At 41.4% G+C, this 57671-nt stretch carries 55 protein-coding genes, 3 tRNA genes and 2 pseudogenes (1 of these 60 running past the window's edge); 38 read left to right on the top strand and 22 right to left on the bottom strand.

The features are described from left to right. On the top strand, window positions 1-557 hold the 3' portion of the coding sequence (locus RJ01_RS02800) for a M48 family metalloprotease (RefSeq protein WP_034169986.1). It extends 886 nt beyond the left edge of the window; the window shows 557 of its 1443 coding nt (coding positions 887-1443); the start codon falls outside the window, past its left edge; its stop codon occupies window positions 555-557. Between the two features lie 101 nt (window positions 558-658). Continuing rightward, the gene (locus RJ01_RS02795; RefSeq protein WP_034169985.1) at window positions 659-1018 is read left to right on the top strand and encodes a hypothetical protein; all 360 of its coding nucleotides are present in this window, start codon (window positions 659-661) and stop codon (window positions 1016-1018) included. A gap of 80 nt (window positions 1019-1098) precedes the next feature. Here the strand turns inward: RJ01_RS02795 and RJ01_RS02790 are convergent, their stop codons facing one another. Then, complete coding sequence (locus RJ01_RS02790) at window positions 1099-1545, bottom strand: GatB/YqeY domain-containing protein (RefSeq protein ID WP_034169984.1); 447 nt, start codon at window positions 1543-1545, stop codon at window positions 1099-1101. A gap of 33 nt (window positions 1546-1578) precedes the next feature. Then, window positions 1579-1794, bottom strand: a complete 216-nt coding sequence (gene rpsU, locus RJ01_RS02785; protein WP_001136722.1) for a 30S ribosomal protein S21 — start codon at window positions 1792-1794, stop codon at window positions 1579-1581. A 146-nt stretch (window positions 1795-1940) separates the two neighbouring features. On the opposite strand from rpsU, the gene tsaD reads away from it, so the two are divergent. The 3 genes from tsaD (at window position 1941) to RJ01_RS02765 (ending at window position 5651) form a co-directional block, all read left to right on the top strand. Then, window positions 1941-2957, top strand: a complete 1017-nt coding sequence (tsaD, locus tag RJ01_RS02780) for a tRNA (adenosine(37)-N6)-threonylcarbamoyltransferase complex transferase subunit TsaD (RefSeq protein ID WP_005235100.1) — start codon at window positions 1941-1943, stop codon at window positions 2955-2957. 205 nt (window positions 2958-3162) lie between these two features. Next, complete coding sequence (locus RJ01_RS02775) at window positions 3163-4119, top strand: sensor domain-containing diguanylate cyclase (protein ID WP_034169983.1); 957 nt, start codon at window positions 3163-3165, stop codon at window positions 4117-4119. 488 nt (window positions 4120-4607) lie between these two features. After that, window positions 4608-5651 (top strand): hypothetical protein, encoded by a 1044-nt coding sequence (locus RJ01_RS02765; RefSeq protein WP_034169981.1) that lies wholly within the window; start codon window positions 4608-4610, stop codon window positions 5649-5651. A 56-nt stretch (window positions 5652-5707) separates the two neighbouring features. Here RJ01_RS02765 and RJ01_RS02760 read toward each other — a convergent pair whose 3' ends face one another. Beyond that, entirely contained in the window at window positions 5708-6580 is an 873-nt protein-coding gene (locus RJ01_RS02760; protein ID WP_005235104.1) for an ATP-binding protein, read from the bottom strand. A 193-nt stretch (window positions 6581-6773) separates the two neighbouring features. Here RJ01_RS02760 and RJ01_RS02755 point away from each other — a divergent pair, with 193 nt between their 5' ends. The 5 genes from RJ01_RS02755 (at window position 6774) to RJ01_RS02735 (ending at window position 9517) form a co-directional block, all read left to right on the top strand. Continuing rightward, the gene (locus tag RJ01_RS02755; RefSeq protein ID WP_034169980.1) at window positions 6774-8282 is read left to right on the top strand and encodes a DUF3336 domain-containing protein; all 1509 of its coding nucleotides are present in this window, start codon (window positions 6774-6776) and stop codon (window positions 8280-8282) included. Then, entirely contained in the window at window positions 8272-9093 is an 822-nt protein-coding gene (locus tag RJ01_RS02750; protein ID WP_005235111.1) for a protein kinase, read from the top strand. The genes RJ01_RS02755 and RJ01_RS02750 overlap by 11 nt, the downstream gene beginning before the upstream one ends. 107 nt (window positions 9094-9200) lie before the next feature. After that, window positions 9201-9285: transfer RNA gene (locus RJ01_RS02745), tRNA-Leu, on the top strand. Window positions 9286-9318: 33 nt separating this feature from the next. Then, window positions 9319-9392, top strand: a tRNA-Trp gene (locus RJ01_RS02740). 40 nt (window positions 9393-9432) lie between these two features. Next, window positions 9433-9517, top strand: a tRNA-Leu gene (locus RJ01_RS02735). A 145-nt stretch (window positions 9518-9662) separates the two neighbouring features. On the opposite strand, the gene RJ01_RS02730 is transcribed toward RJ01_RS02735, so the two are convergent. Beyond that, complete coding sequence (locus tag RJ01_RS02730; RefSeq protein WP_004786362.1) at window positions 9663-9866, bottom strand: hypothetical protein; 204 nt, start codon at window positions 9864-9866, stop codon at window positions 9663-9665. Window positions 9867-10285: 419 nt separating this feature from the next. Between RJ01_RS02730 and RJ01_RS02725 the strand changes: the two genes are divergently transcribed. After that, window positions 10286-10558, top strand: coding sequence for a hypothetical protein (locus RJ01_RS02725; protein WP_034170064.1), 273 nt, complete (start codon window positions 10286-10288; stop codon window positions 10556-10558). A gap of 18 nt (window positions 10559-10576) precedes the next feature. On the opposite strand, the gene gloB is transcribed toward RJ01_RS02725, so the two are convergent. Beyond that, window positions 10577-11311: a hydroxyacylglutathione hydrolase gene (gene gloB, locus RJ01_RS02720; RefSeq protein WP_034169979.1), complete on the bottom strand. Its 735-nt coding sequence runs from the start codon at window positions 11309-11311 to the stop codon at window positions 10577-10579. 120 nt (window positions 11312-11431) lie between these two features. Then, a complete protein-coding gene (locus RJ01_RS02715) occupies window positions 11432-12016 on the bottom strand; it encodes a flavin reductase family protein (RefSeq protein WP_005235115.1) in 585 nt (194 codons plus the stop codon). A 116-nt stretch (window positions 12017-12132) separates the two neighbouring features. Here RJ01_RS02715 and RJ01_RS02710 point away from each other — a divergent pair, with 116 nt between their 5' ends. Both RJ01_RS02710 and RJ01_RS02705 read left to right on the top strand, forming a co-directional pair. After that, entirely contained in the window at window positions 12133-12954 is an 822-nt protein-coding gene (locus tag RJ01_RS02710; protein ID WP_005235119.1) for a PhzF family phenazine biosynthesis protein, read from the top strand. A 141-nt stretch (window positions 12955-13095) separates the two neighbouring features. Then, window positions 13096-15861 carry a pitrilysin family protein gene (locus tag RJ01_RS02705; RefSeq protein ID WP_034169978.1) on the top strand — a complete coding sequence of 922 codons (2766 nt, stop codon included), beginning with the start codon at window positions 13096-13098 and terminating at the stop codon, window positions 15859-15861. A gap of 271 nt (window positions 15862-16132) precedes the next feature. Here the strand turns inward: RJ01_RS02705 and RJ01_RS02700 are convergent, their stop codons facing one another. Then, a complete protein-coding gene (locus tag RJ01_RS02700; protein WP_034170063.1) occupies window positions 16133-17197 on the bottom strand; it encodes an amidohydrolase in 1065 nt (354 codons plus the stop codon). A 107-nt stretch (window positions 17198-17304) separates the two neighbouring features. After that, on the bottom strand, window positions 17305-17700 hold the full coding sequence (locus RJ01_RS02695; RefSeq protein ID WP_005235124.1) for a DUF3144 domain-containing protein: 396 nt from the start codon (window positions 17698-17700) through the stop codon (window positions 17305-17307). 110 nt (window positions 17701-17810) lie between these two features. Here RJ01_RS02695 and RJ01_RS02690 point away from each other — a divergent pair, with 110 nt between their 5' ends. Beyond that, window positions 17811-18443 carry a hypothetical protein gene (locus RJ01_RS02690; RefSeq protein ID WP_004786345.1) on the top strand — a complete coding sequence of 211 codons (633 nt, stop codon included), beginning with the start codon at window positions 17811-17813 and terminating at the stop codon, window positions 18441-18443. Window positions 18444-18462: 19 nt separating this feature from the next. Here the strand turns inward: RJ01_RS02690 and RJ01_RS02685 are convergent, their stop codons facing one another. Together RJ01_RS02685 and RJ01_RS02680 are read right to left on the bottom strand one after the other, a co-directional pair. After that, a complete protein-coding gene (locus RJ01_RS02685; RefSeq protein ID WP_034169977.1) occupies window positions 18463-19917 on the bottom strand; it encodes a CYTH and CHAD domain-containing protein in 1455 nt (484 codons plus the stop codon). Between the two features lie 122 nt (window positions 19918-20039). Then, entirely contained in the window at window positions 20040-21497 is a 1458-nt protein-coding gene (locus tag RJ01_RS02680) for an inorganic triphosphatase (RefSeq protein WP_034169976.1), read from the bottom strand. Window positions 21498-21830: 333 nt separating this feature from the next. Between RJ01_RS02680 and RJ01_RS02675 the strand changes: the two genes are divergently transcribed. From RJ01_RS02675 to RJ01_RS02660, 4 genes are all read left to right on the top strand, one after another. Further along, on the top strand, window positions 21831-22214 hold the full coding sequence (locus tag RJ01_RS02675; protein ID WP_034169975.1) for a DUF962 domain-containing protein: 384 nt from the start codon (window positions 21831-21833) through the stop codon (window positions 22212-22214). A gap of 836 nt (window positions 22215-23050) precedes the next feature. After that, entirely contained in the window at window positions 23051-23671 is a 621-nt protein-coding gene (thiE, locus tag RJ01_RS02670; RefSeq protein ID WP_004786336.1) for a thiamine phosphate synthase, read from the top strand. A gap of 39 nt (window positions 23672-23710) precedes the next feature. Beyond that, window positions 23711-25012: a glutamate-1-semialdehyde 2,1-aminomutase gene (hemL, locus tag RJ01_RS02665; protein ID WP_005235133.1), complete on the top strand. Its 1302-nt coding sequence runs from the start codon at window positions 23711-23713 to the stop codon at window positions 25010-25012. Window positions 25013-25136: 124 nt separating this feature from the next. Further along, a complete protein-coding gene (locus RJ01_RS02660; RefSeq protein ID WP_005235134.1) occupies window positions 25137-25553 on the top strand; it encodes a heme-binding protein in 417 nt (138 codons plus the stop codon). A 174-nt stretch (window positions 25554-25727) separates the two neighbouring features. On the opposite strand, the gene RJ01_RS02655 is transcribed toward RJ01_RS02660, so the two are convergent. Beyond that, window positions 25728-26153, bottom strand: coding sequence for a hypothetical protein (locus RJ01_RS02655; RefSeq protein ID WP_005235136.1), 426 nt, complete (start codon window positions 26151-26153; stop codon window positions 25728-25730). Between the two features lie 69 nt (window positions 26154-26222). Between RJ01_RS02655 and RJ01_RS02650 the strand changes: the two genes are divergently transcribed. The 6 genes from RJ01_RS02650 to RJ01_RS02625 all read left to right on the top strand — a co-directional run bounded on the left by RJ01_RS02650 (window position 26223) and on the right by RJ01_RS02625 (window position 32650). After that, window positions 26223-26744 carry a hypothetical protein gene (locus tag RJ01_RS02650; protein WP_005235138.1) on the top strand — a complete coding sequence of 174 codons (522 nt, stop codon included), beginning with the start codon at window positions 26223-26225 and terminating at the stop codon, window positions 26742-26744. Window positions 26745-26841: 97 nt separating this feature from the next. Beyond that, on the top strand, window positions 26842-27552 hold the full coding sequence (locus tag RJ01_RS02645) for a phosphopantetheine-binding protein (RefSeq protein WP_034169974.1): 711 nt from the start codon (window positions 26842-26844) through the stop codon (window positions 27550-27552). Between the two features lie 178 nt (window positions 27553-27730). After that, window positions 27731-28327: an RluA family pseudouridine synthase gene (locus RJ01_RS02640; protein ID WP_171065463.1), complete on the top strand. Its 597-nt coding sequence runs from the start codon at window positions 27731-27733 to the stop codon at window positions 28325-28327. Window positions 28328-28470: 143 nt separating this feature from the next. After that, window positions 28471-31308, top strand: a complete 2838-nt coding sequence (gene rapA / locus RJ01_RS02635; protein ID WP_034170061.1) for an RNA polymerase-associated protein RapA — start codon at window positions 28471-28473, stop codon at window positions 31306-31308. Window positions 31309-31454: 146 nt separating this feature from the next. After that, window positions 31455-31721, top strand: coding sequence for a PAAR domain-containing protein (locus RJ01_RS02630; protein WP_004786323.1), 267 nt, complete (start codon window positions 31455-31457; stop codon window positions 31719-31721). A 128-nt stretch (window positions 31722-31849) separates the two neighbouring features. Next, window positions 31850-32650 carry an alpha/beta fold hydrolase gene (locus RJ01_RS02625; protein WP_034169972.1) on the top strand — a complete coding sequence of 267 codons (801 nt, stop codon included), beginning with the start codon at window positions 31850-31852 and terminating at the stop codon, window positions 32648-32650. A 46-nt stretch (window positions 32651-32696) separates the two neighbouring features. On the opposite strand, the gene fabR is transcribed toward RJ01_RS02625, so the two are convergent. Beyond that, entirely contained in the window at window positions 32697-33374 is a 678-nt protein-coding gene (gene fabR, locus RJ01_RS02620) for an HTH-type transcriptional repressor FabR (RefSeq protein ID WP_034169971.1), read from the bottom strand. A 153-nt stretch (window positions 33375-33527) separates the two neighbouring features. Here fabR and RJ01_RS02615 point away from each other — a divergent pair, with 153 nt between their 5' ends. Next, window positions 33528-34592 carry a ferredoxin reductase gene (locus tag RJ01_RS02615; protein ID WP_034169970.1) on the top strand — a complete coding sequence of 355 codons (1065 nt, stop codon included), beginning with the start codon at window positions 33528-33530 and terminating at the stop codon, window positions 34590-34592. Between the two features lie 14 nt (window positions 34593-34606). After that, window positions 34607-35701: an acyl-CoA desaturase gene (locus tag RJ01_RS02610; protein WP_034169969.1), complete on the top strand. Its 1095-nt coding sequence runs from the start codon at window positions 34607-34609 to the stop codon at window positions 35699-35701. Between the two features lie 53 nt (window positions 35702-35754). Here the strand turns inward: RJ01_RS02610 and RJ01_RS02605 are convergent, their stop codons facing one another. Together RJ01_RS02605 and RJ01_RS02600 are read right to left on the bottom strand one after the other, a co-directional pair. Beyond that, a complete protein-coding gene (locus RJ01_RS02605; protein WP_034169968.1) occupies window positions 35755-36420 on the bottom strand; it encodes an HAD family hydrolase in 666 nt (221 codons plus the stop codon). Then, complete coding sequence (locus tag RJ01_RS02600) at window positions 36387-37592, bottom strand: DUF1615 domain-containing protein (protein ID WP_034169967.1); 1206 nt, start codon at window positions 37590-37592, stop codon at window positions 36387-36389. The genes RJ01_RS02605 and RJ01_RS02600 overlap by 34 nt, the downstream gene beginning before the upstream one ends. An 80-nt stretch (window positions 37593-37672) precedes the next feature. On the opposite strand from RJ01_RS02600, the gene dusB reads away from it, so the two are divergent. Then, on the top strand, window positions 37673-38698 hold the full coding sequence (gene dusB, locus RJ01_RS02595) for a tRNA dihydrouridine synthase DusB (protein WP_034169966.1): 1026 nt from the start codon (window positions 37673-37675) through the stop codon (window positions 38696-38698). 244 nt (window positions 38699-38942) lie between these two features. After that, window positions 38943-39620: a hypothetical protein gene (locus RJ01_RS02590; protein WP_034169965.1), complete on the top strand. Its 678-nt coding sequence runs from the start codon at window positions 38943-38945 to the stop codon at window positions 39618-39620. A 63-nt stretch (window positions 39621-39683) separates the two neighbouring features. On the opposite strand, the gene RJ01_RS02585 is transcribed toward RJ01_RS02590, so the two are convergent. Next, on the bottom strand, window positions 39684-40727 hold the full coding sequence (locus tag RJ01_RS02585) for a nitronate monooxygenase family protein (protein ID WP_034169964.1): 1044 nt from the start codon (window positions 40725-40727) through the stop codon (window positions 39684-39686). Between the two features lie 208 nt (window positions 40728-40935). On the opposite strand from RJ01_RS02585, the gene RJ01_RS02580 reads away from it, so the two are divergent. From RJ01_RS02580 to RJ01_RS02570, 3 genes are all read left to right on the top strand, one after another. Continuing rightward, on the top strand, window positions 40936-42195 hold the full coding sequence (locus RJ01_RS02580; protein WP_034169963.1) for a putative DNA modification/repair radical SAM protein: 1260 nt from the start codon (window positions 40936-40938) through the stop codon (window positions 42193-42195). Then, window positions 42195-42974, top strand: a complete 780-nt coding sequence (locus tag RJ01_RS02575) for a TIGR03915 family putative DNA repair protein (protein WP_034169962.1) — start codon at window positions 42195-42197, stop codon at window positions 42972-42974. Before RJ01_RS02580 ends, RJ01_RS02575 begins: the two co-directional genes overlap by 1 nt. A gap of 62 nt (window positions 42975-43036) precedes the next feature. Next, the gene (locus RJ01_RS02570; protein ID WP_034169961.1) at window positions 43037-43546 is read left to right on the top strand and encodes a hypothetical protein; all 510 of its coding nucleotides are present in this window, start codon (window positions 43037-43039) and stop codon (window positions 43544-43546) included. A 45-nt stretch (window positions 43547-43591) separates the two neighbouring features. Here the strand turns inward: RJ01_RS02570 and RJ01_RS02565 are convergent, their stop codons facing one another. The 3 genes from RJ01_RS02565 to metK form a co-directional block, all read right to left on the bottom strand. After that, the gene (locus tag RJ01_RS02565; protein WP_034169960.1) at window positions 43592-44803 is read right to left on the bottom strand and encodes a YeeE/YedE family protein; all 1212 of its coding nucleotides are present in this window, start codon (window positions 44801-44803) and stop codon (window positions 43592-43594) included. Window positions 44804-45054: 251 nt separating this feature from the next. Beyond that, entirely contained in the window at window positions 45055-45399 is a 345-nt protein-coding gene (locus RJ01_RS02560; protein WP_004786283.1) for a hypothetical protein, read from the bottom strand. A gap of 336 nt (window positions 45400-45735) precedes the next feature. Continuing rightward, window positions 45736-46902 carry a methionine adenosyltransferase gene (gene metK / locus RJ01_RS02555; protein ID WP_004786281.1) on the bottom strand — a complete coding sequence of 389 codons (1167 nt, stop codon included), beginning with the start codon at window positions 46900-46902 and terminating at the stop codon, window positions 45736-45738. Between the two features lie 471 nt (window positions 46903-47373). Here metK and RJ01_RS02550 point away from each other — a divergent pair, with 471 nt between their 5' ends. The 5 genes and pseudogenes from RJ01_RS02550 to RJ01_RS02530 all read left to right on the top strand — a co-directional run bounded on the left by RJ01_RS02550 (window position 47374) and on the right by RJ01_RS02530 (window position 51883). Next, window positions 47374-47757 (top strand): prepilin-type N-terminal cleavage/methylation domain-containing protein, encoded by a 384-nt coding sequence (locus RJ01_RS02550; RefSeq protein ID WP_034169959.1) that lies wholly within the window; start codon window positions 47374-47376, stop codon window positions 47755-47757. Between the two features lie 438 nt (window positions 47758-48195). After that, window positions 48196-50184, top strand: coding sequence for a transketolase (gene tkt, locus RJ01_RS02545; protein WP_034169958.1), 1989 nt, complete (start codon window positions 48196-48198; stop codon window positions 50182-50184). A gap of 135 nt (window positions 50185-50319) precedes the next feature. Continuing rightward, entirely contained in the window at window positions 50320-50535 is a 216-nt protein-coding gene (locus RJ01_RS02540) for a hypothetical protein (protein WP_004786275.1), read from the top strand. A gap of 175 nt (window positions 50536-50710) precedes the next feature. After that, window positions 50711-51166 (top strand): annotated as a pseudogene (locus RJ01_RS02535) (GNAT family N-acetyltransferase). A gap of 129 nt (window positions 51167-51295) precedes the next feature. Next, window positions 51296-51883: a YceI family protein gene (locus RJ01_RS02530; RefSeq protein WP_005235180.1), complete on the top strand. Its 588-nt coding sequence runs from the start codon at window positions 51296-51298 to the stop codon at window positions 51881-51883. A gap of 47 nt (window positions 51884-51930) precedes the next feature. Here RJ01_RS02530 and RJ01_RS02525 read toward each other — a convergent pair whose 3' ends face one another. Beyond that, window positions 51931-52647 carry a glutamine amidotransferase gene (locus RJ01_RS02525; RefSeq protein ID WP_034169957.1) on the bottom strand — a complete coding sequence of 239 codons (717 nt, stop codon included), beginning with the start codon at window positions 52645-52647 and terminating at the stop codon, window positions 51931-51933. Window positions 52648-52872: 225 nt separating this feature from the next. On the opposite strand from RJ01_RS02525, the gene yfcF reads away from it, so the two are divergent. Both yfcF and RJ01_RS02515 read left to right on the top strand, forming a co-directional pair. Continuing rightward, complete coding sequence (yfcF, locus tag RJ01_RS02520) at window positions 52873-53520, top strand: glutathione transferase (RefSeq protein WP_034169956.1); 648 nt, start codon at window positions 52873-52875, stop codon at window positions 53518-53520. A gap of 197 nt (window positions 53521-53717) precedes the next feature. Next, window positions 53718-54668 carry a cation diffusion facilitator family transporter gene (locus RJ01_RS02515; RefSeq protein WP_034169955.1) on the top strand — a complete coding sequence of 317 codons (951 nt, stop codon included), beginning with the start codon at window positions 53718-53720 and terminating at the stop codon, window positions 54666-54668. A 56-nt stretch (window positions 54669-54724) separates the two neighbouring features. Here RJ01_RS02515 and RJ01_RS02510 read toward each other — a convergent pair whose 3' ends face one another. From RJ01_RS02510 to RJ01_RS15705, 3 genes and pseudogenes are all read right to left on the bottom strand, one after another. Next, window positions 54725-55702, bottom strand: coding sequence for a fatty acid desaturase family protein (locus RJ01_RS02510; RefSeq protein WP_034169954.1), 978 nt, complete (start codon window positions 55700-55702; stop codon window positions 54725-54727). Window positions 55703-55796: 94 nt separating this feature from the next. Next, window positions 55797-56585 (bottom strand): PaaX family transcriptional regulator C-terminal domain-containing protein, encoded by a 789-nt coding sequence (locus RJ01_RS02505; protein ID WP_034169953.1) that lies wholly within the window; start codon window positions 56583-56585, stop codon window positions 55797-55799. A 479-nt stretch (window positions 56586-57064) separates the two neighbouring features. After that, a pseudogene (locus RJ01_RS15705) lies at window positions 57065-57671 on the bottom strand (IS3 family transposase); the annotation flags it as partial.

Here is a 57671-nt window from a genome sequence, read left to right as displayed (position 1 = left end):
TGGTGCAACGTAATGATTTTCCTGGTCAGCTCGCTTTAACGGCTTATCAGCTTCAACAGGGAGATTTTCAGGCGGCACAAACCGCACTGGATCAAGCCAAAAAGCACAATAAAATGCATCCTTTGCAGGTGTTATTTCAGACTGATATTTATCTGGGGCAAAATCAGCTGGATAATGCGCTAAAAAGCATTAGTTCAGCCGCACGAATCATGCCGGAAAACCGTGCTTTAAATTATAAATATGCCGAAACCCTGATTCGTGCCAAACAACCTGATCAAGCCAGATCCATTGTACAGCGCTTTTTAAATAGCAATACCCGTGATGTTAGTGGCTGGAGATTAATGCAACTGGCAGCGAATGCAGCACCTGATTCATCAATAAAAGCCGCCAACGTCTTGCGTTATCGTGCCGAAGTAGAGTACTGGTCAGGCTATGAAGAAACTGCGATTAAATCCTTAATACATGCTCAACGCATCAGCAAAAATAATCAATCTCTGTCAGCAACCATTGGTCAACGTTTAAAACAGATGCAGCAAACGCGACAGTTTAAAATTTAAGTCTATTTTTCTAATGATTTTTAGCTTCAGTAGATATAGCCGAAGTTTACTAAATCACGCTACAATCCGGACAAAGCTAAGTTGTCTATTTTAATTATTTTATGAAAAAAATATTATTGGGTTTATGGATATTGGGGTGTGGCGGAAATATATTGGCGGCTAGTGCGGCAGAATACGTGCAGTGCGTTGAGCAGATTAACGCTGATTATCAAAAAGAATCACGCCAGTTTTTAAAAGGTTTAAATCCACAGCAGCAGGGTTTTAGCGCATCACAGAATCAGCAGTTTTGTGCGATTGTGCAGCGTTATGTGGATCGCTTATATAAAGCGGCAGACCAGAACCGAGCTTATCTGGATCGTCAGTATCAAAATGTAGGCAAGCAGGATGTCATACTGCAGGTAAAATCTTCAAAAGAGATGCAGTTGCTGAAACGTTATAATGTAGACTGTAATTTACAGTAAGAATAAATAAGAAAATGCTGAGAACTGTCCGGAATGGAGGCAGTTCAACGCAGATTTAGATTTGAAATAGAATGGTGAAATTAAGCAAGTTTTGCTTTAATTTTTGCTGAAACTTGTGCAGGATCGGCGCGCCCGGCTATGAGCGGACGCAGAGAATTCATCACCTTACCCATATCTTTCATGCTAGTAGCTTGTTGCGCTTCAATTGTTTGCGCAATCAGGGAATCAAGTTCTTCCTCAGTCATAGCTTCTGGTAGAAATTGAGAGAGAACCTCAACTTCGGCTTGTTCCTTACTAGCTAAATCATCTCGACCAGCGCCTTCAAAGGCTTTGATCGATTCTTTACGTTGTTTAATTTGCTTTTCAATGACCGCAAGAACTTGAGCGTCGTCAAGTTCTTTACGCTCATCGACTTCGATTTGCTTAATTGCTGCTTGCAGACTACGAATGACCGTCAACTTTGACATATCTTTGGCACGCATGGTGGCTTTCAATATGTCAGTAATCTGGTTTTTTAAAGTAGTCATTATTTATTCCAAGCAGTCAATCACAAATTAATCTTAGTAAAGGCGAGTAGTACGTACTGATTCACGTGCCAATTTCTTTTGGTAGCGTTTAACAGCAGCAGCTTTTTTACGTTTACGTTCTTGAGTTGGTTTTTCGTAGAATTCACGTTTACGAACGTCAGCAAGAACACCCGCTTTTTCGCATGAACGTTTGAAACGACGGATAGCTACGTCTACTGGTTCGCCTTCTTTCAATTTAACTTGTGGCATGAAGAATCCTCATTAAGTTATGGATAAGATCAGGGCCGAATTGCCCTCGATCACAAGTGAAGGTCAGTATTTTACTCATTTACATCTCATATCACAAGTCTATAATAGTTGCTGCAATATATTTGATACAGGTTATAGGCAGTTTAATGATCGTTTTAGGCTTGGAAACGTCGTGTGATGAAACAGGACTTGCGCTGTATGACAGCGAGTTAGGTTTGCGCGGACAGGTGCTGTACAGCCAGATTAAACTGCATGCTGAATATGGCGGCGTCGTACCAGAACTGGCTTCGCGTGACCATGTGCGTAAACTCATTCCTTTACTGAATGAACTGCTTGAACAAAGTGGCATCAAAAAATCAGAAATTGATGCGGTGGCTTATACCCGTGGTCCGGGCCTGATGGGCGCATTAATGACGGGCGCACTGTTTGGTCGGACTTTGGCCTTTGCCTTAAATAAACCGGCGATTGGTGTGCATCATATGGAAGGTCATATGCTGGCACCATTACTTTCTAAAACGCCACCGAAATTTCCATTTGTGGCATTACTGGTGTCTGGTGGGCATTCACAGCTCATGGCTGCTTATGGTATTGGGCAGTATGAATTACTCGGTGAATCGATTGATGATGCGGCGGGTGAAGCATTTGACAAAGTTGCGAAGATGATGGGTTTGCCATATCCAGGTGGCCCGAATATTTCCAGACTGGCTGAGCAGGGCAATCCGAATGCATTTGCTTTCCCACGTCCAATGCTGTATCAAGGCCTAGAGTTTTCATTTAGTGGTTTAAAAACTGCAGTTTCTGTTCAAATGAAGAAACTCGGTGAAGAAAGACATGATGCTGATATCGCTGCGAGCTTCCAAGAAGCTATTGTCGATACTTTAGTGAAAAAATCAGTGAAGGCATTGAAACAGACTGGCTTAAAACGTCTGGTCATTGCAGGTGGTGTAAGTGCCAACAAGCGTTTACGTGAACGTCTGGAAGCTGATTTGGCGAAAATCAAAGCCACCGTGTACTATGCAGAACCTGCATTGTGTACCGATAATGGTGCGATGATTGCCTTCGCGGGTTATCAACGTTTGAAAGCCGGACAGCAAGATGGTTTGGCTGTGACCACAACCCCACGTTGGCCAATGACAGAATTGACGAATCCGACAGAGGCATAGATTTCTGGCTTGAAGAAAAGAGACTTAGGCCTCTTTTTTTATTGTGAATTTTTAAATGAAAACTTATAGCAACGGTATGTTGTAAATATATAGTTTTATGGCTGGATTTAGAGCTCGTATATTCTATTGAAACCGGAAAAATAGTTTAATAGCTTAAGTTTATATCATGCATATTTTTACAGGTTCGCAGCAGAGGCAATCTCGGATGGAAATTATAAATTTCAAAAGTTTTCAGGATGCTGGAGAGGCGGTGTTAAAGTTTTTGCATCAGCATTTTGGCTTTAATTTATGGATGATCACCCGGGTAGAAGGCCAAGACTGGATTGTGCTGCAAAGTGAAGATCATGGTTATGATATACGACCCGGTCAAGTGTTTCAGTGGGCTGATTCTTTTTGTTCTCATATGGTCGCAGGTAAGGCCCCGAGAATTGCCCCCCGCTCTGAAGAAATTCCTTTATACGCCACAGCGCCGATTAATCAGCAGGTCTGTATAAAATCTTATATTGGTCAGCCACTCCTTAAAGAAGATGGCAGTTTGTTTGGAACACTCTGTGCGATTGATCCAGAAACCAAATCGGAAGCTATTTTGCAAGATATGCAACTGATCGAGTTATTGGGACAATTGCTCAGTTCGATCTTGCAGGCAGAATTGCGTCAGAGTGAGCAGATAAGACAGCATGAATTATTGCAGGAAGAAGCCAGTAAAGATGAATTGACCGGGCTCTATAATCGCCGGGCCTGGGAAAAACTGCTGCGAGCTGAAGAAGAGCGTTGCAAGCAATATGGTCATCCCGCCGCTGTATTATTTATTGACCTGAATGACCTAAAAAAGGTGAATGATAGTTTGGGTCATGATGAAGGTGATAAGCTGATTCAAAACGCGGCTCAAGTATTACGAGATAATGTACGGATCAACGATATTGTTGCCCGTTTAGGTGGCGATGAGTTTGTGATTCTTAGCGTGGAAAATGATGAAACGAGTACTGAAAGTTTAGTGGATCGTTTAATTAATGCCTTTGCAGCAGCAAACATTGGCGCAGCGATTGGTATGGCGATGCGTCATCCTGGTCATGGTTTATTTGCAGCGCTCGCACAAGCGGATCAGAACATGTTTGAGTATAAGCGTCGGAAAAAATCCAGTGAATCGAGCAATCTAAAATAATTCACGCTTTAAATCTTCTATAAGTGATTAAGCATCTCATATCATGAAAATGATTATTTTCTATGCTCTAAAGTCATCCTATCTTTCAATATTCTCTTTCATCGCCATGTATGAAAGTTGAACATGATTCTCCATAAAAAGAAAATTCAATCCATCTTTAACTTAACCATTACAAATTTTATAAGCTTTGTTGCAAAGTTAATCGATCTAATTAAATGCGCTTTAAGTGTGTTGAAAAGTGACTCTGGTAAGGAACAAGATTCAAATAAGCACTTCATTTCTTATGATAATTGTTGTTTTAAATATAAATTAAAATTACAGAGTTAATCCTTAGTTTATTAAAAGATAAAGCACGATCAGAGTGTAAGAAATACTGTCCAGAAAAAATATCATCGACAGGTAGTGGGTTTGTATTGTGCAGTTTTAATACGCCCATATTTCATTCTCATTGAATAAAAATGCAAAGAAATTCTAGGGAATAAAATTTTATGAAAAAGCAGATGTCATTCTTTGGGCTGGTATTGGTTTCAGGCTTGCTTACCGCATGTGGTGGCAGTGGAGGTAGCTCAGACAATTCTACAGTGACCACACCGCCAAATGTTCCAGAGGAGAGTATTTCTCCTGAACTTTCAGAAGAATTTATTCCTTTTGAGGATCGCGATATCATTGAGAAAATCCGCGACAAAATTAACAATAGCGCCAGTAATGATACGGACTATAACGTTGCGTTAGGTCATATGATTGGTGAGGTTTTTGCGGATTATCCTTATGGACGCACGAGCCGTATTATCAAGATTTATAATTTGGGTGTGAACAGCATCAAATATCCGAATCTGATCTGTTCTGAAGTGAATACCAATGGTGCAGTGAAAACTTTTAAATTAAAAACCGATAAAAATAACTGTATTGTTCTGGATAAAACCTATCGCAAAGATTCAACCATTACCCAGACGGTCAACGGTGATACTACGACCTTGACCTTTAGCAATGTACGTTATGGTTCCAATGTTGATTTTAATCTAAAAGATGATTATCTGATTTCAGGTACGATTGTTCATACCAAAAGCAAAAACAATTTGGGTGCATTGGAAAGCTATAAAATTGACTGTCTGGAATTTCAGCGTGTAGCGGAAGACAAGAATGTGGGTAAATCTGACGCCGAGTATGATGAGCTGAGCAAGGAATACTTACTGGTACGTAATTATAACTATAGCCTTGTAGATGACTATGGTAGTGGCAGTAATGGTATTCGTACCTTAACCAGCAGCGGCAGCATTATTGGTCAGCCAAATCTGGCGGATTACCGTTATAGTTTTGATTTTAATACGACTACATCATTCAAGATGGACGAAACGGTGTTAAATAATTATAAGCATCTGCCGAAAGAGGGCGTGCTTAAAATTACTGACAGTTATGATCAGGTGATTGAGGTCAAACAGAATCAGCCTGAATCCTTAAAAGCGACTGTCTATTTCAATGGCAGTGAGCTGGATGATCTGTTGTGGTCTACGATTATTGGCAATAAAAAATAAGAACTAACCTTATAAAAAAAGCTCCATTAAGGAGCTTTTTTTATTTGGGGAAAAATTTACAGAGAATTTAACTGCTGCGAACCAATCCAGTGTTTAGAGAACTGATAGGCTGCACGGCCTGAGCGTTGGCCACGCGCCTGACACCAGCGCAATGCTTCAGCACGGGCTTCAACTGTCATTTGCATATCTGCCTTTTTCAAATAATGCTCAACGATTTCCAGATACAGGTTTTGATCCATTGGGTAGAACGACAGCCATAAACCAAAACGATCCGACAAGGAAATTTTCTCTTCAATGGCTTCCTGTGGATGTAACTCTGTATATTGCGGTACATCTACTTTGGTCACCGGGGTATTTTCATGCATGAATTCCGGTAATAGATGACGACGGTTACTAGTCGCATAGATCACAAAATTACTGGAACCGGACTGTAATGAGCCATCTAAAACACTTTTTAGACTGCGATAGTTTTCATCTTCCGCATTGAAGGCCAAGTCATCACAATAGACAATAAACTTTTCCGGACGACCGGCGATCAGTTGCTGAATTTGTGGAAGATCTGACAAATCATCACGTTCAATTTCAATCAAACGTAGACCCTGATCTGCATATTCAGTCAACAAGGCACGCACGATCGAAGATTTGCCTGTACCGCGAGAGCCAGTGAGTAAGACATCATTGGCAGGTAATCCTTTTAGAAACTGCAAAGTATTCTGAATGACTTTTTCTTTTTGTCGCTCAATGCCTTTTAAATCTGCCAGTTCAATCTGTTTAAGCTGGTGAATGGGTTTGAGTTCTCCAGCCTGCCATTTATAGGCATAAGCAGAAAAATCAGGACTTTGTTTTAATTCAGGCAGGCTTTGCTGGAGCTGGAGAAGAACAGTAGAAAGAGCATTTAAGATATTGTCAGGTAAATCAATTTTCGCCATGATTTGAGCAGTACATTTACAATTATGGCTAGAATACTATCACTGTAAAATTCACAGTCAAAGTCTGGAAAGTGTGATAATTTGCCTAAAGTGGTGAATTTTCGTTATTGTAGTACAAAGAAAATGGATGCCTGTTTTTTGTTCATGGCTGCAGAATGTCTGAAAATTACAATATAGATAGGGAAGAGGGCAGATGCTGTTTAAAGATTTTACTCAGGATATCAATCCACATCAGGCCTATCGTATTAAAAAGCTGAAGCAGCAATTGCAGCAGGCTGAAACTTACGAAGAATGGAAATATATTGCCTTAAAGATCGACGAAGAATCTGGGGCACAAGAATGGAAATTGGATAATAGTTCACCTTATTTTGATGCCGAAGTGATTGCGCATCGACTGGGGAAATTAAGACGTTACCGTCAGCAGAAACGCACTCGCGACCTGATGTATATCCTGCGTGAAGGGCTGAGTTACGATATTGCCAATATCTCCCATCCTTTATTGTTTACCGTCACTTATGTCGGCACTAAAAAAATTATTGAAGATTATGTAGAAGAAGTCAGTCTGGGCTTGGCTTATATTGCTTCTGCACAATGTACCTGTCTGACTCTTGAAGAGAAAATTGAATATTTTGAGCACTGCCAACGTGCTTATGGTCAGCCAGCTTTAATGTTCTCGGGCGGTGCAACACTCGGCTTATTTCATACCGGTGTATGTAAGGCGCTAATGGAACAGGATCTGTTACCTCGAGTGATGTCGGGTTCTAGTGCTGGTGCAATTATGACCGCTATGTTGGGCGTCTCCAAACCCGCACAATATGTGGATATTTTAAAAGGTCATAACTTTTTCCATGAAGCATTCCATTTCCGTACCATGAGTGAATTACTGAAGGGTAATGGTGGTCTGGCGGATGTTAAATACCTGAAAAAATTCCTGATCGAAAACTTGGGAGATATGACCTTTGAAGAAGCATTAAAAACTTCGGGTCTACATATTAATATTGCGGTCGCACCTTATGATGCAGCGCAGGATGCCCGGATCATGAATGCCTATACCTCTCCAGATGTACTGGTCTGGAGTGCGGTGCTGGCATCTTGTGCTGTGCCAATTTTGTTCCCGCCGGTACGTCTCACCAGTAAACGCCACGATGGGCAATATACGCCTTATATGGGCGCAACATGCTGGGTAGATGGCAGTGTTCGTAGCGATTTCCCGCAGGAGAAAATGGCGCGGCTGTACAATATCAATTACACCATTGCCAGTCAGGCCAATCCACACATTGTGCCTTTTATGCAGGATGATATTTCACGCTTCCGTAAAGGGACATTAAGCTGGCCGAAACGCATTGTACGCCGTCAGAGTGTGGTATTTACCAAAGGGATTATGGATTTTGCCCGTGAGCATGCGGGAAGTTTGCCGCCAGTCCGCCGTTTGCTGGATCATGGTTATGGCGTGGTGGATCAGCGTTACTATGGCGATGTGAATATTGTGGGTAAATATAGCCTGCGTCATTATAGCTATATGCTGCAAAATCCTCGTCCGCATTTATTCAAGGTGTTGCAGCGTGAAGGTGAGCGGGCGACCTGGCCAAAAATCTCTCTGATCGAAACTCAGGAGCGGGTAGGTAAAACTATTCAGCATTGTCTGGAACTGCTAAATTACCAGCATGCTCCAGATGCCAAGCAGGAATATATTGTTACTTAACCCCGCCAAACTGCATCAGCTTGATTTTCAGCTTAAGACCAAAGCCCGAAGTCTGGGTTTTGGTCGCCGTCTTTATTATCTAGAATTTAATCCTGAGACCGGGTCAGCATTGTGGTTAAAAACCCAGAATCTGGATTCAACGGCTATTTCTCACTATGCCCAGACTGGCTTAAGTCATGAATTGGATTTTTATGAAGCTTATGGTGAGCAAGAAGGGCGGACTTTCATGCTTCCGCATCAAACTATTCGAAAGCCGTTTCAGATTGGAGATGAATCTTTCAAACTGGCTTTGATCCTGCCTGATGCACCAGCACATTTTGAGGTATGCCCTAAGCTGTTTTCAATTCAAGAAGTCCGTCAGCATATACTACGGGCATTAGAAACGTTGATAAGCTTACAAGAACTCGGGTATCTGCATGCTGATCTCAAACGAGAGCATTTTGTCATTTATCAGAATCGGGTTTGTTTGATTGATTTTGAGCAGGTGCAGCCCCTCAACACTACCAGCCAAGCAATGAACGCAACGCCTCGTTATATGGCGCCCGAATTGTTCCAAGGGCAAGCCAAGTCGCTACAGAGCGAAGTTTATGCGCTGGGTATCATTTTTTATGAGTGGCTTACAGGGCAACGTTTAGAAGCGACAGATTATCAAGATTGGGCATTATTGCATTGTCAGCATTTTAAACCTGAGCTCCCTGCACAATATCAAGCTTTGCAAAGCCTGCTACAAAATATGCTTCGAAAGCACTCACAGGATAGATTGTCTGATTTCAAAGCCGTAAAACAGGCCTTACTTACTGAAATTGCATGAGAAAAATACAATAAATTGGATATTGTTTTTTATTTAATCAAACGAGTGGTTTTTTCTCAAAAAGAGCTTGTCAGGTGAAATTGATCCCTATAGTATACACAGCCATCGGGGACGTGGCGAAATTGGTAGACGCACTGGATTTAGGTTCCAGCGCCGCAAGGTGTGAGAGTTCGAGTCTCTCCGTCCCCACCAATTTACTTAAGAGATTGAGTAAAATGGCCGAGTAGAGGATTGGTGTAATGGTAGCATGACGGTCTCCAAAACCGTTCGTCAAGGTTCGAATCCTTGATCCTCTGCCAAAGTTTGAAAAAAAGTCCAACACAAAGTTGGTACCCTGATGGGGACGTGGCGAAATTGGTAGACGCACTGGATTTAGGTTCCAGCGCCGCGAGGTGTGAGAGTTCGAGTCTCTCCGTCCCCACCATCAAAAGAGACAAGGTTGATGCCTTGTTTTTTTTTGCCTGAAATTTTATAAACGAAAAAAAGCCCATCGAAATGGGCTGATTATAGGAATAATAGAATTTTACTCAAATAAAAGGGTAAATCATGAGTGCATTGATTAATTAAATTTAAGCTTTCAGATGATCTTCAAACTCCTCACCCAGCTGCATGGCCAATGCATTACCTGAAAGATCGCAGGTCACCAGACCATATTCTTTTTTAAAACTGAAACTAAAACCACGATTATCTGCCAGGGTGCGAACCGAATACCCCAATTTTTCTAACCAAAGTCTAAATGCGAGAACGTTTTTTGCTTTAACCACTTTTTTCACGAGATAACTCCTTCATCAGTTAAATCATAGATAAGGGTGAGAATTTTCGTTTTAAAGGGCAAATACCCTTATTTAAATTAATTTAATTGAATTTGTGGATTTAATGAACAAGATAATATAGACGAAATATAAGGTTTTTCATCTAAGTCTATGTTTTTTATTATTTTCAAGATGTTGTAACTAAATATTTTAATTTTAAGCCTAAATAATTTTTTGAATAGTTATTAATATTCAAATATTTAAATCAATAATTGTTTATATATTATTCATTTTAAATTAGGAATTAGCGTGGTTTGAAGTTTTAGAGTTTGAATAAGGCTGAAAAAATATACAATCTAGTAAAGTTTCCGAGTATTCAGATCATGGTGTTAGGCTCAGCCCTTTATACTGTCATGGATATAATTTAAATAAGATTGATGATGACTGAATTAAATATTGAACAGTACGTCAAACAGCAAATTGAACTTATGCAGCAACAAAGGCAGGAGCCGGTTGCTGTGATGCTGGGTCATGAAGACTGGCTGGATTTTTCGGTACAGTCCAAGGTGGCGTATACGCCATTCGGTAGTGCGCGTCGTTATCAACCTGCTTTGGGTGGATTATTGCTGGTCAGGATTGATGAAATGAATGCGGTACGAGTGGTCACCCAGCAAGAACTGGATGACTATGCTCAGAAGCATCAGCTGCTCTAAGCTCTAAGCAGCTATAGTTTAAAACGAGTCTTTCATCACGCGTAAACGTTGAAACTCTTCGACACTGTCTGCGCGTAAAAAAGGATTGGTTTCCAGTTCTGCTGCAATAGTACTGGGTAAGGTGCATTGCCCAAGCATGCGCATACGCTCAACCTGTTCGAAACGTTCCAGAATTGCTGGATTATCCGGTTCTACATGTTTGGCAAACTGTGCATTCGACAAGGTGTATTCATGCGTGCAATAAACCTGGGTACGTGGCGGTAGGGCAGCCAGGCGAGCCAGAGAGTGGTACATCTGCTGATAAGTACCTTCAAATATCCGTCCACAGCCCATGGCAAACAGGGTATCGCCACAGAACAGCACATCAATAGCATCCAGGAAATACACGATATGGCCTAGGGTATGCCCCGGTACGGCGATAATCTGTACCTCAACACCATGAAAACTGAACTGGTCGTTATGTTCAAGTGGATGGTTAATAAACGGAATTTTTTCCAGCTCAGCTTTTGGGCCATATACCGGTAATGATTGCTTTTGAATTAAATCTGGAACACCAGCGATATGATCTTTATGCCAGTGGGTGAGCCAGATCTGACTCAGCTCAAGCCCGTGTTCGGCGCAGTAATCCTTAACTAGCTCAGCTTCAGTGGGGTCAATGACCGCGACCTGATGCGTCGGTGTATGTTCAAGTAACCAGATATAATTTTGTAATGAGTTTTTGACATCAATACAGTGGATTTTAAACGGCATCATAAGACATCAGACCAAACAGATATTATGGATAAAGTAGCATAAATTCAGGCAATCTGACTGTGGTCAAAGCTGCCTGTTTACAAGAATTTTTTATATGATTTGTTTAAAAAGATCAGTCATTTATTCTGCATCTTTGACTGTGACGGCTTCGCCAATGGTATAGAAGTGGCCACCGGCGACATGATGAATACTTTTCCATTCTTCGCTGACTTCATGATAGTACCAGTGCCCATTACGGAACACCCGATCATCGGCATAAGCCGCAATGACCTTACCAATAAACAGGTCATGGGTCTGCTGGTTATGTGGCTCGGAAATCAGCTCACATAAAATCCAGGCGGCACAACCTTCTACAACTGGGATCTCTTGATCTGCGAATTTGAATAACTGCACACCGGACTGCTCCAGTTTGTCTGGGTCATTGTACAGACTCAATGTTCCCAGGCTATAGACCATTTCCAGCTGTTTGAGGGTGGGAATCTGCAGTGCAAAGTTGCCAGAATTTTCAATTATTTTTCGGGTCTTGGTGCTTTTATCCAGCACTACGGTGACTTTTGCTGGACTGAATTCGAGTGCACATGCCCAGGCAGCGGTCATGACATCAGTGTCTTGCCCATCATTGGCAGACACCAGTACTGTTGGGCCGTGCGTAATCAGGCGATAGGCTTTTTCTAAAGGTACAGTTTGAATATGTGAATTGTTCATAAAGAACCTTAATGAGTGAAAAGGGAGAAAAATAAATCATCTGATCCACAGCATATAAAATTCCCCTTCTGGAAAAAAGCTTTTAAACTAAACACCTACATACAGGAGTAAAGAAAATGAAAATGTACCAGGTGGATGCTTTTACGACGGCTCTATTTAAGGGAAATCCTGCTGCAGTCATCGTGCAGGATGCTTGGCTGGATGATCACCTGATGCAGAATATTGCCCTGGAAAATAATCTGTCTGAGACCGCTTTTGTCAAAGTGCTGGATGCAGAAAATTATGAAATTCGCTGGTTTACACCGACCAAGGAAGTGGATTTTTGCGGACATGCCACATTGGCCAGTAGCTTTGTACTGTTCAAGGATTTTAGCTCTGCAAAAACCATTTATTTTCATGTCAAAGATTTAGGTATTTTTACAGTACGCCAGGATGAAGATGGCAAAATCCGGATGAATTTCCCAATCCGTCAGCCTGAACTCATTACAGAATATCCGGAAGCCTTAAGACAGGCGCTGACGAAGCCTTTTAAAAATGTTTATCTGAATACACAAGGTTATATTATTGAATATGAATCAGTGCAGGATGTGCTGGATGAGCAACCCAATATTGAATTGCTGAAGCAGCTGAATGGAAAAAGAACCGCGATTACAGCGGTGGGTCCATTACTGGATGTCGCGATTACCGCTGGCGATACTCAATATGATTGTATATCACGTTATTTTGCACCAAGTAACGGGATTAATGAAGATCCGGTCACCGGTTCAATTCATACCGGGATTGCACCGATCTGGGCGGAGAAATTAAATAAAACTGAACTGGTGGCTTATCAGGCCTCTCAGCGTGGTGGTGTATTATATTGCGCATTAAAAGAACAAGACCGCATTGAAATTTCTGGTTATGCCAAACTGTTTATGCTGGCCGAACTTTATATTTAATTAATATATTCAATAAAATACCGTGAAATTGCGCGGTATTTTATTTGGCCTCTTATAAAATAGACTATTCATAATAAAGACTTTTCTCTAAGATCAGAGTGACTGTAAATAAAAATTCACACTTAAAAATTTGGATGAACAATGCAAATATGCTTTAAACGTTTAAGCTTGGCGATTTTATTATCTGGCTGGACAGCGGCCAGTTTTGCACAGCCGGTATTGGTCAAAACAGAACAGAATATCGAAGAATATCGACTGGAAAATGGCTTAAGAATTATTCTTGCGCCCAATGATAAAGAAAATAAAGTGTTTATGAATACGGTTTATCTGACCGGTTCACTGAATGATCCGCAAGGCAAAGGTGGTCTGGCACATCTGCTTGAACATTTGGCATTTAAAGGCACTGAAAATGTAAAGGGAGATGAGTTTCAGCGCCGTCTGGATCAATATACCTTAATGACCAATGCCAGTACTGACTATTACTCAACCAAATATACCAATGTGATTCGTCCTGAGCAGACTGCGGTCAATGAAGTAATTTTCCTTGAAGCTGAACGTATGGATAAGCTTGTCCTGCAAGAAAAGTATGTGCCAACTGAAATTGATATCGTGAAGCGTGAGCGTGAAATCCGTCTGGATCAGCCATTTTCCGTGCTGATGGATCAGGTATTTAAATCAGCTTATGGCAATCAATATCTGGGACGATTACCGATTGGCGATTTGAACGAACTGCAATCGATCAAGATGCAGGAGCTGAACCAGTTTTATCGTCATTGGTATGCACCTAATAATGCCCTCATGATTATTTCAGGCAAATTTAATAAGGCAGAAGTGCTGAAGCAGATTGATACCCATTTCAGCCCGATCCAGTCCCGCAAAGTGCCTGAAGCGGTAAAAGTGCCTGCGCTAAAACCTGAACAGATCAAACAGCGTGAATTTACCGTGCAAAAGGGTAGTGATCTGGCCAAATTTAATATTTATCTGAACCAGTCAGAAGAAAGTATTAAAACCACGCTGGCCATGTCTCCAATCTTATATACCTTGCAACCTAGCGGACACCTGTATCAAAGTCTGGTCGAGACGGGTAAGACCACTACAGTGCAGTCTATGACCTGGCTGGATAAAGATTTTAATCTGGTGTTTATGGGTGCCATCTATGCGCCAAATCATCAAGTCAAGCATGTTGAGCAGGGCCTGATTCAGGGTGTAGAGCAGAGCCAGCCATTTAACGAAACCGAATTAAACAGGGCTAAAAGTCTAACCCGAAACCAGGCGGACAATATTAAAAATAGCGCAACCGCTTTAGGTTCGCGTTTAAGTGAATATGTAGTGGCTTATTCAGGTGACTGGAGCCAGTATTTTAAAGATCTGCAAGCCATAGAAAAGCTGGATGTCAATCAGATCAATCAGGTGTATAAGGCATTCTTTAAGCCAGAATATCGTATTTCTGGCAATATCTTGCCGACACCAGAAGATCAGAAAAAAGCACAGGAGCTGACCCAGACTGAAGTGCCAGCTCAAACTCTGGACCAGCAGGCTGAAGCAGCAGAACCGCTGAAAGATGTCAGTGTCTATCAGGCAGAAGTAAAGCAGTATGTGGCGCAGTCCAAGCAATATTTGCAGGCCAAGGACAAACAGATTCAGCGTGGCAAACTGAAGAATGGCATTAAATACGCTTTATTCCCGACCCAGACTCAGGATGACAAAGTTTATGCCACTATTGCACTTAATTTTGGTACGGCACAAAGTTTGTTCAATAAAGGCGAGATTCTGGATCTGACAGCTTACTTACTGCTGCGTTCTTCTGAAACCCAAAGCTTGCAACAGATTGCCGATAAAATTATTGAGTCCGGTGGTTCAGCCACGGCCAGTTCCTCTGAAAATGGTATGAGCATTCAGATCAGTGCCAAAAAAGAGAAGTTTGAAGAATTTTTCCAGTATGTGCTGGATGTACTCAATAAACCGGCCTTTGAGCAGAGTCAGTTTGACCTGATTAAAGGACAAAGCCTATCTGCGTTAGACCGTCCTTATACTGAGCCCAATATGGTGGCAGGCCTGACCATGTCTCGCGCGACCGAGATTTATCAGCCGGGTGACCTTCGCTATCATTTTGAACCTGAACTGGCGAAAAAACAGATTCAAGCTGCTACTCGTGAACAGGTCGTAGCTTTATATCAGCAGTTCTTTAATACGCATTATGCCCAGATCGCAGTGACCGGGGAATTTAATCCGAAGTCCGTAAGTAAAGTCCTCAAAAATAACTTTGCGAGCTGGAAAGCTAAGCAGCCTTATGAGCGCTTAAGTGGTCAATATACAGTTTATCCGGCACAGAAAATCCATGCGTTGTCTGAACAGCGTGAGTTCGGTCATTATCAGGCTGTCATGACATTTCCTGTCGGTGCAGAACATGTAGATTTGCCTGCCATGCTGGTATTCCGACACATTCTAGGTGATTCACAGTTGTCTTCACGTTTAGCACAGGAACTGCGTGAGAAAAATGCGCTGGTTTATGGTTTCAGTGCCAATGCTCAGTATGATGAATGGATTGACTCAGGTGCATTAGGCATTCAGGCGAATTATACGCCTGGCCGATCAGCACAGGTGTCCCAAGCTGTGCATAAGGTATTGAATGAACTTTTGGCCAAAGGAGTAACCGAGCAGGAAGTTGAAGCAGCGAAAGCCACGATTTTGAAACAGCGCGTCACTGCACTGGAAGATGATCGCCGTATTCACAGCATGCTGATTCCACAACTGGAAAAAGATCGCAATCTGATCTATCGGGAAAAACGCGATCAGGCCATTGCCAAGCTGACCAAGGCAGATGTCGATGCCGTTATCAAAAAATATGTTAAACCGGATCAACTGGTTGAAGTCATGGCGGATCAGTATGGGAAAGCGGTGAAATAAACTCCATAATTTTTATAAGCCAATGACGGTATCTTTTCATTTTGAATCAGTGTTTAGATGTCTATATGGCTACTTTTGTTTCGGCAAAAGTAGCCAAAACCATTTGTCATTTGCAAAACTCGTCCACCACCTTCACGAAATAAATTTATTATAGAAGCCATCTTCTTACGATGTAGTCCTGCCTCAAACAATTGCGGATGACGTTTCCGCGTATCTATGACCATGAAAAATTTTAATCTACTTGTTGATTCAGTTTTACCCAATAAGACTTCTATAAGCGATAAAAGCGTTTCGCATTCTCATAAAAAACCGGCTTTACAGCATGTTCGTCATAGTTCTGCACAATATCGCTAAAGGCATCAATGATGGTGACCAGATCTGTGCTGACACGATCCATCGGGAAATTAGAAGCAAACATGATGCGATCTTTACAGAAACATTGTAAGGCATGTTGGATTAGCGGAGTCGCGAGCTGAATCAGTTCATCTTTTTTTGCCAGTTTTCGATCTAAATGAAAACGGTGACCGAGTACAGGCATAAACAGACCGGAGATTTTGCTATATACACTCGGGCATTTTGCCAGTTCAGCCAGGTCTTCTTTCCAGGTCTGAAAAATATAGTCTCGCTGCTGTGCTGTTTGTCCTGTTGCTTTACCGACTTTCCCAAAGATGCCGGCAGGTGTGCCCAAGTGATCCAGCACAATCGGCGTTTCAGGAAATGTTTTGGCCAGATGGGCCACATCAGAAATTTGGGTAGAATAAACCCAGGCATCAAAACTTAAATTGGCTTTGGCTAATTCCTCAAATCCTTTCAGAAATTTCTTATTGCAGTATAAATGCGGTTCATCGGTCCAGGCATGAATGCCTTTATCGGCATGGAACGATGCCATTTTACGAATACCACGTAATTTAGGCGAAACTTCCTGATGTAATTGCAGCAGCTGTTTAAAGTTTTTTTGACGAAGATCAGCTGTAGCCACAATGCCGCCTAGCTGAATATTCTGTTCAGCAAAAGGCAGCCCGGCAATAAACCTGGTTTCATTAACCACGCCAGTACCTTTATGCTCATGCCAGCTTGCTTCTATATGAACAATCTGTTCCACCTGATAATGACCGATGTCACGTTTATAATTTTCAGGTAGGTAAGGCGCGGTCAGATGTTCGGTCAGACCAATGGTATCGATCACCGCTTTGGGCTTGATCAGTCGCACCATTTTGTTCAGCAGTTTGGGATGTTTGCCAAATAATTTTACGGCTGAGGCTGCGGCATGCGGTGTGGTATAAGGGTCCCATTGATGAATATGCGGATCTATAATCGGAAAGGGCAGTTGTTGCATGATATTTTTGGTCATCGTTTAATTTTTATTCATTTTTTATAGGATGAATCCAGTATTAAAGTCAAATTAAAAATCAAAGATTTAAAAAAAGCCCCGTAGGGCTTTCATTAATGATCGTGGTCGTGTTGATGCTTGTTGGCATGAAACTCTTCATTACGACGGAAACGTAAATAGTTCTCAAACTGCTCACAGTATTCATCGTAGTTATCTTCCAGCATCATCTGAAATTGCTGCAAGATATAAGACATGACCTGATCTTTAGCGTCGCGCATCTCGTTGCCATCTTTGAAATTGTTGGCAGCGACCCAAGTATTAAAGCGGGCAGTACCAAACAGCATTGCGGCGCTGACTTGACCACGTTTTTCTGCCGGGTTTTCCTGAGAGCCTTTTTCTATACGGCTAAATTCGTTGGCCTGTTTAATAAATTCATCAGCACGTTCAAAGAATGCAGCATTTAACGCTTCTTCTTCGGTTACATCGGTTGCTTCAATCTTTTGAACCATGAATTTTTCCTGATAATAAAATCTTAATCACTAATTATAGGCAAAGCCTTGCAGAAACTAAACCTTTGCCTTAATCTAAAAATAGCCTAAGCAATAAAAATGTGAATCTCATGCAAGATGCAATTGCGGTACAGAGCCTGAAAAGTGATATTGCCTTATTGCGCCAGAATATCTGGCCACCGGCAAATCTGGCTAATGTTGAAGGATTGCCAATTTATTATGGCACCAAGTCGCAGGTCGAAGAATATTACAAGCAATGGCTGGGTCTGATTGAAAGGGCACAGGATCTGTTTCAGCCTTTTATGGAAGATGAAGTCCTGGATGCGATTCATTTGCCAAGTCATTTGAATTTGCCTTTATTCTATTTTCATGTAGACCGCATCCGGATTAATAAAACCCGTGCTAAAGAATCCAAGACCTTTCGTGGTATTGCCAGCCTGATTGAAAAATGTGGACAATTTGAACCGGAACAGATTCAGGCCATGCAACGCTGGCTAGACAGTGATGAGACGGCGGCTTTGGTGGCACATCGTGAATTTGTAGATCTGCGTACTTATGTGTTCCAGCATGGTCAAAGTGAATACACTCGGACTCGATTTTATGTGAATGGAATCGTCCTGAGTGTTGAACCACATTTTGAGCTGGTTGATGCCCGTGATAAGCCGCGTAAGCAGCGCAGCGATAGTTATAGCGATCCATTAGCCGATAACAATACCTGGAAAGTGTACGGCAAATATCGCTAGAGCGATTTTGCCTATTTATCTATTGCCAGAATGGTTTGGTGTGAGAAAATTTCTGTAACTGCTCGGCAGCCTGTTTCGACAGATGCTGCTGTTCTGCAGTAAGCCACCCGATGACAAACCATGCCTTGGAGTGTTTTTTGGCATAAGGTCTATACAGGCTTTCTGCGACAAACAGGTCATTATAATGACCCAAAGTTTCCTGTAAGGGTTTTAGCGCTTTCAGATATCTTTTAACTTCCTTTTCAGGAAACAGACTTTGCAGAAATTCCACATTATAACGCAAGCGTTTAACCCGCTTGCGGGTGCGATGGCGCGATTCAATATCCAGTTCCTGATAACTCTCTGCATCTGCACAGACTTTCTGGTGCAGTTTACTCAGTCCTTTACACAGGATTTTATGGGAGGACTTTTGCTGTTTTTCACTCTGATCCTGACTAAAACGTAATAGCTCCAGTATCAGCTCCATCGTGGTGGACTCTTTGAATAATTGGCTAATATCTGTCTGATCCTGTTGGGCTGGAGGTAATTGCAATACTGGTGAACCTGCCGCTTCTAGCTGAGGAAGCAGACTTTCAGCCAAAGCATCGCGATCCCGGGTAGAACCCAATTGCTGGAAGATATTTCGTAACTGATCCTGCCATTCCTCTGGCAAATCCTGATGATAGGGCTGGAAGATTTTTAAGGCACTGCGTAAACGCCGGATAGCGACGCGGGCCTGGTGCACATGGTCACTATTGTAATTCTCTAGCGCAATCGCCGTCGCATTAGGAAACAAGTGAGTCAGACAGTTGCTGATAATTTTTTGCAAGATATGATGAATATCGTCTTTAGCTGCGAGCTCTAAGGTTGTCTGATGCTGGACCGGAAGATCAGTTTTATTATTCAACAGGGCATAACCACGTTCAGATTTGCTGCGTACATCCAGCCATAACTGATAGCGTTGAATCCAAGGTTTAACAAAATCAATTAGGTCACTAAGTCTGCCACTTTTAAGCTCAAATTCGACTTCATAAATATCCAAAGTTTGGCTCTTAGAACGAATCTCACCTCTATCTAGTGCAATTTCAATCTGACTTCCTCGGTAATCTTTAACCCAAAGATCCCTCTCTACATCAGTTTCAAATTGTAGAGACAGAGTCGTATCTAGGGTGTGAAGTGCCTGTTTTAGAATCTTCCGAGCTTGTTTATGCTTGCTATAAACTTTTAAATCACACCTATCCGGTGCAGTATCCAATGCTTCTTCTAGTTCAAAGCGTTCAAACTGATGCTGGCTCGGTGCTTTTAAGGTCTGAAACCATTGCTGATCTTCCAGACGCTGCCGGAGTGCAATTTTGTGCTGCTGTAACTGCTGATCGGCAGTATCAAAGTATTTGGCACATAAATGATGTCGAGTCGGCCCGTACTGCTGAAAATCTTGTTCGAATTGGTGACGTATACTTTGCGGAATCTGGAATTTGAGTTCGATTTCTGCCATCGGGCCATTCCTTCTCGATGAAGCTCATAACAATCAATATAGACCAAACAACGAAAGTGTTGTGATGTGCTTGTGCAACAAAAAAAGCACGCCGTAGCGTGCTTTGAAAGTCAGTTAAATACTTATTTAAGGAATTTGCGGCTGACCAGAAACTGTTCTGTCGCTTCCAGTAATTTTTGTGCATAGACTTCCTGTTTTGCGGTCAACCAACCCAGCACAAACCAGTCACTGGCTTCCAGCTCGGTCTGTTGAATATAGACTGCAGAAGAGGCTAGCGTCTGATATTCATTAGCTGCCTGCTGTGCATCATTTAAAGCCTTGCTGTATTTTTGCAGGTTTTTGACATCATAAATTGTGGTCAAAATCGGGAAGCTGAATTTTAATTCCTGAATGCGAATTGCTAGCTGATCCAGACTTTCAAAATTGGTAATATCAGTCTGGTTCATCTGTTCTTGCAAGACTTTGTATTGTTGCTGCAAGGTAGTTTGCGCTGCAGATTTCAATTCCTGCGACTTAGCTTCATCTGTACTTAAGCTAAAGACCAGCAATTCCAGATAGTGATGCACATTCTGGGTGGACTTCACCAGATTGCCCAGCTTCTCTTTGGCATAAAGGATATCTTTAGTCAGGTTCTCTGCGGTTGTAGGATTTTGCAGGAAACCAGCCAGAGTGTTTTGCATGTGCTGTAAATGTTGCAGATGTTCAAACTGGTGTTTAAATGCGGCAAGCTGATGCGCCCATTTGTCTGAAACTTGAGGATGCCAATCTTTAAACAAAAGTAGGGTCAGATAGAGATGATCTAAGGCCTGTTGTGCCTGATCAATATGTTGCTGTTCTGCCACTTGCGCGGAGATTGCCGCGATATTGGGCAATAGATGCTGCATTTGCTGGGCCACCAGATGACACAGGTTTTTACCCGCACTATCTTTTTTGCTGATCTGGAATTCTTTGGCAAAAGTAGCGGGACTCACGCTCTGATTAGTTGCTAACAAATTCCCAATTTCAGCCTTACTACGTACATCCAGCCACAGCTGATATTTTTTGACCCATTCAAAACTAAAGGCCAGCAAATCCTGAATTGAGCCATGCTTTAACTCGAATTCAACCTCATGCACTTCCTGTTCAGCATGAGGCGTGCGAATACAGCCGATATCCAAGCTGACTTCGATTGACGTATTTTCATATTCAATCACGCGCAAGGTACGGGCAATATCGGTTTCAAACTGCAGTTGCAGCAGGTCAAACTGATCACCTAAAGCACGATTAAGCAAGGTTTGCGCTTCAGCAGACTGCTTGTAAATACTCAGGTCCAGCTCAGGAGAATATTCTAATTCACCTAGATCATGATTATGCTCGAAACGTTCAATGTGGCTTTTACCTGCCGCTTTTAACGTCTGAACCCAACGACTGCCTTCTAATCGCTGACGTAGGGCAATTCCATGCTGGGCCAGTTGACGGTCTGCAGTATCATAGTATTTGGCTTGAAGCTGGATCTGTTGAGATTTCTTGGGATCAAGTGCCTTAAGCAGGGCAGTACGGCGTGCCGCGGGAATCTGGAACTTGAGTTCAACTTCAACCATGATAATCATCCTGTCTATTCAATTTATTGAAAAATATTAAAAAACAAATTGAATTTTTATTCGCTTGCATGAAATTCCGATATGAAACGGAAATATTTTTTAGACTTTTGAGCGGCTGATTGTAACGAAAAACCAATCTGATGTAAGACTTGACCGATTGAAAAAAATGGAAATGGAAAAATTAACATGCTGATCTCATTCACCAGTTTTTGCTGAAAGCATGACAATTCAATATCTAAGCCAAATTCAGGTACAGAATTGCATGAAAATAAAGGTACTTTTAATTGCCTAAATTATGCGCTAAGGTGAAGAAAAAAGATTAGGATGATGATAATGAATGCACAGGTGCAGCCGAGCAATGAGATTGCAGTACTGACTTCTTCACAAATGCCGATTCGTGACTATCATGAATTTTACCGGTTTTATCTGACTGAGCATCGCCATATCATGAGTCGCCGCTTGCATGTCGCAGGCAGCAGTATCGGTTTATATTTTTTTAGCAAAGCCCTTCGTCAGCGTAAAGCCAAATATGTGGCCTATGGACTACTCTCAGGTTATGCCTGTGCCTGGATTGGTCATTTCATTTTTGAAAAGAATAAACCGGCCAGCTTTAAACAGCCGCTTTACAGTTTTATTTCAGACTGGCGTATGTTTGCTGATGTATTACGTGGTAACCTGAGCTTGGTCGATCGTAAGCACGACAAAACTCCAAGTTAGGGCTTATGACGTTTTATCGGATTTATGCTTAAGTATTGCAATAAAAACGATAAAAACACTTGCAAGTGTAGAGTTATTATTCTATTAATTGTTTTATTACCTATTCAGTATTTTATCAAAGAGTATAAGTCACTGAATAAATCAGTTTTCCAAGCCTGGAGTGACCTTCTCCGGGCTTTTTTTATATTTAAAAAAATAGAAAGATGTGCATTGACGTATTTTTAATTTATCTGAATGATTTCGAAAATATTCACGAGATGAATGAGGCAAGTTCGAAAGATAAGATGGTCGGTTTTTGCTTAGATGGGTCGACCCTTTCTAGCTTTGACACGTCTCCTCATTAACGGTTTACCCAAAGCTAGAAAGGATCTGGTAGATAAAACACAGCTTTTGCTTTTCTATTTATTTGTTGTGTTCAAACTTATTTAAATCCTTTAATGGGTGTAAACCTATCCCTGAAATTGGGTATTTTGAAGTTTTCTTTGAGTTTTTTGACTAATGGTATTCGAACAATTTTATAAACAGGAATTGTAAAATTCGGACATAAAAAAATCGCTTTCAGAATTTTGCAACTTCTCCACTAAGTTATCTGCAAAATCCTAAAAGCGTTTGTCGGAGCGCGTAAGCATTAACACTTTATCATTATTGTTATAAAACCATTAAAACGTAAATTCTCGCAGCCGCCTATCACTGAAAATAGGGATATTGATCAATCACCTGTATAAAAAGTACAAATAATAATCTAATACCTGAATTGGGTATTATTCAGTGTTTAGGATGGGGAAACTCGCCCATTTATGCCTATAATAGCGTATGTATTTTGAATGGCGGCAGTCATGCGCGGTTTGTATTTAATTACCAATGATGATCCTATTGAACTTCTCTTGGCAAAACTTGAAGGTGCAATGGCGACTTATGAAGTTGCGGTACTTCAGTATCGTCGTAAAAAAGTAGCGAAAGAAGATCAGGCTTACGAAATCGAATATATGAAACAAATGTGCGAACAGTACAAAGTTCCATTTGTGATTAATGACGATTTAGAAACTGCAGTAAAATATGGCGTAGGCGTGCATTTGGGTCAGGATGATGGCTCAATTCAGGAAGCTGTTGAACGTTTGCCCAAAAATGTATTGATTGGCCGCAGTTGTAATAATTCACTTGAGCTTGCTGAACAAGCCATTGCTGATGGGGCTAATTATGTGGCCTTTGGCGCGATCTATGCGACTGATACCAAGCCAGAAGCAGGTAATATTGGTCTGGAAACCTTAAAACAGGCCAAAAGTAAATTAAATGTACCGATTTGTGCTATTGGCGGTTTGACGGTGGAAAACGGCAAAGAAGTCATTGAAGCCGGCGCCGACCTTTGTGCAGTCATTAGTGATGTATTGGGTCGCTCAATGTCGACTGTTGGTCAACGTGTGTATGATTGGTCGGAACTGTTTGCTGAACAAGCTTAATTTTTATTTCTTATTGTATTTTTGAGTTGAGTGATTCTCATGAGTTTATCTCCAAAGCAAGAACAACTATTTAAACAAGCCAATAAACATATTCCGGGTGGCGTCAACTCACCTGTACGTGCCTTCAATGGCGTGGGTGGTACGCCTATCTTTATCGAGAAAGCCCAAGGTGCTTATCTGTACGATGTCGATGGCAAGCGCTATGTGGACTATGTGGGTTCATGGGGTCCAATGATTCTGGGTCATGCACATCCTGAGATTATTAAAGCGGTGCAAGATGCAGCAGTAGATGGATTAAGCTTTGGTGCACCAACCGTGCATGAAACGACTCTGGCAGATATCATTTGCGACATCATGCCGTCGATTGAGTTGGTGCGCATGACCAATTCCGGTACTGAAGCAACGATGACTGCGATCCGCTTGGCGCGTGGTTATACCGGACGTGACAAAATCGTAAAATTTGAAGGTTGTTATCACGGTCACTCTGACTCGCTGCTGGTAAAAGCAGGTTCTGGCCTGCTAACTAAAGGCGAAGGTGAAGCAACTTCAGCGGGTGTACCTGCTGATTTTGCCAAACATACTTTAACCCTTCCGTATAACGACATCGCTACTTTAAAAGAATGCTTTGCCAAGTTTGGATCTGAAATTGCGGGTGTGATTGTTGAGCCAGTAGCAGGGAACATGAATCTGGTGAAACCGATTGATGGTTTTCTACAAGCTATTCGTGATGTCTGTGACGAACATGATTCAGTCTTCATTATCGATGAAGTGATGACAGGCTTCCGCGTGGGTCTTGGTGGTGCTCAAGCACATTATGGCGTGACTCCTGATTTAACCACTTTGGGTAAAATTATTGGTGCAGGGTTGCCAGTCGGTGCTTTTGGCGGTAAGCGTGAAGTGATGGAATGTATCGCGCCACTAGGTAACGTGTATCAGGCAGGTACCTTGTCGGGTAACCCGCTAGCAATGCGTGCCGGAATCGAGATGTTTAAACATCTGCGTGAGCCAGGTTTTTATGAAAAATTGACTGCACAGCTTGAAAAACTTCTTGCAGGTTTACAGGCAGCTGCGGATGAAGCAGGTATTCCATTCAAGACCCAGCAAGTGGGCGGTATGTTTGGCCTGTACTTCACGGATCAGGAAGACATCACCAGCTTTGATTCAATGCTGAAATGTGATGTTGAAGCCTTCAAAAAATTCTTTCATGGCATGTTAAGTCGTGGTGTGAACCTGGCTCCATCTGCATTTGAAGCGGGCTTTATTTCAGCTGCGCATAGTGATGAGGATATCGAATTCACAATTCAGGCGGCTAAAGAAACTTTTGCTGAAATGAAAGCTTAAGTTTTAAATCCTCCCTAACCCTCCTTTGGAAAAGGAGGGAATTCTTAAGCTTAAAATTTAAGTTCCCCCTCTTTTAAAAGAGGGGGCTAGGGGGAGATTTATATTAAAAATTAGGAAAATCTTGATGAAAACCAAACATTATTTGACTTTAAGCGATGCTGAGTTTTTATTAAATCAGGCCTATGAATATGCGTTAGAAAATGGCTTTAATGTCAGTATTGCTGTGGTTGATGAAACTGGTAATTTACTGGCAATGAAGCGTATGGATGGTGCATCACCGATGACAGCAAACCTGTGTCTGGAAAAAGCAAGATGTTCTGCTATTAGTCGCCGTCCGTCCAAGCTGTTTGAAGATATTATCAAAGGCGGTCAAATGGGCTTTCTGACGATGGATACTTTTTCTGGGATGTTGGAAGGTGGTGAGCCGATTATGTATCAAGGTCAGCTCGTAGGTGCAATGGGTGTTTCTGGAGTGAAGTCTTTCCAAGATGCTGAGATTGCACAGCAGGAGATTGAAAAGTTTTTGGCTAAGCAAAGCTAATCCAAAATAGAAATTGATCAGCTCAATTTAATAAAATCATCCAACGATGTTCCAACATGAAGCGTGGAACGTGAAATATCAACTAAAAAGCCCAATCGCTAATGAGAGAGCTTGTCTATATACAATAAAGTTATGATTTAAAAAGGAAATCAAAATAATTTCGTATAAGGTGTATTATGTTAATTTTAAATAATCTTCATAATTCATTGTCTCTAAAACATGCAATTTATTCGTTTCTAATTTTTTCATAATTTCTGGGAGCAAAGATGCATCAGCTAAAAATAGCTGATCAGTCCTATCAAACCCACCTTGTAGCCTTATTCTTCCATTTTGAACATAAATATCCATTAATAGTTGTTCTCTTAGGCTTCGTATGACTGTGGTTTTATATTCATCAAAATCTATTTTTTTATTATTTTTAAAAGAATACTCATCAAAAATTTGAGAATAAAAATTTAAGAATTTTTCTTCCCCATCTAAATATTCATCTAAACTATTATTTTTTAATGCGATGTTATAGCACATGATATTAGATTGATCAGCTTCCACTTCTGAAAGCCAATGATCAAAAATAGAAATATAGATGACCATGTCCCACATAAATTTACTCAAATTGTTAGAATTTTATAAGGATACATTAAGAGATTTTCATCATAGAACATATGTATTATGTTAATTTTAGAAAAATTAAATAAAAATATGAGTGAAGCCAATAAAGTTCAATTTAAAGTCGAATTAGAATTATATTTAAAATCCCCAGAAGACATTCAAAAATGGGCCTTAAATACTCTAGAAAGTAATCCTTCAGATGAATTAGCTTTAGAAGTATGTTTTTTGGCTAATTCTCAAGAGGTTATTGAGTATTTTAAAAACATACATATCACTGATCTTGATATAAACACGAGAAACAATGTAATCCATAAATTATTGAATAAGTATGTTCTTAGTCGCATTATTTCTATTCGATCAAAAGAGGATATTTATCTTTTTTTTCAAAATATTATTTTATTTTCTAAATATTTAGAAGACAAAAAATTGAATAATTTACTCATTTCATATGATGATAAATTGTATTTAGCACTAGAAAATTATTCGCCATTAGAGCCTATGGAAGTATTTCATAACTTTATAAACGAGCTTCAAGAATGGCAAAAAACTCCATTTAACATAATGGTGGTTATACGAAATTAGAACAATAAACGTCTGTAAAATCAAAGTGTTTTTCAAATCGATGCTAAACTAAAATAGCATGAACCATCATGCTATTTTGTATTTATAAGAGCTTCCCATGCTGTACCCCATGCCCAAAAAAATCCAACTCGCGCCATCTCAAGCCAAATGGCAGCTTACATCAAATGAATCTGTTTTGGTTTTAGTCGGATTGCAAAACTTGCGTATGCAGCAGGGCATACAAGACAGCGACCTGATAACTCATCTGATCCAGATCAGTAATAAAGCCAAAGCACTCGATATTCCAATCGTTGATTTGTATGGCGATGATTTAATGCAAGGTATGCAGCAACTTGGAGAATATGCTTCAACTCATTCACAACTGATTTTCGCCGGACAGATTACACCGATGCTGAAACAGATCCTGCCACATCTGCAAAGTGTGACAGAGCAAATTTGCATAATTAATGATGCAATTTTGATGCCTAGTCAGGAACAGCATATCCAGTGGATTGAGAATATATCGGCACAAGGTTTGCATCATATGAACAGCTATAGTCTGACCCGATTGTGGAACCTGAGTGCGCCGTCAGAATATGTATTGTCAACCAAAGGCATCATGTTAGCAGTAGCTGAACAGCTGGATATGGATGCGCTGGAAATTGATCCTTATGCTGACTTAAAACAGTATGGACTGGACTCGGTTGCGGTAGTGAGTCTGGTTGGCACATGGCGTGCGCATGGTGCTGATCTACGTTATGAAGATGTGCTGCAACACCCGTCATTACATGATTTAGTGAGCTTTGTAATGCAATTTGCACGTCGATAATCGCTAATTGGGTAATTTTCTTAAAATAATCGGAAATTTCATCGCCATTTACATAAATGCGCATTGTAATTATCACTCAAGCTTTCTATCATGGCCGCCTTGTTTTTCGCGATCAGCGTGGGATTGAACTTTGAGTAATTTTCTAACCGAACATCTGATACATCGTGATGAAGATTTTATGGTCATCCATAAGCCTGCAGGCTTACTCACAGTGCCCGGTAAAACAGAAGATTTACAAGATTGCCTGATCAATCGCCTTATCAAATTAGAACCTAAAACTTTACTGATCCACCGTCTGGATCGAGATACTTCCGGTATCTTAGTATTTGCCTTAAGCCGTGAAGGGCAAAAATCCATCTCCCGCCAGTTCCAGGAACGCCAAACCGATAAAACCTATCAGGCCATCGTGGCTGGAACATTAGAAGGCAAGGGTACAGTTGATGTGCCTGTCATTTATGATCCAAGCCGTCCACCACTGCATATTGCTGAACCGAATCATAATAAGCCGGCTATTACAGAATGGCAGGCCATCGAACATTTTGAAATTCAGGGGCAAGCTGTGACCCGGGTGAAACTGACCCCGATTACCGGTCGTTCACATCAACTCCGTGTACATATGCAATATCTCGGACATCCGATTATTGGCGATACCTTATATGCAACGCCAGAGCAGCAACAGCTTAGTCCGCGTCTATGCTTACATGCTGAGCGTTTAAGTTTTTATCATCCTAAAACAGAAGAGTTAGTTGAATTTAATTGTCCGGCTGAATTCTAGGAAATACTTGTTTAATCGACGTGAATTATGCTCACTTTTTAGTGGGCTTTATGTCAAAATACATTGCTTGAAGGTGTGAAATTTTGCTCAAATGACGTTTCGTGATTGAGCATGATATTCATAATCTTGTACTTAAGATAAAGGTGGAAAAATTGCAGCAATTTGCTATTGGTCAACGTTGGTTATCAGATACTGAAACAGAACTCGGTTTAGGGGTTCTCATTGATGTTGATGAGCGATCGGTCAGCATTTTATTCCCAAAAAGCGATGAAACTCGCGTCTATGCTCGCAGTAACGCACCCTTATCTCGTATCGTATTTAATGCAAATGACGAGCTGCAAGATCAGGAAGGTACGATCTGGACCGTTGAGTCAGTTGAAGACCGCAATGGCGTAGTGCGTTATCACGTGGTCCGTACTCTTGAAGATGGCACAGAAGAACGTAAAGCTTTAAATGAAACCCGTGTAGGCGCAACGATCCAGTTGTCTAAACCTTTAGACCGTTTACTGGCCAGCCAGATTGACTATAAAGAGTGGTATGACCTGCGTATTGAAGCCTTGCTGATGCAAGCCAATATGCAAACCAATCCATTGCGTGGCTTAGTCGGTTCGCGTGTAGGTCTGATTCCACACCAGTTGTATATCGCACATGAAGTCGGTCAGCGTTTTGCACCGCGTGTTTTACTGGCGGATGAAGTTGGCTTGGGTAAAACCATTGAAGCTGGTCTGATCATTCATCAGCAACTTAAAACTGGCCGTTCTGAACGTATCCTGATCTTGGTTCCAGATTCACTGCAATATCAGTGGATGATTGAGATGCGTCGTCGTTTCAATCTTGAATTCTCTCTATTTGATCTGGCGCGTACTGCCTCGATTAAAGAGCATGATCCTGATCTAAATCCGTTCCTGACTGAGCAGCGCATTATTGCTTCTGTGGACTTGATGGTGGATCACGAAGATCTGCGCGAACAGGCGATTGAAGCGGGCTTTGATCTGTTGGTTGTCGATGAAGCGCATCACCTGATGTGGTCTGAGGAAGAAGGTGGCAATGACCGTTATGATCTGGTCGAAGAGCTGGCAGAGAAAACACCGGGCGTATTGTTATTGACTGCAACACCAGAACAGCTCGGTGTAGAATCTCACTTTGCACGTCTACGTTTACTTGATCCGCAACGTTTCAGTTCATTGGACCGTTTCCTGGATGAAGAAGAGCAGTATCAGCATACCGCTAAAATCGCTGAAGTGTTGATGTCAGATCTGCCACTTGAAGCAGAGCATTTCACTGCGATTGAAAGCCTGCTTGGTCATGCGATTGAAGATACCCCAGAGCAACGTTTCCGTGCGATTCATGAATTGCTAGACCGTCATGGTACGGGCCGTATCCTGTTCCGGAATACACGTGAGGCAATTCAGGGCTTCCCGGGCCGTGACTGTCAGCCAGCACCATTGCCAGCGCCAGAAAACTGGTCTAAAGATGGTAAATTGCGTGAGCAAATGTGGCCGGAAGAATCTCAACTCGATGGCTCATGGATGGAAACCGATCCGCGTGTAATGTGGTTGATGGAAAAGCTGCGTACTGATCTGAAACACAAAAAAGTATTACTGATTGCCCGTAGTGGTCCAGTGGTTGAAGCACTGGAAAATGTATTACGTCTGCATGCAGGTATCCGTACTGCCATGTTCCATGAAGGCATGAGTCTTTTGGAACGTGACCAGGCAGCAGCTTATTTTGCTGAAGAATCTTATGGTGCACAGATTCTGTTATGTTCTGAAATCGGTTCAGAAGGCCGTAACTTTCAGTTTGCATCAGACTTGATCCTGTTTGACTTACCGGCCAATCCGGATGTTTTGGAACAGCGTATTGGTCGTCTGGATCGTATCGGTCAGGAAAACCGTATCCAGATTCATGTGCCTTATCTCGTGGGTACTGCGCAGGAGCGTATGTTCCGTTGGTATAACGAAGCGCTGAATATTTTCAGCAACATTTCTCCAACGGCGCAAACGCTGCAAGAAAACTTTATTGTTGCCCTGAAAGATTGCTTGCTGGCAGATAAAGGTCAGGAATTTGAAGATCTGCTGGAAGAAGTTAGCGTACAACGTGAAGCGCTTGAAGCCGAGTTGCAGGAAGGTCGTGACCGTCTGCTTGAGTACAATTCTTGCCGCCCCGTCGTGGCACAGGAAATTGTTAATGCGCTTGAAGACTATGATGATAATACCACCTTGCCAATGTTCATGAAGCGTTTTATGGCATCGACCAATATCGACTTTGATGAGCAAAGCAATGGTACGGTGATCATCAAGCCAACGGATCAGATGCAGGTACAAGGTTTGACCCTGGATGAAGAGGGTATGACAGCCACCTTCTATCGTGACCAGGCTCAGATCCGTGAAGATGCTCAATATCTAACTTTAGAGCATCCATTCACTGAAAGCGTGATGGAAATGATCAATACTCAGGGCTTTGGTAGTACCAACGTTGCGGTCTTAAAGTCTGCAGCATTGCCACAAGGTTCTGTATTGATGGAAGTGTGGTTCAAGGTTGATGTGGTTGCACCAAAAGCACTGAACTTACCGTCAAGCTTGCCACAGCAGCTGATCCGTGTATTGCTGAGTGAAAAAGGTCAGGATCTGTCTCAGAAGATTGCGCCTGAAATCCTGAAACCATATCTACATCATTTAGATGGCAATAGCTGCCGTCAGGTGGTGAAAGCACGCCGTGAAGTGATTGAAGCGCGTTATCAACAGGCATTGGAATTAGCTCGTTCAGCATTGCCAAACTTCAGGCAGCAGGCTAAAGAAGCGTATGGCAATAAATGGCAGTATGAAATTGACCGTCTGACTTACCTGAAACAGTTCAACCCAAGTATCCGTGAAGATGAAATCGCACGTTTACAGAAGCTGCAAAAAGAAGGCTTGAGTTTGTTAGAAGGTTTATCTGTAACACCTGAAGCGATTCAAGTAATGGTCGTGGTTAAGCCATAAGATCTAATGAATTATGAAAGCAGCTTTCGGGCTGCTTTTTTATGGCTGGAATTAAAGTCATGATTGAGCTTTTGGTCGGGCTGTGCTAGCTGATATTTTCTGTATTGTTTAAAATCAGCACCTCTAAGAATAAGAAATAAAATATCATGTCCAAAGCATTGATCACTATTGGCGCGAAAACCAGCCATGGCGGTATGGTCACTGAATGTGAAAACTCTTTTTTAATTAATGGCATGGCGGTGCATCTGAATGGCATGAAGCATTACTGTCCCAAGTGCCAAACTACCGTGACAGCTATTGCTAGTGATTTATCTACAATAGTCAAAGGCAGGGCTGTAATCATTGCTGGAGATAAAGCCAGTTGTGGAGCCACTTTTTTACCAATGCAGAACCTGACTATTTCTAAAAAATAATGGACCATATGTCGATGTAAGCCAGGAGTGACTTAAAGGTCATAGATTGGTGAATTCGATCCTGTGGAATTTCATATTTTAATATTAAGCTTCTATCAGGCTTTATAAAGAAATGATCAAAGAAAATAATGAAACAGGTTTTGCATTTTACTCATGCCAATGGCATTCCATCGGCAAGCTATCGGAAGTTTTTAAATTATTTTCAGGATGAATATCAGGTCAAGGCGATTCCGCTGATCGGGATGAATCCAGCCTATCCAATTACCAAAGACTGGCGTTATCTAGTAAATGAAGTGATACAGGATATCCAGCAGCAATCTCCGGATCAAAAGGTGATTGGGCTGGGACATTCATTTGGTGGTTTAGTGACGTTAATGGCAGCCTATCAACGTCCGGATTTATTTTCCAAACTGGTGATCATGGATCCACCTTTCGTAATTGGGAAAAATAGTGCATTGTTTGAAGTCGTGAAAAAGTTCAACTTAAAAAGTATTGACCGCTTCACTCCGGCAGGTATTACCCTAAAACGTAAGGATTACTGGCCATCTAAACAGGACGCCGTTGCAGCGCTGAGATCGAATCGTCTGTTTAAGCATTTTGATGAGCAATGTTTTCAGGATTATATTGAAAGCGGGATTGTGCCTGATCAAGAGCGTGGAGGGGTAACTTTAGCTATTCCGAAACAGATTGAGGCAGAAATTTTCCGGACTGTACCGGCCTGGTGGTGGCGTACACCAAGAAAACCACCACAGGTTCCGATACATTTAATCACAGCAGAGCGCAGCCAGTTTTATCAGCAAGGTTTACCACAAGGCATGTATAAGGTTTATCGGGTAGATTATTCAGTGGTGCAGGGCGGACATATGTTTCCACTAGAACATCCAGAAGTGACAGCAAACCATGTTAAAGCTAAATTGAATGAGCTTTAACCTTTATAATAAAAAAGACTCACTAAGAGTCTTTTTTTCAGCTGGTTTAACGGATCTGAGACTGATCCAGATGACGGGCACCTTCCATAATCATGCGAATCATGATCATGGTTTGTTCCGCAATTTCCTTACGGTCTTCAGGTGCCATATCGATCACATTGGCTCCCATATTAAATACCAGTTGGGTAATCGCTCTGGCAGCAATCTCGGGATGAAATAATTTTTTATTATTAAGTCGTTCCAGACGGATCAGGTCTTCCTGAAGCTCCTGCTGGAAATAGTTCAGTTGGCGTTCGACTGCCTGTTTATAAGATTTTGAACCGGTATAGCCTTCACGTAATAACAAGCTTAAATTGCCTTCATCAGCATCCAGCTGGGCAATAAAGACTTCGACAGAACTACGGATAATACTATTCTGTTTCGATGCTTTTAGGCGGGACTCATTGAGAATCTGACGCAGCACAATCCCGGCACGATCAATCAATTCAATCGCCAGTTCATCGATATCTTTAAAATGACGATAAAAACTGTTCGGAGCAATTCCAGCCTCACGGGCAACTTCACGCAAGCTTAAAGATGAAATACTTTTTTGTGGTCCAATCAGGTTTAAAGCAGCCTGAAACAGTTCTTCCTTGGTAATGGTCGCTTTACGGCCCACACTACGGACAATAATGGGCTCATCAATGCTTTTCGATGGTAAAGACGCGTCACTGCTTATTTTCATTGAAGGCTCATTCATGAGGTGATTAGTAAAAGGCATTAACACATTATAACGAAGGCAGTCCAGCTTGTGAAATGATTAGAAACAATACAAATGTATATACAAGTATATATACAAGTGTATAATAATTAAAAATCCAAGGTGATGTCTAAAACGATGCCTGTACTCGAAAAACTTAAAACGCCATTAAATACGCTGAAAGAGAGTGTGATTGATCCATATGCGATTAATTTCTGGATGCAGAAATTAAATCCTCTATGGTCGATGAATCAGCCCTTAGGCAAGATCGTGTGCAAAGAAAATGCTGCGCAGGATATGCTGAGCCTGACGATTCGTGTCAATCATTTATTCCAGTTCGGTCAGGCGGGCCAGCATCATCCTGTATTTGTGGTGGTGAACGGCATTCGTTATGAACGTAGCTATAGTCTGACCCGTATTGATCAGCAGCATGTTTTATTGACGGTTAAAAAAGTGAATGCAGGTAAGGTTACCACCTGGTTTGCTGAACAGGCTGAAGTCGGCGATATCATTGAATTCGGTCAACCTTTTGGTGACATGACTTTGCCAGAACAGGACAGCCCATTGCTTTTGCTTGCTGCGGGTAGTGGTATTACACCAATGCTGAGTATACTGGAAGCTTTAAAAGATAAAGTTGAATTGGTTGCACCAGTAACTTTATGGTATTGGGTCAAGAAAAATCAGGATGCTGCTTTCATTGCGCGTTTTGAAGAGCTGGCACAAAAGTTTTCAAACTTTTCTTATCAGGTATTTGCAACTCAGGAACAACCGGCTGCGCCGCGTCTTGATGAATCTTATCTAGATCAATTGCAGGCATTGGAACACAGCGCAGTCTATGCATGTGGACCATCAGGTTTTGTTGCGACTGCAGAACGACTGTTTGTTTCAGCAAAACTGTTCAAAAGTGAAGCTTTCAGCATGAGTCTGAATGATGAAGCTGATACTGGTTTTGTCAATGTAACCCTGACTCAATCGAAAAAAATTGTCACGATTCCTAAAGGCCAGTCGATTCTGGTGAGTCTGGAACAGCAGAATATCCGACCGCCCCATGGCTGTCGTATGGGCATCTGTAATAAATGTGCCTGTAATAAAGCAGAAGGTTCAACCAAGAATCTGGTCAATGGCGCACAAAATACCGAGCCGGGTAATCTTTTAAAAATTTGTGTTAACTCAGCGCAGACTGACCTTGTCATCGACTTATAAGCGAGTTTTATCCTATGAATATGCCAGTAAAATTACAGTATTTTAAAAATCCTAAAAACCGTGAACTGACCCAATCTGAGCTAGATGAACTTGCACGTGAGCTTGATGCCATCAAACAGGAAGTACTGGATGATTTAGGTGAAAAAGATGCCAAATATATCCGTCGCGTATATTCGAGCATCCGTTATTCATCGATTGCTGGTCGTGCCTTATTATTCGCAGGCTGGTTTCCGCCAGCATGGTTGTTGGGTACAGGCTTATTAGGCTTTGCCAAAATCATGGAAAATATGGAACTGGGTCATAATGTCATGCACGGTCAATATGACTGGATGAATGATCCGAAGCTCAATGGCCAGACTTACGAGTGGGATATTGTCGGAACTTCAGACAACTGGCGTCAAACCCATAACTTCAAGCATCATACCTATACCAATATTAAAGGTATGGATGATGATATTGGTTATGGCTTGTTGCGTTTATTCCCTGAGCAACGCTGGAAACCAGGCTATTTATTACAGCCAATTTACAGTATTCCATTTTGCTTGTTATTCCAGTGGGGCGTAGCCATTCAAAACCTTGAATTGGGTAAATACTTCAAAGGCCGTAAAACCAAAGAACAAACTCTTGAAGAATGGGAGCCAATGCAGCGTAAAATTGGTAAGCAATTATTCAAAGATTATGTATTCTTTCCGTTGATTGCAGGTCCTGCAGCATTACCGGTATTGACAGGTAACCTTGTGGCAAATGGTCTTCGTAATATCTGGACTTTTAGTATCATTTTCTGTGGTCACTTTACTAAAGATGTAGAAGTGTTTCCGAAAGCCGTCATAGAAAATGAAAGCCGTGGTCACTGGTATATGCGTCAGATTCGTGGTTCTTCAAACTTAACCGGTTCTGAAGCGTTTCATATTTTGACTGGACATTTAAGCCATCAGATTGAACATCACTTATATCCAGATGTGCCTGCACGCCGTTATCGTCAAATGGCGCCAAAAGTAGAAGCAGTATGTAAAAAATACGGCTTAAACTATAATAATGCCAGTCTGGTAAAACAGTATGGCAGCGTGATTAAACGTATCGTGAAATATGCGTTTCCGTTTAAGAAGTAATATAGATTTCAATAAAAAACCGCTGTTCATAGCGGTTTTTTATTATTCTCAGTTTAATTAATTATTTTAAGCTCAGACTCAGATAAATTCATTTCAAGTAGTGGAAGTACTTTATCTCGACCTTCCAGATAAGCATAATGTGCAAGGCTTAACATTGCCTCATCTTCTTCGCTATTTCCATAAGCATAAATTTCAGCATAATCTTCTAAATTATATTTTTCCAGGATTCTACTTTTCTTCTGATCCTTACTACAATCAGGTGTGTTGTATAAACCTGTCATTTTGCCTGTCAGAATTTCTACTTCACTACAAATCAGGTCAATTCCTAAATAAGTACAAACCGGTTTTAAATATAAATCTAACGAGGCTGAAACGAGAACGACTTGATGCCCGAGTTGCTGGTGTTGTTTGAGTTGCTTTAATAGCTTGGGATTCAATTTTAAAACAAGCCGCTGTGCATATTCTTCGGCAAGCTGCTGAATTTCCTGCGCATGACTATTTCTGAACATAGTGTAATACAGCTTCGGTCGCATTGCATGAGCAGGATAGAGCTTAAGATAATAAGCCTGAATCCAAGGCAGAATACGAAGTCCACGTTTCAGAATTTGCCTTTTCTTTAAGGCATAGAAAATGAACCCTGTAAAACTGTCATAAGGATACAGGGTTCCATCAAAATCAAATAAGGCTAGAGTTTTATGTTTTTGATGCGGCGCATGCATGTTTGATAACGACCATCGACACGGCTGGCAAACCAGTTAGTATTATACTCACGACTCAATTTTGGGCCTGAGATCACGACTTCTGGCATCATTGCATAAATTGGCTCTTTACCGGTTTTTTCTTGATAAAGTTTACTGATGCCACGATAAGTCATAGTATCTTCAAAATCTTTAACTTTTTCTTTTTTTAAATCCGCTCGAATCTGACGTTCAGTAATAATAAAATTATTTTTTGCAAAAACGCTGATGAGCTCTCGTTCAGATTGACTCTTTTGTGAGCGAATCGCGCCGTCTTTAGTATATAGTAGTAAATCGCCATCCAGACTCAACTCAGCTTCGGTTAAGCTATTTAACATGCTCTGGAATGCTGCATTACGGCTGGAATACATCCCAGAGTTATAATCAGCAAAACGATAAATCGGTTTTTCATAATCCGCAGGGTACATCATCAATCGATGAATCCCGTAATAGAGTCCGCCATACTGGCTATACAGGTCACTACGCAAATCAGCAATACTGCCCCCTTGACGTTTATATTCCTTGGCATAGCTGATATGAACCTGCATGGAACCCAAAGTTGTAATCGGATTCATTTTTTCGCCAATATTTTGTCCAAACAGTTTGGCAGCACCTGTCAGTGCACTTACATGATAATGTTTGGCCATGTAATCAAAGATTTCACGATAAAGTTCATCTAACTGACGTTCAGTTTTAACCCGGCGCATCTGGCTTAGATAATTGTCTTCTGGACTTGGATGATTTTTAAGTACGTCCTGGAAATATCCTGCAACTGTTCCACCGATACTTTCACCAAGTTTATCTTTAAATTTTTCTTCCAGACGTTCCTGAACTTCTTTAACGGCTTTTTCACCAAGACCAGAAACTACCGGGTCTGCATTAAAGTTAGATTCCTGATCGACAACTGCCACGATTGAACAGATATTCTCTTTGGTTTGTGGAATACCGAGCTGGTCAGTAATGTCATAAATATCTTGTGCCCAGGATTCGCGCTGGCTGACACGACCTGGAATGGCTTTGCGAATATGTTCAACTTCAAGAGTTGGTTCATCATTTGACCACCATGAACCATTGCCACACCCTACAAGGCTAATAGATAAAGCAAGTATGGATACGGACTTAAGAGAAAAAACTTGAGCAAAATATTTGTTCATGGTGTCGTAAATAAATTGAAAAGATGAGTGAACAAGGCAGATGCAGTATACTATGCCCATCAGAAAAGTGATGAATTTATATGTATATTGGTCCCTATCAACTGTCAAATAATTTGATTGTCGCTCCTATGGCAGGTGTCACCGATCGTCCATTTAGAACCTTATGCAAGTACTTCGGTGCGGGTCATGCGGTCAGTGAAATGATGACTTCTGACAAGACCTTGCGCATGAGCAAAAAGAGCTTATATCGGGCGAATTTTGATGGTGAGCTGGCACCAATCTCAGCGCAGATAGCTGGTTCTGATCCGCATGACTTAGCTGAGGCAGCACGCTATCAGGTCGCAAATGGGGCACAAATTGTTGATATCAATATGGGATGTCCAGCAAAGAAAGTCTGTAATAAGCTGGCCGGTTCTGCCTTGTTAAAGGATGAAGATCTGGTTGCACGTATTTTAGGTGCAGTTGTTGCTGCAGTTGATGTTCCTGTGACTTTAAAAACCCGTTTGGGCTATCTCAACGGTCATGAAAATATTCTGCGAGTTGCAAAACGTGCTGAAGACGCGGGGATTGCAGCGCTGGCATTACATGGTCGTACTCGTGAAGATATGTACCTCAATACGGCACGTTACTCCTTAATCAAGGAAGTGAAAAGAATACTGAATATTCCCGTGATTGCGAACGGAGATATTGATAGCCCTGAGAAAGCCAAATATGTACTGGACTATACAGGTGCAGATGCCATTATGATCGGCCGTGCTGCACAAGGCCGTCCCTGGATTTTTCGTGAAATTGCACACTATTTAGAAACTGGAGAGCATCTGGCTGCGCCAAGTATTGCTGAAGTGAAAGATGTGCTACTAGGGCATTTATCCGAGCTTTATGAGTTTTATGGTGAATATTCAGGTTGCCGTATTTCGCGTAAGCATATTGCCTGGTATACCAAAGGTCTACGTTCGAGTAATGAATTCCGTCAAAATATGTATCAGGTAGAAAACACCGCCGATCAATATAAAGTGGTGGAAAACTATTTTAATGGATTACTGGAACATGGCCATATCATGAGCGATGTACAAGTAGATCAGGTGAATCTGTTAGAAACCAAATAAAAGAGAGATTTCCTAGTTCTTCTAAAAGGTATTGTAGTAAATACAGTACCTTTTTTATCTTGTAGCTAAAATTTTATATGCTTCCGTTACATTAAAGCCTGTAGTGAACATAGCCGCATATTAAGTTCACTGAAACTGGACAGGATATGGACATTGGTTACGTGAAATTGCTCTAAGCTGAATTTCTAGCATGGCAAGATGTTTATTCAATCTTGTTCATTCTCATGATCAAGGGAGATCTATAATGACAAATACCAATCGTCCAGTTACAGACTTTGGCAATAAAACCTCGACTGAATTACCAGAGGAACGTAGTCACGCATTAAATCAAGATGCAACAGATGCCAGTGCTCGACCAGATTTGAATTCACCTCAAAAAGATAATCCTCGTGTGCCAGATATGAATGAAGGCGAGGATAATGTACTTGCTACCAGTGCAGGTACTTTAGGCGGGGCAGCAGTTGGAGCGACTGCCGGTCTGGTAGGTGGTCCTCCAGGTGCAGTAGTAGGCGGTATCATTGGCGGTGTTGTAGGCGGCATTGCAGGAAATGATATTGTTTCATCTGATCATTCGAAACAGACGGATAACTACGAGCATCCAGAAAATCATCCAGAGGCAGATAATTATCAGCATCCGGACACGATTAAGCAGGAAGATGATTACTGGAGAAACGAACATACCAACCGTCCGTATTATACTGAATCACGTACCACCTACAGCGATCTAGACTATGATCGTGACTATCGTGGTGCTTATCGGGTGGGTTATGAAAACCGTCCGCTATATGACCGTCAGACTGACTTTGAACATGCCGAACCTGAACTACGAACCAAATGGGAGCAGGTAAAAGGGGAATCCCGTTTGAATTGGGAAGAAGCAAAATTTGCGATCAAAGATGCTTGGTATCGTATGACTCGTTAAAAGAACGATATAAAAAAACCTCTTCGTGGAGAGGTTTTTTTATTTTTAAAATAAAGATTTTCTTTACTTCTGTTTCATTTCCAGCACTAACTGATTAATTAAATCAGAGGCTTCCATCTCACGAATTTGTGCCACATTTGAACCTGCCCAAAACGCGCCATAACCCTGATCACCATGTTTGGACGCTGCTGCATGTAACTGCTTGGCCAGATCATAAGTATATGGATAGGCAGGTACATCCAGACGATCAGGAGTGTCGATGTCTATGTGCCAGTGATTAATGATGCCACGCGCTGGGCGGCCGGAAATGCTGGCACTAACTTGAGTCAGCGGCTTGGACAGTAGCGCTTTACGATAGGCGTCATTGGCATTGGAAGATTTGCATTGAACAAATGCTGTACCCAATTGTACTGCTTCAGCGCCAAAGTCTATCATCTGACGAGCTTGTTCACCATTCATGATTCCGCCTGCAGCAACCACCGGCAGTGAAAAATGCTGTTTTATTAACTTGACCAGATTGGAGGTTTTGACTGAGGCATCAAATTTGGTACTAAAGATACCCCGGTGACCTCCAGCCTCAATGCCTTGAGCAATGATGATATCAATCCCTACTGCTTGAATGGCTTTGGCCTCAGCAAAATTGGTTGCAGATACCATCGTCAGAATACCGGCATCTTTTAGAGCCTGAATCTGATGCGGAAGAGGAATACCAAAATGAAAGCTGACCGCACATGGTCTGGTTTCCAGAACCAGATTCAGGAAGTCATCATTGTCTTTAAAACTTGGGTAAATACAGTTCAATTGAGTGGGTGGATTAATTCCGTATTCAGCAAATTTATCTTTAAACTGGTCAATCCAGGCTTGAGCTACGTTTTCATCAAGAGGCTGGCTGTCATGACAGAAAAAGTTAACCTGAAATGGGCAATCTGTAAGTTCCTGAGTTTTTAAAATCTGCTGGCGCGCAGATTCTACGCTGCTGGCTCCCAAGCCCAGCGAACCCAGACCACCCTGATTTGAAACTTCCGCTGCCAGTTCAGGTGTCGAAACGCCTGCCATAGGGGCCAAGAAAATAGGATGTTTTATTCCGAGTTTTTCTAATAAAGACATAGATTTGCTCCCTGTTACTCTATCTACTTTGCCTATAGCCGCAAAATTAAGCAAATCATATTGGTTATTTTATTTTGAAATAATGCTGTATGGATAACGGTTCAATTACATTTCTTACGACATGAGATGTCGCTACAAAGACAGGAAAGCTATAGTGTATAGCGGGGAAAATTTATAATAGGTTTTTAGCCAACAACTTGCTGAAATCATGTCTGAACGTATCCGAGAAAAACTACAAATTTTAGCTGATGCCGCCAAATATGATGTGTCCTGTTCATCGAGTGGCAGTAACCGTAAAAATAAAGATAAAGGCTTGGGCAATACCGGAAATGGGATCTGTCATAGTTATACTGAAGATGGTCGCTGTGTCTCATTACTGAAAATACTATTTTCCAATGTCTGCATTTTTGACTGTGCATATTGTGTCTCTCGTCGTTCCAATGACGTAAAACGTGCTGCATTTACCGTGCAGGAAGTGGTCGATCTGACCATGAATTTTTATCGCCGTAATTATATTGAAGGGCTGTTTCTCAGTTCGGGAATCTTTAAATCAGCAGATTACACCATGGAGCGGATGTTGCAGGTGGTGAAAAAGCTGCGTCTGGAAGAAAATTTTAATGGTTATATTCATCTCAAAACCATTCCGGGAGCATCGCAGGAGATCATTACTGAAGCAGGTTTATACGTTGACCGGATGAGTATCAATCTGGAAATGCCAACCGAAGCAGGCTTGCAAAAGTTTGCCCCAGAGAAAACCCATACAGAAGTGCAAAAAGATCTGGGAATTGTGCGGGATCGCTTAATCCAGTTGAAAGATGAACGTAAGATCATCAAATCCGTTCCCAAATTTGTTCCCGCAGGGCAGACCACGCAAATGGTGGTCGGTGCGCATAGTGAAACGGACAAAGATATTATTTTGATGGCTGATCAGCACTATAAGGAATTTAAGCTGAAACGCGTGTATTTTTCTGGCTATATTCCGATTAACTCTGAAGAAAAAGCCTTACCCGCAATTGGCTCAGCGCCACCCTTATTAAGAGAAAATCGTCTATATCAGTCTGACTGGCTGATGCGTTTTTATGGATTTTCAGCGGATGAAATTGTGGATGACCAGCATCCAAATCTGGACCTGGATATTGATCCAAAGCTGAGCTGGGCTTTACGGCATCCTGAGGTCTTCCCGGTTGATATTAATCGAGCCGACTACAAGATGATTTTACGCGTGCCTGGCATTGGAGTACGTTCTGCCAAAAAGATTGTACAGGCACGCCGTTTTGGTCAGATTCATATCGACCAACTGAAAAGGATGGGAGTGGCGTATAACCGGGCACAGCATTTTATTCGCTGTGCAGATACACCGAAATTTAAAAAGGAGCAGCAATCCCAGCAGATTCGCCAGCAGATTTTACAAGCGGGTCAATCCAAATATCAGCAGCAACTGTCACCTCAACTGGGATTTGGTTTCTGATGGCACAGTACTGTTTTGATGGCACCATGACCGGTTTATTAAGCTGTGTATTTCGGGCTTTTGAATTTAAAGAGTTTGATGTCAAAGTGACGGCCAATCCGCAGGCCCAAAATGGCCTATTCGATGATTTTATTCATGTGGCCTCGAATGAAAGTCATGGGCAGCGGGTCTGGCAAGGCTTAAAACAGAAAATATCATCCAGTAGTTTAAAAGCCTTTTATTATGCTTTTCTTTCTGAAAAAGAACAGGCATTTCAGAACCTGTTCGATTTTGCGGTCTATGTATTCCAAAATCAGCGGCCGGTTGATAAAGATTATGGCCATCATGCAGTCATCGGAATGTCACAATGGATGAAACAGGTCGGGCGTGAAAAGCATCGTATGGAAGCTTTTGTCCGCTTCAAAAAGGCCAAAGATGGATTGTTTCTCAGTCTGGTCAAACCGGATTTTAATGTACTGCCGATTATTTCCCGACATTTTAAGGAACGTTACCAAGACCAGCGTTGGCTAATTTATGATGAGCAGCGCCAGTACGGCATCTATTACGATTTAAATGATGTGCACCAGATAGAGATGAATGCAGAAATGGTTGATCCACAAATCCGGATTGGACATAGTCAGTCTTTTAGTATTGAACTGGATGATGAAGAAGTACTCTATGATCAGCTTTGGAAAGATTATTTTAAAAGCGTGAATATTCAGGCACGACAAAATATGAAACTGCATATCCAATATGTACCTAAACGTTATTGGCGTTATATGAATGAGAAAGTACTTTAAATAAAATTTTCGCCCAGGTTTAAGGCATAATGACAGCTAATATTTAGATCGAGTGTATAGATATGAAGGTATGGCTGGCATCATTAGCTATGGTAACTGGATTGGCCGCATGTTCAGCAGAGCAACAGAAAGTAGCAGTAGATCCAGGTAAATATCAGGTTAAAAGTGCACAGGAATTACAGCAACGTTTTGATGATCTAAACAGTAAGTTGGCACAAGACTTTCAGCAATTTAAAAAAGTAGAAAGTATTGCCTTTTCTCATCAGCTGCCTTTGGATGTGAATAACCTGCAAACCTTGAATCAGCATCCTGTCAGCCGGACTGCGCTAAAATCCAGTAAAGTGGCCTATTGTGACATGATGAATGGTTATTTTGCTGAGATGTATCGCTTGGGGCATTATAATCTGAATCTGGTCGACGAAATTCAATTGCCTAAAGCCGAGAATGAAGACTTGAAATCCAATTTTGCATCTAGCGATCAGTTCTATACTTTTATTCTGGATCGTTATACGACTTATCGCCAAGTGCAACAGACCATGAATTATGGCTGTAACTTAAAAGCTGCATTGTAAGTATTAAGCTATAAAAAAGCCCCTCGCAAAGATGGGCTTTTTTATTTAGCAGCCAGTCAGTTTTTCTGGTTGAGGTTTCTCACCGGGGAAGAAAATTGGACGAAGTTTTACCCCAAGCCCATTTCCAAGGAATGCGAAGACCAGCCATAACCAGCCATGTACGCTGCCTGAAGCAATACCACTAAAATAGGCACCGATATTACAGCCATAAGCCAGACGAGCGCCGTAGCCAAGCATCAAACCGCCAATAACTGCAGCAACCAATGAACGTTTTGGAATATTGAAGTTTGGAGCAAATTTACCTGCCAGACTGGCAGCCAATAATGCACCAAGCATGATGCCAAAGTTCATCATAGACGTAATATCGAACCAGAGCGATTCAGATAAGGCTTTGGCATTGGCTGGTTGCTGCCAATACGCCCAAGAGGCTACATCAATTCCAACAAAACTTGCAGATTTCGCGGCCCAGACAGCAAGGGCAGAAGTAACCCCCCATGGACGACCAGCCAGCGCCAAAGTAGCAAAGTTAAGCAGGGTTAAAATGATTCCACCCCAGATTAATGGCCATGGACCACGCAAAAAGCGTTTCCAGCCCTGATGCTGGCTTTGAGGTTCAACTTCTAAATTGCCATGACGTTTCTTTTCAAAAAAGATAGTTGCAGTAGCAATAACAGCAAAAATGACAAAGCTCAAAACAAGTGCAGGAATGACACCAAAACTTTCTACAATGGAGATGGGTGCGAAATGGGGTAGGTTAAACCACCAGTCAATATGCGAAGTCGCAATCAGTGAGCCAGCACAGAAGAAGAACAGGGTTACCAGCATACGGGCACTACCACCACCAACGGTATAAAGTGTGCCTGATGCACAACCGCCACCGAGCTGCATGCCAATCCCGAAAATAAATGCCCCGATTACCACAGAAAGCGAAACTGGACTGACAAAGCCTTGAACTGGATTACCAAACAGTTCACCTGCGCCTAAAGCAGGAAAAAATAGCAAGACAGCAAGACCCAGCATGATCATTTGGGCACGTAAGCCACGACCACGACGTTCTTTAATAAAGACGCGCCAGCTGGAGGTGAAACCAAACGAGGCATGATACAAGGTCATACCCAGTGCACCACCCACCAGAAATAATAGAGCCTGGTTCAGGCCCACGATGTGATAGGCACCGACAGTTCCTAATACAAGTAAAATAAAAGCCACCCAGACCGAGAGATTCGATCGCTGGGAAGACGCAGCAATAACAAACATGGGAGATCAAGCTTTAAAAAATAAAGTCGCGTATATTACGCAATTTCTCACTAAAATAGGCTGATCTAGAATTTCTAAGAGCCAATTAAACATCCTGATAACTGATAATAATTATGACTTTAAATGATATAAGGTCGTGATTATTTCAAAAGATATCAGCTTAATTAGAACAATCACCTGCCTAATAGTGAAATGTATAAAAAGTTTAAAAGCCTGCAAAGCAGGCTTTTAAAGATCTAAAGCTTTAAAAATTAATTTTCAGCTTTCTCGCGTACTTTGCCTGCACCTTCTTCAATAGCACCGGCAGTTGCAGCAGTCGCGTTTTTAGCGGCTTCAGCAGTTGCATCTGCTGCTCGAGAAGTCGCAGCGGCGGCTTCATCAGCGGCACGGGAAGCATTTGCAGCCGCATTATCCATGGCTTGGTCAGTTTCCTGAGAAGCCTCATGAGTGGCATCTTCCATATCATGGCCTGCTTGAGTAGCAGCATTTTCTAAATGTTCGCCAGTTGTCGCACCTGTTTCAGGATTTTCTTTCTTATTACAACCCACTAAAGCAACGGTTGCAGCTAAACCCAAAGCAACAAGTAATTTATTCATCGTGTCATATCCTTTGTAGTTGTAAGGTCGAAAACAGTCTAGCGAGTATTTATTTGAATTTATGCTAATAATTAGATCAGAATTTGTTCGCTAAATGTAATTTTTATAAAGGCTTATACAATTTTTGCCAAATATAAATCGTCTGATTATTTGAATGTATTTTCTTACAACCCTTATATGGATTGCTTCTCACTGCTTATAAAGAATAAGTTTATCCGTGTTAATATGAGTTTTAGATGTAACAAAACACAACTATTTCCAGCTCAATTTTTGTCAGGCTAAAAGTAGAAGCCATAAAAAAAGCCCGCATAAAGCGAGCTTTTAAAACTTGAAAAATTATAGACCAGCAGATGCTTTAAGTGCTTCGACTTTGTCAGTTTTTTCCCAAGTAAATGCAGTATCTGAACCTTCACGACCAAAGTGACCATAAGCCGCAGTCTGTTTATACATTGGCTGGATCAGGTTCAACATACGGGTAATACCATATGGACGCAGGTCAAAGTGCTCACGAACCAATTGAACGATCAATTCATCAGACACTTTGCCTGTATTGAAGGTATTGATTGAAATTGAAGTTGGCTCCGCAACACCAATTGCATAAGACACCTGAATTTCACATTTATCAGCAAGACCCGCAGCGACAATGTTTTTCGCAACATAACGGCCTGCATAAGCAGCAGAACGGTCAACTTTTGATGGATCTTTACCAGAGAATGCACCACCACCGTGACGGGCCATACCGCCGTAAGTATCTACAATGATTTTACGGCCAGTCAGACCACAGTCACCTACAGGACCACCGATCACAAACATTCCGGTCGGATTGATGTGGAATTTGGTGTCTGCATGGAACATGTCGGCAGGAATGATTTTTTTCACGATTTCTTCAATCACAGCTTCTTTTAAATGAGCTTGTGAAATTTCAGGATCGTGTTGAGTCGAAAGCACAACAGCATCTAGACGAACAGGTACGCCATTTTCATAAGCGAAAGTCACCTGGCTTTTTGCGTCTGGACGTAACCAAGGCAATGTACCGTTACGGCGTAATTCAGCCTGTTTTTCCATTAAGCGGTGCGCATAAGAAATTGGCGCAGGCATGAGTACATCAGTTTCACGGCTGGCATAACCAAACATCAAGCCTTGGTCGCCGGCACCTTGATCTTCCGGTTTCTGACGGTCTACACCCTGAGCAATTTCAGGAGACTGTTTACCGATCATGTTGATGATCGCACAAGTCGAACCATCAAAGCCAAGGTCAGAATGATGATAACCAATACTGTTAACGGTATGGCGGACAACCGCTTCAAAATCGATGTTCGCAGTTGTTGTGATTTCACCGGCAAGTACAACCGCACCTGTTTTTACAAGCGTTTCACAAGCAACCCGTGCGTATGGGTCTTCTTTTAAGATTGCATCCAAGATAGCATCACTGATTTGATCAGCCATTTTATCTGGATGGCCTTCGCTTACAGATTCCGAAGTAAATACAGCGTACTCGCGCATAGTCCTATCACAGTTAAATTTAAAGACCCGATATGTTACATCGACTTGTGCTCTAGGACTAGCGCAACTCGACAAAATTGCACGAAATTGTTTCAAATTATTGTGCTTTTATTTGATTATTGGAATTAAAAAAACTGATATACCTAATTAAATAGCAGGGTGGATTCATTTAATAAACTTAATAAATAATCTGTGAATTGATAAGAGAGGCTTATTAAGCAGTGATATTTCTAAACAAATTTGCATAACTAAGTACTAAGAAAAATATAAAGATTAAATGCCTCAAATATCAAGGAAAGTGATCATTCTATTAATAAATTAAGGTGGGTGTATTGACTACACGACAGACAGCCTTGCTGCAAATAGTACGACTCTGCATAGTAGCTTCAAGTCTTCAGAAACCGCCTGTCAGGAAGTGGCGAAATCTTTTGGTATGGACTTGTTTAAAAGACTGTACGGAGATGGAAAAGCATGTATCAAAAGGCGTTTACCTTGATTGAAGTCATGATTGTACTCACGATTATTGCCATTCTGGCGACAGTAGCAGGCATGAGTTATCACAGTTATGTAGTGCGAAGCCAACTAGCAGAGGTTTTTGAGCAGGCAGGTAGCTATCGAACTCAATTTATTGCCTCTGATGGACATTGTGATGCAGGCCGTCAAATTGGCAGCGGAACCCAATATATTGAAAAAGTCGTGATCAATGCCGCTTGTCGGATTGAATTTAAGCTACGGCAGGATAGGGTAGATACGGCAATCCGTGGGAAATCCATCGCTTTTGATGTCTATAGCGGCAGTTGTTCGTCGAGCGATATCAGTCAGCGTTATTTACCTAAAGATTGCCGAGGACAATAATTTTCATGGTATCGATTAGCCTGATTTAATTTTAACTTTTATTTTTTATGTCTGAGGATCTGGGGCAGATAATAGATATTCACATATGCTTTTTTATAGTCTGGAAACGATCATTTATTTAAATCTGGATATTCTGTTTTGATCCTTACATGAATCTCCTGAAAAGGAATTCAACATATTACAAAAGTTTAATTTATAAAAAATAGTTAAGAATAATCCCAGATTTATCATCTTATTAGAATCTAACTTAGATTCTAGTCAATCAATGCACCTTAAAAGTGCAGAATATTTATCCGATAGTTAAATACAAGATCAATAAATTGATAAATATTGTAGGCTAGTCTTTACCCCTCGCTGTTTTTTTAAGACAATAGACGGCAGTTTTGAAAGTCTTTTCATCTTTTCCTATTTCTTCTGAATTTATTTGGACGCTGATTTATGACAACCCCGCTTAATGAACGTCGTATTGCAAACGCAATTCGTGTATTGGCAATGGATGCTGTGCAAAAAGCAAACTCAGGACATCCAGGTGCTCCAATGGGGATGGCAGATATCGCTGATGTGGTTTGGCGTGAATTCTTAAACCATAACCCAACAAATCCGAATTGGGCTAACCGTGACCGTTTCGTATTGTCGAATGGCCATGGCTCTATGCTTCAATACGCACTTCTTCATTTAACGGGCTATGATCTTTCAATTGAAGATCTTAAAGCATTCCGTCAACTTCATTCTAAAACTCCAGGTCACCCAGAATTGGGCTATGCACCGGGTATTGAAACAACCACTGGTCCTTTAGGCCAAGGTATCGCAAATGCTGTTGGTTTCGCACTGGCTGAGAAAACTTTAGCTGCACAATTCAACAAAGACGATATCAAAGTTGTTGATCACTACACTTACTGCTTTCTGGGCGATGGCTGCTTGATGGAAGGTGTTTCTCACGAAGCATGTTCTTTGGCAGGTACTTTAGGTCTAGGCAAGCTGATTGCTTACTATGACGACAACGGCATTTCAATTGACGGCGAAGTTGAAGGCTGGTTCTCTGACGATACAGAACAACGCTTCAAGTCTTATGGCTGGCAAGTGATCAAAGTTGACGGTCATGATGCTGATGCAATCCGTCAAGCCACTGTAGAAGCAAAAGCTGAAGCGAACAAACCAACCATCATCATGTGTAAAACAGTGATCGGTTTAGGTTCACCAAACAAACAGGGTAAAGAAGACTGTCACGGTGCACCTTTGGGTAATGACGAAATCGTATTGACTCGTGAAGCGCTTGGTTGGTCAGACGAAGCATTTGTCATTCCTGAGGATGTATACGCAGCTTGGGATGCCAAAGAAAAAGGTTCACAAGCTGAAGCAGCATGGAACGAAACTTTTGCCGCTTATGCAGCAAAATATCCAACAGAAGCAGCAGAATTAAAACGTCGTCTTTCTGGTGATCTTCCAGCTGACTTCGTTGCAAAAGCAGATGCTTACATCGCTGAAGTAAATGTGAAAGAAGAAACCATTGCAACACGTAAAGCGAGCCAAAACACGTTACAAGCACTTGTACCTTTATTACCAGAAGTACTAGGTGGTTCTGCTGACCTTGCAGGTTCTAACCTGACACTTTGGAAAGGTGCACAAGGCGTACAGGACAATCCAGCAGGTAACTATGTTCATTACGGCGTACGTGAATTTGGTATGACTGCGATTGCCAATGGTGTAGCATTGCATGGCGGTTTCATTCCTTATGTAGCAACATTCCTGATGTTTATGGAATATGCACGTAATGCAGTACGTATGTCTGCGCTGATGAAACAACGTGTGATTCATGTCTACACTCACGATTCAATCGGTCTGGGTGAAGATGGTCCTACACACCAGCCAATCGAACAAATCGCATCTTTACGTGGTACACCAAACCTGAATACATGGCGTCCATGTGACACCGTTGAAGCAGCGATTTCCTGGAAATCTGCTTTGATGCGTTCAGAAGGTCCAACAGCGTTGATCTTCTCTCGTCAAAACCTGCCATTCCAGACTCGTACTCAAGCACAAATTGAGAATGTAGCGAAAGGTGGTTATGTTCTGGCTGAAGAAAAAGGCGAATTGAAAGCGATTATCATTGCGACTGGTTCTGAAGTTTCTCTTGCAATGGAAGCTTATGCACAGCTTGAAGGTGTACGTGTCGTATCTATGCCATGTGCTGAAGAATTCATGAAGCAAGATGCTGCTTACCGTGAATCAGTTCTTCCTGCAGCGATTCGTGCACGTGTAGCGGTTGAAGCTGCACATGTAGATTATTGGTGGAAATTTGTAGGTCTTGACGGTCGTGTGATCGGTATGACCACTTACGGTGAATCTGCACCTGCTAAAGACCTGTTCAAACACTTCGGTATTACAACTGAAGCTGTTGTAGCAGCTGTAAAAGAGATTACTGCTTAATCAACTGATTGAGTCGTTTTTTAAGGGCGCCCCAGTTTTGGGGCGTCTTTTGTTTTTTCGCTTTCTAGCCTTGTTTTCATGTGGCAACCGCTAAAAAGTGTTCTCCCATAATTGAAATGAAAGAGTGAGATAAACATGAGCTTGTATGAACAAATTAGTGATGAAATTACTTTAATGGATGCAGGCGAGCAGAAATGGATCGGGCAGGATCTCCCCCTTGAAGCAATGGTTGCGGTTGAGCTATTACTTCAGGAAATGGCTGAAGAAAAAATCATTAAAGTACGTCGTAAGAACCATGAAAAGCATTCTGGTTTGAAACAGGTGGATCGTATTCTGGTTGAAAAACTTTAAATATAAAGCGTGAAAAGTCCCTAATTGGGGCTTTTTTTATGTCGGATGATTTCCATCTGACAGGTTGCTTATGAGCGCCAGATGAGATAAAGCTAAGTTTAGGTTGCTATAAAAATTCCGCGACCACTATCGAAACGACTTAAATTAAAGAAATAAGCCAAAGAAGCAGTTAAACATGAATATACAGCCGCAGATCCAGATCAAATCTCTAGAGCAAATATCACAGTCAGAATGGCTATCTTTATGGTAAGACTATCAACGCTTTTATCAAACGCAAATTTCGGATGAGGTAAGTAAAAATACCTGGGATAAATTAACCAATTATGAATTAGATTCAATGTACGGTTTTGCGGCCTTGATTGATGAAAAGGTCGTTGGGATTGTGCATGTCATCGAGCATAACAGTAGCTGGACAGTAAGACCATATGCTTATTTGCAGGATCTATTTACCTATCCGGACTATCGCGGACGGGGCGTGGCGCGAAAGTTGATTCAGCATGTCTATCAGGTAGCGCAGCAGCGTAATTGCGACCGGGTTTACTGGCTGACTCAGGAATCAAATCATCAGACGCAAGCGTTGTATAACAAAGTCGCCAAGAAAACTGGATTTATTCAGTACCGTATGGATTAAAGCTCAAAAATTAAAAAAATAACTTACAATTTTATCGTTTCATTGCTGCAACAAAACGTTTTATCTTTAAGGCTGTAAACGGTTCCAGATTCTATACACTTAATAACATCCAAAACGTGAGATAAAAACATGAATTTAAAAACATTAGCATTAGGCTTGGCGGTCGCATCTGTAGCAACATTTTCTATGGCAAAACCAGTGGCTTATACGATTGACCCGACTCATTCAGCAACGGTTTTCTCTTGGAGCCACTTTGGTTTCTCTACACCATCTGCAAACTTCAGTGATATCCAGGGTACGATTAATGTTGATAATGAAAAACCTGCGAATTCTTCGGTCAATGTGAATATCCCGGTTGCAAGCATTAATACGAATGTGAAAGCGCTGGATGACCATATTAAGACAGCAGAATTTTTTGATGCTGCCAAATATCCGAATATCACTTTTAAAAGTACTAAAGTTCAGGCTTTAGGCAAAAACAAATACAAAATCACCGGTAACTTAACCGTGAAGGATGTCACTAAACCTGTGGTACTGGATGCAGTTTTAAATAAACAAGGCGTACATCCAATGACCAAATTACAAACGATTGGTTTTAATGCAACCACTTCATTTAACCGTTCAGCCTTTGGGGTAGGCGGCTATGTTCCCAATGTGGGCGATAAAATTACAGTGAACATTACTACCGAGGCTTCTGTACCTGCTCCGAAAAAGTAAGAATGACAAATTAAAAAAGCACCCAATAGGGTGCTTTTTTATTACGGTTATTTAAGTTGCAGGTTTTCTAAATAATGCATCAATACCGAACTGGCTGCCTGTTCAAGCGCGGGTGCATAGCTTTGATGATCCGCCCGCAAGGTGGGGATATTGATTTGGGCTTTGCGTAACTCACAGGTATGTCCAATCAGCCATTTCTCTAAACTTTCACTGGATACTTCAGCATGGAATTGTAGTGCTAGAATATTCTGTCCTACCCGAAAGGCCTGATTTGGATAAAGATCAGAGCTGGCCAGCAATTCAGCCTGTTCAGGCAGATCAAAAGTATCGCCGTGCCAATGTAGCACTTCAATATTTTCCAAGGCTTGTAGTGGATTATTCTCAGCGACTAGAAGAGTAAGCTTAGACCAGCCAATTTCTTTGCTATGACCTGCATAGACTTTAGCACCAAGTGCATGAGCAATGAGTTGAGCACCCAGACAAATACCTAAAGTGGGTAAATTATTTTTTAAACGCACTTTAAGTAAGTCTATTTCTTGTTGTAAGAAAGGGTAGTCCACCGTTTCATAGACACCAATTGGACCCCCTAAAATAATTGTCAGACCTGTATATTCATACGCCTTTCGTAGGTCATCAATTCCGGCTTCAAAATAGCGAACACGTAATCCCAGCTGATAAAACACATTTTCCCAGGCACCTAGGTCTTCAAAAGCCAGATGTTGAATGGCATATACGGTATCAGGGAAGTGGTCAAGGTTCAGCATAGCAGTCAGGTCTAAATGGAAAATATTTATTTAACGTTATTCTGCAAAAAATTAGAAGTCTTTTTAATCCGGTGATTTAGCCTTAGGTAGGTGATTCATCCGAATCGGCAAGCCTATGTAAGACTATAACTCCGCTTTGTATCATTATGCAGCGATATTTTCCTTTTCTATAAAAAAGGCGTTAGAGTAGAAAGCAGTGGATAATCATAAGAGGCAGGATAAAAAATGCACAATATCTGCTTATATGTCGATAAAAAACGTATCAGTCCTTATGCCATGTCGGTTTATGTGGCTTTAAAAGAGAAAGGACTCAACTTTCAGGAAAAAATGATCGATCTGAATCTGCTGGAACAGCAATCTTTGGCTTATCGTAAAATTTGTCCGAGTGGCAAAGTCCCTTGCCTGATTATTGATGATTTTCATTTATTTGAATCTTGGGCGATTACCGAATATCTGGAAGATATTTTTCCGGCACCAGATTATCTTGCTTTATATCCTGCAGAGATGAAAGCCAGAGCAAAATGCCGCGCCGTTCAGGCTTTGATGAAAACTGATTTTTCCTCTATCCGGCAGGATATGCCTTCAACTTCGATCTTTGTTCCACCTAAAAGGCCTTTACTCGCATCGGCTGAAACCATGCAGGATATTCAGCGCTTACTGGCAATCACAGAAATTTTACTTGAAAATTTGTGGCTCACCGAACAATGGTCAATTGCAGACTTTGATCTAGCCTTTATGCTGCATCGTCTGCTTAGTCACGATGTTGAGCTTCCCGAAAAGATTCAGGCTTATATCCAGCGTAATTTTCAGCGATCTTCAGTGCAGTCCTGGATTTTGGAAAATGAAAAACTGCGTACTCATGCTGAGTTTTGATTCTATATCGGGTAGAGAGGTAAATTTAATAATTTAAGTACTAAGTTTGCTTAATGAATAGACATGGATATTTTAAAAGAGAGACACGTTATACAAAAAATTGCTTAAATATCAGCAGCGCAGGCGTAGTATAGAAAGTATAGGTAATAAGAAGTAGCTAAAACTTAGAATCAGATTCAAATGAAAAGGAGTATACGGTGGGTGGATCACATCATCATGATCATAGTCATGTAGAAGTTAGTGCGAAGAATGCTAAGAAACTGTCCATCGCCTTAGCTCTGACGACAGCCTTTTTAATTGTAGAAGTTATTGCTGGTTTTATGACTCAGAGTCTGGCCTTGCTTTCTGATGCAGCGCATATGTTTACCGATGCCGCTGCATTGGCGATTGCACTGGCTGCGATTAAGATCGGACAAAAACCCGCAGATGATAAACGTACCTTTGGCTACCAGCGATTTGAAATTCTGGCAGCTTTGTTTAATGCGATTATGCTATTTCTGGTAGCGATGTATATCCTGTTTGAAGCTTACCAGCGCCTGAGCAATGCTCCTGAAATTGAAAGTCTGGGCATGTTAATTGTCGCTATACTCGGACTAGTGATTAACCTGATCTCCATGAAAATTCTGGTTTCTAGCAGTCAGGAAAGCTTGAATATTAAAGGAGCTTATCTGGAAGTACTGAGTGATGCACTAGGTTCGGTGGGTGTCATTATTGGCGCAATCATCATCTATTTCAGCGGCTGGATGTGGATCGATACCGTGATTGCGGTCATGATCGGATTCTGGGTCATTCCACGGACATGGATTTTGTTGAAACAGAGTATCAATATTCTGCTAGAAGGGGTTCCTGATGAAATCGATATTGAAAAACTGCGCCATGACCTACTGGCTCTAGATGGTGTTGAAGATATTCATCAGCTAAAAGTCTGGGCGATTACTTCCAGGAAGGTGATGTTGACGGTGCATTTAGTTGCGCCAGACGTTGACTATAAAAAGTTGCATCAGGAGGCGTTTGAGATGTTGCATCATGAACATCACATCACCGAGATGACATTGCAAATTGAAGCAGAAGATTGTCCCCCAGAACAGCATCGGCAATCAGCCCATTTGCATGAGCATCATAGGCATAAAGAAAGCCATCAACATTAATTTTGAGGAATCTTGGTATCAAACTTAATGTATTTTTAAACTTCGATCTTTTAATTTTAGTCTTTCAATAATGACACAATTACATCTTTATAACTGGGTGGTGCTTTCACGTAATCGCGCTCTCGCAGCATCTGATGCATTTTGGGCAGATTTTGATGCGGAACAGAAGCCATTAAATGATGTTCTATATGATAATTCACATGAATCGGTGCAACGAAAGCACGCGCTAGCCAACCTGCACGGGTGGTACGGGTATTAGTCAGTGCAGAATTGCTGGTTTCCAGACCGGCATGCTCAGCCATTGCCCGGATACGGATAAACAGTGGGAAAGGGGTGATATAAGCTAGGGGCCATAATAAATAAAGTTTCGGATGACCGCTGGCCCAAAGTGCAGAAAATAGGACAGCATTGGAAATCAGCATACCTGAGCTATTTTTTAACAGATTCTTTGCCAGTTCTAAGTTACTGCGATTACCACGAGGAATTGGTTTCGGATCATTGGAAACACTCCATTCCAGAAGTTCTAAATCCATTAAGACACGACCAGTCAGAAATTTCAGGCCGGATTGACCATTTAGATCTCTAAAGAATTTTCTGAATAATGATTGTTTAGTAATTGGAAAGTTTTTGACCAGACCTAAATCTGGATCATCAGGTTGAGAGGTGCGGGCATGATGTTTCAAATGATAAGGACGATATTTACCGACCTCATTCCAGATCGGACGGGCGCATAGCCAGTCTGTGAAGTGTGTGTTTAGCCACTTGGTTTTAAACAAACTATGGTGTGAGGCGTCGTGCATCAAAATGGCCATAGCGAGTTGGCGACCCGCCAGAATGGCTAATGCCAAGGCACACATCAATATTTTTCCCCAGACTGGTAAATATTCCCAGCTATAAGCAATTGTGCCAAAGGTCAAAACAATCACAGCCCAAGTTGAACCCACTGCCAGAGCACCCTGTAAATCGGATGGGGTAGTCAGCTCTCTAATTTCTTCACGGCTAAATAGCTCTGTGACGCTCACTTTACTGTTCATTATTCTGCCTTGATCTAATTCTTGTATTTCTTATCACTATATTTGAATTAAAATATTACAGTCAATTTATTTTTGTGAGTGTATGGGAAATAAATTATACGCCTTGCTGCTGAAAATATTGCTGCCATAACTGCTGGCCTTGCTCCTCCATACGCCGTACAGCCAGTTCAAACTTTTGTCGGGCTGGAGCATCTAGCCACTCTTCAGGCAATAGTGGATCTGCACGCAGACTAAATACAGCAGATTTCGCCAGATAAAAAGCGGTTTTAGCTGATTCAGCCAAGGATAACTGTTGATGGTTTTCAAACCATTGTTCAATTTCCTGGCTGATATTCAAATAAGTTTGATGCAGGTCATGAATATCCCAAAGTGCAGATACATGGGTGTGCTGATCGATCTCGCTGACCTGAAAAAATCGTGCGCCTTGATCCAGACCAAACTTGACGGCTGCTGATTTAAGCTCGTTCAAACCAAGTTGCAAATTGTCCGGGCGGATAAACACGTTCTGTTCTAGTTCCTGAAATCCATAATAACGCAGGGCTTTTTCCCGTTTAGATAAGGCCGTACGATCTACTCGCCCCAAAGCACCGGTATAAACCAGAATGTACTTACCATCCCAAGCCGTAGCGGTCTGCATATTGGGATGTTTGTTCAGGCTAATAAAAGAAGTATCAAATTTTTTTTCAATTAACTGATAAATGCCGCGTTCTACTGACTGAATGATCTGATCCTGATTAAGTCGTGCGACTGCAACCCGCAAGCTGTTGTCAGAGATTCCTAATAAATCTGCTGCACATAACATCTGTTTGATGCTAACAGTAGAGTTATGTGAGGCATAGAGCAGGTCTAGCACCAGATGTCGGGCATTCAGTTTATAAGTCATGAAACTAGATCGTGATTAGAAAATGAGAAATTGGAAACTTTTTGTACAATAGCATTTTGAATATGAAGAACCAAAGAGAAATACGACTAAAGTGTTTGTATATTCAGGCAATTAATTTTAATTAAAGACAACGTATATGGATAAAAATGACTAGATAAGGTGTTGGTTTTCTACTGAGGCACACTATTTCACAGTCAATAAGTTGGTCTAAGCAGCAAGTCAACGAAAAAGACATAAATCTGTTTTTTTTCTCTTTATTCTTGATTATTTTTAATCCCAGCTCCCTAGGGAACTGGGATTACCTAAAAAATTAAAGTGAAGTGTTAGTTATAACTGCTTCAAAATTGGGTATATGAACAAGAAAAAGATTTCTTATTCATACGAATTACCTTACATATTCGGGTAATTCGGACCACCGCCACCTTCCGGTGTTACCCAGGTGAACCGTACCGGGTTTGTCGGAGACTTTTTTATTTAAGTTAGGCCACCTGACCTAACGGGTTAATCTTATCATAGTACATTGCTTCAAACTCAAAAGGCGATAAATAACCCAGTGCACTGTGTACACGCTTTTTATTGAACCAATCTACCCAGTTGAATGTCGCAAGTTGTACATCTGCTAAACCTTGCCAATCTGCTTTTAAATATTCAATCACCTCTGTTTTGTATAAGCCATTCACCGTTTCAGCCAAAGCATTATCGTATGAATCACCAGTTGTACCGACTGATGCTCGTAAATTTGCAGCTTCTAAACGATTGGTATAGGAGTAGAAAGATATTGAACACCTCTATCGGAATGATGAATCACATTCTTTGGCATGCCTTGATCGTGTAATGCTTGCTCAAGTGCATCGAGCACCATATCTGTATTCATCCGTATAGATACTTTCCATCCAACAATTGCTCGTAAGAACACATCAATAATAAAGGCGATATAGCCCCAACCTGAATTGGTTTGAATATACGTGAAGTCATCGAACTTAGCACTGCTTCGCAAGGGCCAGGATGATCAGCATTAAAATTCCGTTTCACTAAATCATCTGCTCTTTTTTGAACATCTAGGCTACGGGTGGTTTGTTTATTCTT

This window comes from Acinetobacter sp. YZS-X1-1 (assembly GCF_000804305.1).
In the GTDB taxonomy this organism is placed as follows: domain Bacteria; phylum Pseudomonadota; class Gammaproteobacteria; order Pseudomonadales; family Moraxellaceae; genus Acinetobacter; species Acinetobacter variabilis.
The sequence above is the reverse complement of the archived record's forward strand: the minus strand, read 5'-3'. Positions and strand labels throughout refer to the sequence as shown.

Excerpts from the sequence above, each read along its gene's own strand:
- RJ01_RS02725 (WP_034170064.1), top strand. The coding sequence starts at position 10,286 with ATGACTGAATTAAATATTGAACAGTACGTCAAACAGCAAATTGAACTT.
- tsaD (WP_005235100.1), top strand. The coding sequence starts at position 1,941 with ATGATCGTTTTAGGCTTGGAAACGTCGTGTGATGAAACAGGACTTGCG.
- RJ01_RS02640 (WP_171065463.1), top strand. The coding sequence starts at position 27,731 with ATGGTCATCCATAAGCCTGCAGGCTTACTCACAGTGCCCGGTAAAACA.
- RJ01_RS02650 (WP_005235138.1), top strand. The coding sequence starts at position 26,223 with ATGTTAATTTTAGAAAAATTAAATAAAAATATGAGTGAAGCCAATAAA.
- fabR (WP_034169971.1), bottom strand. The coding sequence starts at position 33,374 with ATGAAAATAAGCAGTGACGCGTCTTTACCATCGAAAAGCATTGATGAG.
- RJ01_RS02660 (WP_005235134.1), top strand. The coding sequence starts at position 25,137 with ATGAAAACCAAACATTATTTGACTTTAAGCGATGCTGAGTTTTTATTA.
- RJ01_RS02550 (WP_034169959.1), top strand. The coding sequence starts at position 47,374 with ATGTATCAAAAGGCGTTTACCTTGATTGAAGTCATGATTGTACTCACG.
- RJ01_RS02585 (WP_034169964.1), bottom strand. The coding sequence starts at position 40,727 with ATGTCTTTATTAGAAAAACTCGGAATAAAACATCCTATTTTCTTGGCC.
- gloB (WP_034169979.1), bottom strand. The coding sequence starts at position 11,311 with ATGATGCCGTTTAAAATCCACTGTATTGATGTCAAAAACTCATTACAA.
- RJ01_RS02765 (WP_034169981.1), top strand. The coding sequence starts at position 4,608 with ATGAAAAAGCAGATGTCATTCTTTGGGCTGGTATTGGTTTCAGGCTTG.
- RJ01_RS02625 (WP_034169972.1), top strand. The coding sequence starts at position 31,850 with ATGAAACAGGTTTTGCATTTTACTCATGCCAATGGCATTCCATCGGCA.
- RJ01_RS02610 (WP_034169969.1), top strand. The coding sequence starts at position 34,607 with ATGAATATGCCAGTAAAATTACAGTATTTTAAAAATCCTAAAAACCGT.
- RJ01_RS02570 (WP_034169961.1), top strand. The coding sequence starts at position 43,037 with ATGAAGGTATGGCTGGCATCATTAGCTATGGTAACTGGATTGGCCGCA.
- yfcF (WP_034169956.1), top strand. The coding sequence starts at position 52,873 with ATGCACAATATCTGCTTATATGTCGATAAAAAACGTATCAGTCCTTAT.
- hemL (WP_005235133.1), top strand. The coding sequence starts at position 23,711 with ATGAGTTTATCTCCAAAGCAAGAACAACTATTTAAACAAGCCAATAAA.
- RJ01_RS02675 (WP_034169975.1), top strand. The coding sequence starts at position 21,831 with ATGAATGCACAGGTGCAGCCGAGCAATGAGATTGCAGTACTGACTTCT.
- RJ01_RS02700 (WP_034170063.1), bottom strand. The coding sequence starts at position 17,197 with ATGCAACAACTGCCCTTTCCGATTATAGATCCGCATATTCATCAATGG.
- metK (WP_004786281.1), bottom strand. The coding sequence starts at position 46,902 with ATGCGCGAGTACGCTGTATTTACTTCGGAATCTGTAAGCGAAGGCCAT.
- thiE (WP_004786336.1), top strand. The coding sequence starts at position 23,051 with ATGCGCGGTTTGTATTTAATTACCAATGATGATCCTATTGAACTTCTC.
- RJ01_RS02685 (WP_034169977.1), bottom strand. The coding sequence starts at position 19,917 with ATGGCAGAAATCGAACTCAAATTCCAGATTCCGCAAAGTATACGTCAC.
- RJ01_RS02615 (WP_034169970.1), top strand. The coding sequence starts at position 33,528 with ATGCCTGTACTCGAAAAACTTAAAACGCCATTAAATACGCTGAAAGAG.
- RJ01_RS02795 (WP_034169985.1), top strand. The coding sequence starts at position 659 with ATGAAAAAAATATTATTGGGTTTATGGATATTGGGGTGTGGCGGAAAT.
- RJ01_RS02760 (WP_005235104.1), bottom strand. The coding sequence starts at position 6,580 with ATGGCGAAAATTGATTTACCTGACAATATCTTAAATGCTCTTTCTACT.
- RJ01_RS02645 (WP_034169974.1), top strand. The coding sequence starts at position 26,842 with ATGCTGTACCCCATGCCCAAAAAAATCCAACTCGCGCCATCTCAAGCC.
- RJ01_RS02530 (WP_005235180.1), top strand. The coding sequence starts at position 51,296 with ATGAATTTAAAAACATTAGCATTAGGCTTGGCGGTCGCATCTGTAGCA.
- tkt (WP_034169958.1), top strand. The coding sequence starts at position 48,196 with ATGACAACCCCGCTTAATGAACGTCGTATTGCAAACGCAATTCGTGTA.
- RJ01_RS02575 (WP_034169962.1), top strand. The coding sequence starts at position 42,195 with ATGGCACAGTACTGTTTTGATGGCACCATGACCGGTTTATTAAGCTGT.
- RJ01_RS02605 (WP_034169968.1), bottom strand. The coding sequence starts at position 36,420 with ATGCATGCGCCGCATCAAAAACATAAAACTCTAGCCTTATTTGATTTT.
- RJ01_RS02540 (WP_004786275.1), top strand. The coding sequence starts at position 50,320 with ATGAGCTTGTATGAACAAATTAGTGATGAAATTACTTTAATGGATGCA.
- RJ01_RS02655 (WP_005235136.1), bottom strand. The coding sequence starts at position 26,153 with ATGTGGGACATGGTCATCTATATTTCTATTTTTGATCATTGGCTTTCA.
- RJ01_RS02790 (WP_034169984.1), bottom strand. The coding sequence starts at position 1,545 with ATGACTACTTTAAAAAACCAGATTACTGACATATTGAAAGCCACCATG.
- RJ01_RS02755 (WP_034169980.1), top strand. The coding sequence starts at position 6,774 with ATGCTGTTTAAAGATTTTACTCAGGATATCAATCCACATCAGGCCTAT.
- RJ01_RS02630 (WP_004786323.1), top strand. The coding sequence starts at position 31,455 with ATGTCCAAAGCATTGATCACTATTGGCGCGAAAACCAGCCATGGCGGT.
- RJ01_RS02560 (WP_004786283.1), bottom strand. The coding sequence starts at position 45,399 with ATGAATAAATTACTTGTTGCTTTGGGTTTAGCTGCAACCGTTGCTTTA.
- RJ01_RS02525 (WP_034169957.1), bottom strand. The coding sequence starts at position 52,647 with ATGCTGAACCTTGACCACTTCCCTGATACCGTATATGCCATTCAACAT.
- RJ01_RS02590 (WP_034169965.1), top strand. The coding sequence starts at position 38,943 with ATGACAAATACCAATCGTCCAGTTACAGACTTTGGCAATAAAACCTCG.
- RJ01_RS02715 (WP_005235115.1), bottom strand. The coding sequence starts at position 12,016 with ATGAACAATTCACATATTCAAACTGTACCTTTAGAAAAAGCCTATCGC.
- RJ01_RS02710 (WP_005235119.1), top strand. The coding sequence starts at position 12,133 with ATGAAAATGTACCAGGTGGATGCTTTTACGACGGCTCTATTTAAGGGA.
- RJ01_RS02775 (WP_034169983.1), top strand. The coding sequence starts at position 3,163 with ATGGAAATTATAAATTTCAAAAGTTTTCAGGATGCTGGAGAGGCGGTG.
- RJ01_RS02705 (WP_034169978.1), top strand. The coding sequence starts at position 13,096 with ATGCAAATATGCTTTAAACGTTTAAGCTTGGCGATTTTATTATCTGGC.
- RJ01_RS02690 (WP_004786345.1), top strand. The coding sequence starts at position 17,811 with ATGCAAGATGCAATTGCGGTACAGAGCCTGAAAAGTGATATTGCCTTA.
- RJ01_RS02510 (WP_034169954.1), bottom strand. The coding sequence starts at position 55,702 with ATGAACAGTAAAGTGAGCGTCACAGAGCTATTTAGCCGTGAAGAAATT.
- RJ01_RS02505 (WP_034169953.1), bottom strand. The coding sequence starts at position 56,585 with ATGACTTATAAACTGAATGCCCGACATCTGGTGCTAGACCTGCTCTAT.
- dusB (WP_034169966.1), top strand. The coding sequence starts at position 37,673 with ATGTATATTGGTCCCTATCAACTGTCAAATAATTTGATTGTCGCTCCT.
- RJ01_RS02580 (WP_034169963.1), top strand. The coding sequence starts at position 40,936 with ATGTCTGAACGTATCCGAGAAAAACTACAAATTTTAGCTGATGCCGCC.
- RJ01_RS02680 (WP_034169976.1), bottom strand. The coding sequence starts at position 21,497 with ATGGTTGAAGTTGAACTCAAGTTCCAGATTCCCGCGGCACGCCGTACT.
- rpsU (WP_001136722.1), bottom strand. The coding sequence starts at position 1,794 with ATGCCACAAGTTAAATTGAAAGAAGGCGAACCAGTAGACGTAGCTATC.
- RJ01_RS02565 (WP_034169960.1), bottom strand. The coding sequence starts at position 44,803 with ATGTTTGTTATTGCTGCGTCTTCCCAGCGATCGAATCTCTCGGTCTGG.
- RJ01_RS02695 (WP_005235124.1), bottom strand. The coding sequence starts at position 17,700 with ATGGTTCAAAAGATTGAAGCAACCGATGTAACCGAAGAAGAAGCGTTA.
- RJ01_RS02600 (WP_034169967.1), bottom strand. The coding sequence starts at position 37,592 with ATGAACAAATATTTTGCTCAAGTTTTTTCTCTTAAGTCCGTATCCATA.